General features: G+C 63.1%; 47 protein-coding genes and 1 riboswitch (1 of these 48 running past the window's edge). Of the genes, 21 read left to right on the top strand and 26 right to left on the bottom strand.

The genetic code is table 11. The features are described 5' to 3' along the window. The 3 genes from Q1K49_RS11730 to Q1K49_RS11740 all read right to left on the bottom strand — a co-directional run. Positions 1-181: hypothetical protein (locus Q1K49_RS11730; protein ID WP_300526198.1), on the bottom strand; the 181-nt coding region annotated here is incomplete at its 3' end. Continuing rightward, positions 165-1,757: a response regulator gene (locus tag Q1K49_RS11735; RefSeq protein WP_300526200.1), complete on the bottom strand. Its 1,593-nt coding sequence runs from the start codon at positions 1,755-1,757 to the stop codon at positions 165-167. The genes Q1K49_RS11730 and Q1K49_RS11735, both read right to left, overlap by 17 nt. Before the next feature lie 195 nt (positions 1,758-1,952). Continuing rightward, the gene (locus Q1K49_RS11740) at positions 1,953-2,690 is read right to left on the bottom strand and encodes a ribonuclease HI family protein (RefSeq protein WP_300526202.1); all 738 of its coding nucleotides are present in this window, start codon (positions 2,688-2,690) and stop codon (positions 1,953-1,955) included. A 297-nt stretch (positions 2,691-2,987) separates the two neighbouring features. Here Q1K49_RS11740 and Q1K49_RS11745 point away from each other — a divergent pair, with 297 nt between their 5' ends. The 5 genes from Q1K49_RS11745 (at position 2,988) to Q1K49_RS11765 (ending at position 11,151) form a co-directional block, all read left to right on the top strand. Further along, positions 2,988-4,196 carry an aminotransferase class I/II-fold pyridoxal phosphate-dependent enzyme gene (locus Q1K49_RS11745; protein ID WP_300526203.1) on the top strand — a complete coding sequence of 403 codons (1,209 nt, stop codon included), beginning with the start codon at positions 2,988-2,990 and terminating at the stop codon, positions 4,194-4,196. A 541-nt stretch (positions 4,197-4,737) separates the two neighbouring features. Beyond that, on the top strand, positions 4,738-8,094 hold the full coding sequence (locus tag Q1K49_RS11750; RefSeq protein ID WP_300526205.1) for an AsmA-like C-terminal region-containing protein: 3,357 nt from the start codon (positions 4,738-4,740) through the stop codon (positions 8,092-8,094). 241 nt (positions 8,095-8,335) lie between these two features. Next, a complete protein-coding gene (locus Q1K49_RS11755; RefSeq protein WP_300526206.1) occupies positions 8,336-10,012 on the top strand; it encodes a hypothetical protein in 1,677 nt (558 codons plus the stop codon). A 78-nt stretch (positions 10,013-10,090) separates the two neighbouring features. Then, complete coding sequence (locus Q1K49_RS11760) at positions 10,091-10,600, top strand: hypothetical protein (RefSeq protein WP_300526208.1); 510 nt, start codon at positions 10,091-10,093, stop codon at positions 10,598-10,600. Positions 10,601-10,950: 350 nt separating this feature from the next. Next, the gene (locus Q1K49_RS11765; protein WP_300526210.1) at positions 10,951-11,151 is read left to right on the top strand and encodes a heavy-metal-associated domain-containing protein; all 201 of its coding nucleotides are present in this window, start codon (positions 10,951-10,953) and stop codon (positions 11,149-11,151) included. A gap of 10 nt (positions 11,152-11,161) precedes the next feature. Here the strand turns inward: Q1K49_RS11765 and Q1K49_RS11770 are convergent, their stop codons facing one another. From Q1K49_RS11770 to Q1K49_RS11785, 4 genes are all read right to left on the bottom strand, one after another. Continuing rightward, the gene (locus Q1K49_RS11770; RefSeq protein WP_300526276.1) at positions 11,162-12,553 is read right to left on the bottom strand and encodes a CapA family protein; all 1,392 of its coding nucleotides are present in this window, start codon (positions 12,551-12,553) and stop codon (positions 11,162-11,164) included. Positions 12,554-12,581: 28 nt separating this feature from the next. Next, positions 12,582-13,979, bottom strand: coding sequence for an L-serine ammonia-lyase (locus tag Q1K49_RS11775; RefSeq protein WP_213692277.1), 1,398 nt, complete (start codon positions 13,977-13,979; stop codon positions 12,582-12,584). 125 nt (positions 13,980-14,104) lie between these two features. After that, positions 14,105-14,641 carry a type 1 glutamine amidotransferase domain-containing protein gene (locus Q1K49_RS11780; protein ID WP_300526213.1) on the bottom strand — a complete coding sequence of 179 codons (537 nt, stop codon included), beginning with the start codon at positions 14,639-14,641 and terminating at the stop codon, positions 14,105-14,107. Between the two features lie 175 nt (positions 14,642-14,816). Then, positions 14,817-15,683 (bottom strand): MBL fold metallo-hydrolase, encoded by an 867-nt coding sequence (locus Q1K49_RS11785; RefSeq protein WP_300526214.1) that lies wholly within the window; start codon positions 15,681-15,683, stop codon positions 14,817-14,819. Between the two features lie 139 nt (positions 15,684-15,822). On the opposite strand from Q1K49_RS11785, the gene Q1K49_RS11790 reads away from it, so the two are divergent. The 4 genes from Q1K49_RS11790 (at position 15,823) to Q1K49_RS11805 (ending at position 20,263) form a co-directional block, all read left to right on the top strand. Beyond that, positions 15,823-16,842: a molybdopterin-binding protein gene (locus Q1K49_RS11790; protein WP_300526215.1), complete on the top strand. Its 1,020-nt coding sequence runs from the start codon at positions 15,823-15,825 to the stop codon at positions 16,840-16,842. A gap of 108 nt (positions 16,843-16,950) precedes the next feature. Beyond that, the gene (locus Q1K49_RS11795; RefSeq protein WP_300526216.1) at positions 16,951-17,385 is read left to right on the top strand and encodes a transcriptional repressor; all 435 of its coding nucleotides are present in this window, start codon (positions 16,951-16,953) and stop codon (positions 17,383-17,385) included. Next, positions 17,382-18,974 carry a ClC family H(+)/Cl(-) exchange transporter gene (locus Q1K49_RS11800; protein WP_300526218.1) on the top strand — a complete coding sequence of 531 codons (1,593 nt, stop codon included), beginning with the start codon at positions 17,382-17,384 and terminating at the stop codon, positions 18,972-18,974. The genes Q1K49_RS11795 and Q1K49_RS11800 overlap by 4 nt, the downstream gene beginning before the upstream one ends. A 191-nt stretch (positions 18,975-19,165) precedes the next feature. Then, positions 19,166-20,263 (top strand): PQQ-binding-like beta-propeller repeat protein, encoded by a 1,098-nt coding sequence (locus Q1K49_RS11805; RefSeq protein ID WP_300526219.1) that lies wholly within the window; start codon positions 19,166-19,168, stop codon positions 20,261-20,263. Between the two features lie 244 nt (positions 20,264-20,507). On the opposite strand, the gene Q1K49_RS11810 is transcribed toward Q1K49_RS11805, so the two are convergent. Together Q1K49_RS11810 and Q1K49_RS11815 are read right to left on the bottom strand one after the other, a co-directional pair. Further along, positions 20,508-21,473: a D-glycerate dehydrogenase gene (locus Q1K49_RS11810; protein WP_300526220.1), complete on the bottom strand. Its 966-nt coding sequence runs from the start codon at positions 21,471-21,473 to the stop codon at positions 20,508-20,510. Positions 21,474-21,653: 180 nt separating this feature from the next. Continuing rightward, positions 21,654-22,385 (bottom strand): GntR family transcriptional regulator, encoded by a 732-nt coding sequence (locus tag Q1K49_RS11815; protein ID WP_300526221.1) that lies wholly within the window; start codon positions 22,383-22,385, stop codon positions 21,654-21,656. Between the two features lie 156 nt (positions 22,386-22,541). On the opposite strand from Q1K49_RS11815, the gene Q1K49_RS11820 reads away from it, so the two are divergent. From Q1K49_RS11820 to Q1K49_RS11830, 3 genes are all read left to right on the top strand, one after another. Continuing rightward, positions 22,542-23,729 carry a glycine C-acetyltransferase gene (locus tag Q1K49_RS11820; protein WP_300526223.1) on the top strand — a complete coding sequence of 396 codons (1,188 nt, stop codon included), beginning with the start codon at positions 22,542-22,544 and terminating at the stop codon, positions 23,727-23,729. Further along, a complete protein-coding gene (locus Q1K49_RS11825; protein ID WP_300526224.1) occupies positions 23,726-24,685 on the top strand; it encodes an NAD-dependent epimerase/dehydratase family protein in 960 nt (319 codons plus the stop codon). The genes Q1K49_RS11820 and Q1K49_RS11825 overlap by 4 nt, the downstream gene beginning before the upstream one ends. A gap of 166 nt (positions 24,686-24,851) precedes the next feature. After that, positions 24,852-26,411 (top strand): AMP-binding protein, encoded by a 1,560-nt coding sequence (locus tag Q1K49_RS11830; protein WP_300526226.1) that lies wholly within the window; start codon positions 24,852-24,854, stop codon positions 26,409-26,411. Between the two features lie 351 nt (positions 26,412-26,762). Here Q1K49_RS11830 and Q1K49_RS11835 read toward each other — a convergent pair whose 3' ends face one another. From Q1K49_RS11835 to Q1K49_RS11910, 16 genes are all read right to left on the bottom strand, one after another. Beyond that, positions 26,763-27,698 carry a carbon-nitrogen hydrolase family protein gene (locus Q1K49_RS11835; RefSeq protein WP_300526228.1) on the bottom strand — a complete coding sequence of 312 codons (936 nt, stop codon included), beginning with the start codon at positions 27,696-27,698 and terminating at the stop codon, positions 26,763-26,765. 120 nt (positions 27,699-27,818) lie between these two features. Next, positions 27,819-28,571: an isochorismatase family protein gene (locus Q1K49_RS11840; protein WP_300526229.1), complete on the bottom strand. Its 753-nt coding sequence runs from the start codon at positions 28,569-28,571 to the stop codon at positions 27,819-27,821. 124 nt (positions 28,572-28,695) lie between these two features. Then, on the bottom strand, positions 28,696-29,928 hold the full coding sequence (chrA, locus tag Q1K49_RS11845; RefSeq protein ID WP_300526231.1) for a chromate efflux transporter: 1,233 nt from the start codon (positions 29,926-29,928) through the stop codon (positions 28,696-28,698). A 45-nt stretch (positions 29,929-29,973) separates the two neighbouring features. After that, the gene (locus Q1K49_RS11850) at positions 29,974-30,546 is read right to left on the bottom strand and encodes an HdeD family acid-resistance protein (RefSeq protein WP_300526232.1); all 573 of its coding nucleotides are present in this window, start codon (positions 30,544-30,546) and stop codon (positions 29,974-29,976) included. Positions 30,547-30,869: 323 nt separating this feature from the next. Further along, positions 30,870-32,519, bottom strand: coding sequence for a C69 family dipeptidase (locus tag Q1K49_RS11855; protein ID WP_300526233.1), 1,650 nt, complete (start codon positions 32,517-32,519; stop codon positions 30,870-30,872). Between the two features lie 209 nt (positions 32,520-32,728). Further along, positions 32,729-33,844, bottom strand: coding sequence for a succinylglutamate desuccinylase (locus Q1K49_RS11860; protein WP_300526277.1), 1,116 nt, complete (start codon positions 33,842-33,844; stop codon positions 32,729-32,731). A 67-nt stretch (positions 33,845-33,911) separates the two neighbouring features. Then, positions 33,912-34,076, bottom strand: coding sequence for a hypothetical protein (locus Q1K49_RS11865; protein ID WP_300526234.1), 165 nt, complete (start codon positions 34,074-34,076; stop codon positions 33,912-33,914). 3 nt (positions 34,077-34,079) lie between these two features. Then, complete coding sequence (locus Q1K49_RS11870; protein WP_300526235.1) at positions 34,080-35,372, bottom strand: C4-dicarboxylate ABC transporter; 1,293 nt, start codon at positions 35,370-35,372, stop codon at positions 34,080-34,082. A gap of 99 nt (positions 35,373-35,471) precedes the next feature. Further along, complete coding sequence (locus Q1K49_RS11875; RefSeq protein ID WP_300526278.1) at positions 35,472-35,990, bottom strand: DUF6305 family protein; 519 nt, start codon at positions 35,988-35,990, stop codon at positions 35,472-35,474. A 131-nt stretch (positions 35,991-36,121) separates the two neighbouring features. Then, on the bottom strand, positions 36,122-37,747 hold the full coding sequence (locus tag Q1K49_RS11880; protein ID WP_300526237.1) for a C69 family dipeptidase: 1,626 nt from the start codon (positions 37,745-37,747) through the stop codon (positions 36,122-36,124). Between the two features lie 457 nt (positions 37,748-38,204). After that, positions 38,205-39,947 (bottom strand): CocE/NonD family hydrolase, encoded by a 1,743-nt coding sequence (locus tag Q1K49_RS11885; protein WP_300526239.1) that lies wholly within the window; start codon positions 39,945-39,947, stop codon positions 38,205-38,207. Between the two features lie 167 nt (positions 39,948-40,114). Further along, on the bottom strand, positions 40,115-41,398 hold the full coding sequence (gene hydF, locus Q1K49_RS11890) for a [FeFe] hydrogenase H-cluster maturation GTPase HydF (protein ID WP_300526241.1): 1,284 nt from the start codon (positions 41,396-41,398) through the stop codon (positions 40,115-40,117). Beyond that, complete coding sequence (locus tag Q1K49_RS11895; protein WP_300526242.1) at positions 41,395-42,744, bottom strand: lyase family protein; 1,350 nt, start codon at positions 42,742-42,744, stop codon at positions 41,395-41,397. Before Q1K49_RS11895 ends, hydF begins: the two co-directional genes overlap by 4 nt. Continuing rightward, complete coding sequence (gene hydE / locus Q1K49_RS11900) at positions 42,734-43,744, bottom strand: [FeFe] hydrogenase H-cluster radical SAM maturase HydE (protein WP_300526244.1); 1,011 nt, start codon at positions 43,742-43,744, stop codon at positions 42,734-42,736. The genes Q1K49_RS11895 and hydE overlap by 11 nt, the downstream gene beginning before the upstream one ends. A gap of 14 nt (positions 43,745-43,758) precedes the next feature. Further along, on the bottom strand, positions 43,759-45,153 hold the full coding sequence (gene hydG / locus Q1K49_RS11905; protein WP_300526245.1) for a [FeFe] hydrogenase H-cluster radical SAM maturase HydG: 1,395 nt from the start codon (positions 45,151-45,153) through the stop codon (positions 43,759-43,761). Further along, complete coding sequence (locus Q1K49_RS11910; RefSeq protein WP_026368987.1) at positions 45,122-45,409, bottom strand: TM1266 family iron-only hydrogenase system putative regulator; 288 nt, start codon at positions 45,407-45,409, stop codon at positions 45,122-45,124. Before Q1K49_RS11910 ends, hydG begins: the two co-directional genes overlap by 32 nt. 484 nt (positions 45,410-45,893) lie before the next feature. Between Q1K49_RS11910 and Q1K49_RS11915 the strand changes: the two genes are divergently transcribed. Together Q1K49_RS11915 and Q1K49_RS11920 are read left to right on the top strand one after the other, a co-directional pair. Then, positions 45,894-47,633: a C69 family dipeptidase gene (locus tag Q1K49_RS11915; RefSeq protein WP_300526246.1), complete on the top strand. Its 1,740-nt coding sequence runs from the start codon at positions 45,894-45,896 to the stop codon at positions 47,631-47,633. 549 nt (positions 47,634-48,182) lie between these two features. Then, on the top strand, positions 48,183-49,052 hold the full coding sequence (locus Q1K49_RS11920; protein ID WP_300526247.1) for a cyclase family protein: 870 nt from the start codon (positions 48,183-48,185) through the stop codon (positions 49,050-49,052). Positions 49,053-49,286: 234 nt separating this feature from the next. On the opposite strand, the gene Q1K49_RS11925 is transcribed toward Q1K49_RS11920, so the two are convergent. Then, the gene (locus Q1K49_RS11925; protein WP_300526248.1) at positions 49,287-49,886 is read right to left on the bottom strand and encodes a hypothetical protein; all 600 of its coding nucleotides are present in this window, start codon (positions 49,884-49,886) and stop codon (positions 49,287-49,289) included. Positions 49,887-50,209: 323 nt separating this feature from the next. Here Q1K49_RS11925 and Q1K49_RS11930 point away from each other — a divergent pair, with 323 nt between their 5' ends. From Q1K49_RS11930 to Q1K49_RS11960, 7 genes are all read left to right on the top strand, one after another. Next, on the top strand, positions 50,210-50,977 hold the full coding sequence (locus tag Q1K49_RS11930; protein WP_300526249.1) for a hypothetical protein: 768 nt from the start codon (positions 50,210-50,212) through the stop codon (positions 50,975-50,977). 28 nt (positions 50,978-51,005) lie between these two features. Further along, positions 51,006-51,230: a hypothetical protein gene (locus Q1K49_RS11935; RefSeq protein ID WP_026368981.1), complete on the top strand. Its 225-nt coding sequence runs from the start codon at positions 51,006-51,008 to the stop codon at positions 51,228-51,230. A 79-nt stretch (positions 51,231-51,309) separates the two neighbouring features. After that, positions 51,310-52,140, top strand: coding sequence for a uridine kinase (locus Q1K49_RS11940; RefSeq protein WP_300526250.1), 831 nt, complete (start codon positions 51,310-51,312; stop codon positions 52,138-52,140). Between the two features lie 395 nt (positions 52,141-52,535). Continuing rightward, positions 52,536-52,654, top strand: a riboswitch (molybdenum cofactor riboswitch). A gap of 694 nt (positions 52,655-53,348) precedes the next feature. Further along, positions 53,349-54,977 carry an L-glutamate gamma-semialdehyde dehydrogenase gene (gene pruA, locus Q1K49_RS11945; protein WP_300526251.1) on the top strand — a complete coding sequence of 543 codons (1,629 nt, stop codon included), beginning with the start codon at positions 53,349-53,351 and terminating at the stop codon, positions 54,975-54,977. A 468-nt stretch (positions 54,978-55,445) separates the two neighbouring features. Then, the gene (locus Q1K49_RS11950) at positions 55,446-56,171 is read left to right on the top strand and encodes a DUF364 domain-containing protein (protein WP_300526252.1); all 726 of its coding nucleotides are present in this window, start codon (positions 55,446-55,448) and stop codon (positions 56,169-56,171) included. Positions 56,172-56,262: 91 nt separating this feature from the next. Further along, a complete protein-coding gene (gene modA / locus Q1K49_RS11955; protein ID WP_300526253.1) occupies positions 56,263-57,042 on the top strand; it encodes a molybdate ABC transporter substrate-binding protein in 780 nt (259 codons plus the stop codon). Positions 57,043-57,061: 19 nt separating this feature from the next. After that, positions 57,062-57,671: the 5' portion of an ABC transporter permease gene (locus tag Q1K49_RS11960; protein ID WP_300526254.1), read on the top strand. It continues 206 nt past the right edge of the window; 610 of the gene's 816 nt are visible here — the first part of the coding sequence; it begins with the start codon at positions 57,062-57,064; the stop codon falls past the right edge of the window.

A 57,671-nucleotide genomic window follows, 5' to 3' on the forward strand; every position in this document is an offset into this window, starting at 1 on the left:
GATCCACGAAGGCCTTGAGTTTGTCCCGGGTGATCTGGATCTCGAAGAAGGCATCCACCGCCTCGACGCCGCTCAGACCATCCTCGCCGAGGGAGTAGGCATCGACCTCCGCAAGGAGCTTTTCGATGGAGTTCTCCAGAAAAGCCCTCGACCGTTCCTGTTCTCTACCTTCGCCGCTCATGAGGATCGCTCCCCTCCTCCCCGGGCAAACGCACTTCATGCACTCCGGGAAACACGAGGGAAAAAAGCACTCCCAGCATTTCCTGGGCCATTCCCCACAGCGGTGTCATCCGAAGCACCCGGCATCTGCCGTCGCCCCGGCAGGGAAAGAGGGAAAATGCGTCGGGCAATTCCTCGGGAGCGCCCGTCTCGCAAACGTCCCGAAAGGATTTCCGAACCCCTTCGGTGTCGCAGACCACATCCTGCTCGCCCCGGACACGAACGGCGTCCCAGATGTCCCGAAAGCGGAGTTCCTCCAGGGAAAGCCCCGTAGCGGCCTCAAAGGCGTTGTTGAGATACACCGCCGCACCGTTTCGATCCACCACGAGCTGGGGGACCTCCGACGCATTGAGTGTCGCCTGCAGGTACTCCATTTCCCGGGAAAACCGCTTTCTGTTCTCCTCGGTACGCACTGCCCACGTCAGGTACTCCGCGACACGATCGAGGAAGACCACTTCCTCCCGCAGGAGGGGGCCCTCGTAGAGGGGCGGTTTCTCCGCCAGAGCGTGGATCTCCAGGCTTCCCACCTGTCGCCCCCGAACGAGGAGCGGGCGCGAAACACCCCAGAGCGTGGCGAAGAAATTCTCCGTCCGGTACTGCTCGCTCCCCAGCACGATACGGACCCCCGCCTCGTCGGAAAAATGGACCCCCCGGGGAAGAAGCCGCACGATCTTCTCCAGTTTGCGCGAAAAAGGAAGGATATCCTCGGCCAGCACGGAGAGCACCTCCGCAAGGCAGTCTTCCACGCGAACCCGTTGTTCCAGGTCGTGGGTGCGCCGCCGGAGCATCTCTTCCGTGCGTTTCCGCTCCGTCACGTCCCGGATGACGAGTCCCATTTCTCCCAAGGCGGCATGATACGCGTGGTACTCTCTCCAGGAAACGATCTCCCCGTCCCGGTACCGCGAGAGCGTGACGGTCTCGCTCACGCCTCTTCTCCAGACCCGATCGAGCAGCGCAAGAAGCTCGGGAGACGCCGCATCCTCCAGACACTCCTCGACACGTTTTCCCCGGACATCCTCGCTCATTCCTCCCAGCGCGAGCGCGGCGGGATTGAGGTCCTTCACGGTGAAGCCGGTCTCACCGGGCTCCAGCACCAGCACACCCGCGAACGTATGAATGAAGAGGTCGCGGAAGCGCTCCTCGCTGTCGCGGAGCCTTTTCTCCATGGCGTGCTTGTAGAGCGCGATTTCGATGGAGGTGCGGAGATCTCCGTCCTTCACAGGCTTGATGACATACCCGAAAGGAGCACTTTCCTTGGCACGCTCCACCGTCTCCTCGTCGGCATAGGCCGTGACGAAGATGACGGGAATGTCTTCCACCTCCCGGAGTTTCGCCGCGAGATCCACACCGTCGGTTTCACCGCCGAGATGGATGTCCATGAGAATCACGTCGGGACGTTCCTTCCGGATGCGTTCAAAAAGCTCCTTTCCGGACAGGACCACATCGTCCACGTCGTATCCGAGCTTTTCGAGCCGCCGTTTCATGTCCTCGGCGATGATCAGCTCATCTTCCACAACGAGTACTCTGGGCGGAGACATCCCGCATCACCTTCCTTTTCCGCAGCAACCCGGGCCGGCAGTCTTTCGCAATAACATTGCTTTTGCAAAATCAAGTATATCATCGGACAACGATGCATCGCAAAAGCATTGCGTGAGAGTTTGAGAAAAACCCTCACGCATGAAACAGAAGAAATCCGGAGCAAACACCGCCGCTTCGGGCCGGGCCGACGGAGATCACCGCGAAGGTTCTTCCACGTCCCCGAAAACGGAGATCTCCGGTGGGGTCGCCGCGGCACGCGTCTCCGCCGCCTCCCTGTCGAGGGCCGCCCGAAGATGGCGGCACGCCCTGCGAAAGAGAAACCCTCGGCAGGTACAGGCCCGGTGCAGCGTGTCCACCGCGTAGGTTTCGCTTCCCCGGGCGAGGTAGATGTGGGGCTCCACCGACTCCAGAACCACCGGTTCCCCGCCGTCCGCAGCGGGCTTTTCTCCGGGGGCTCCCAGCGGTTCGAGCCATTCCGGAACTGCAAGGCCGGACTTTTCCGGAGAGACGGAGAAAGTCTTCCCCGCTCCTCCACCGCTCTCGTCGAGTGCCCTGTTGGACAGGCGATCCGCCCGGGCGTTCCGCTCCCGAGGAACCCATTCGTAGCGCACGGAGCGCCCCCGGACGAGACTCCGTGCCCGGTCGGCGAGTTCCCGCAGGCGCTCTTCCCTGATCTTCCACACCCCCTGCATCTGACAGATCACCAGCCGGCTGTCTCCGAGAACGAGCAGCTCCTTCAGCCCTCTCCGCGCCACCTCTTCGAGAAGGAGAAGAAGCGCCTCGTACTCCGCCTCGTTGTTGGTCCGCACGCCCAGGGGGCGTGCCGCCTCCCAGAGACAGTTCCCGTCCGGCCCCTCTATCCACGCACCGGCTCCGGCGGGACCGGGATTTCCCCGGGATGCGCCGTCGAAATATCCTTTGCAGGCCACCATTCCGTTCGCTCCTTTCCTCGGCCTTCTCCCGCACTCTCCGGAGAAAGGAGAAGAACCCTTGTCCTCTTCGTACCTTCTCTTCCTTTGTACGCCCGCTGCAACCATCCCATCATACCGAAGACGTCGCGCCTTCGTCTCTTTCGGTTTGACGCACCCCTTTGGAGCATACGATAATGTTCCCGCGTGTCCTCGGCCGAGGAACCCGAACGCCCGTTCCGGTCGAGGCGAGGCACCCCGCCGGAAGGCCGGCGTGCCCGAATCCACTCATCGCTTTTCTTTTCAAGGAGGAGGATGATCATGAACGACCACGACACACTGCCCCTCCGCATCGCGACGCTCACTGTCCACGGCGGGCGCTCGGGAGAAAAGGGGACCACCCCGCCCGAGGTGGCCCCCATCTATGCCAGCTCGGTCTTCCGCTTCGACTCCCTGGAAGAGCTGGACGACGTCTACGAAGGAAGAACCCCGGGACACATCTATTCACGCCTCGGAAACCCTTCCTGCGACGCACTGGAGGAACTCTACGCACGCCTGGAGGGAGGCGAGGCGGGGGCCGCGTTCTCCTCGGGAATGGCCGCCATCGTCACCGCCATCAGCGCCGGCGTCGCCCCGGGAGACCACGTTGTCGCAGGGCGGGTCCTCTACGGCGGCGTCTACTCCTTCCTCACCTCCCACCTGCCCCGCATGGGCGTGGCGGTGACCCTCGTGGACGCGACGGACCCCGGCGCAGTGGAAGAGGCGATCCGCCCCGAGACACGCCTGGTCTACGTGGAGACCATCTCCAATCCGCTCATGGAGGTGACGGACCTTCCCCGCCTCGCTGAAACCGCCGCCCGGAACGGAGCCCTGCTCGGCGTGGACAACACCTTCGCCTCGCCCATGCTCTGCCGTCCTCTGGAACAGGGCGCCGCATGGGTCGCGTCGAGCGCCACAAAATACCTGAATGGGCACAGCGACGTCATCGGAGGCGTTCTCGCGGGAACCAAAGCCTTCATCGACAGGGCAAAGGGACTCCGAAGCATCTGGGGTGCCTCCCTGAGCCCCTTCGACGCCTGGCTCGCCGTCCGGGGGGCACGCACCCTCTCTCTGCGCATGAAAGCCCACTCCGTCAACGCTCTCGCCCTTGCCCGCCTTCTGGAGGCGTCACCCAGGGTTTCCCGGGTTCACTACCCCGGACTCCCCTCATCCCCCTGGCATCCCCTGGCGACCCGCCTCTTCGGCGACGCCGGGTTCGGGGGGATGCTCAGCTTCGAACTCCCCGGCGGCGGCAGGGAGGCGAAACAGTTCATCCGAAAGCTCTCCCTGGCCAAGCTCGTGCCGAGCCTCGCCTCGACGGCCACCATCGTCTCCCATCCCGGAAAGACTTCCCACCGCGGAGTTCCCGAGGAAGAACGCGACGCATGGGGTGTCGGGGACGGCCTGGTGCGCGTCTCCGTCGGGATCGAGGACGAGGTGGACATCCTCGCCGATTTCTCCCGGGCTCTGGAGAAACCGGACCAGGAATGAACGGAAAACGACGGGGAGGACCTGGAAAACCGGGCCTCCCCGTCGGGGCACGCCACATCCCGCAACACATTCTCTTCCGACGAGGATCCTCTCCGGAAGAGAGGGGATCCGTCCCTCTCCGAGCATCCTCGCCTTTAAAACTCCCGGTGCAACACCTTCACGCAACGCGACGGCCTTTTGCAAGGAACACCCGGATCCGGAACATACAGAGGGCTTTTGTCGGCGGCCTCCCGAATGGAACGCCTCGCGAATCACCGCACGTCGCAATCCACGCGGGACGTGGCTGGAGTCCAGCCGCTGCCTTGACATGGACCTGTGGATCGAACACAAAAAGGCATTCCTGAAAGTACGGCTCATCGCCACAGGCAGCCGCCGGACGCATTGTAAACTTTTTTGCACACCTTGCCGCACGCATCTCTTCCACCCCCGCTCCGGGCGGACGGACAGGAATGGGGGGTATGGCATCATGGTATAATCCGGAATGGTATCAAGTGACGAAACAGCTCGGCAACGCACATGCTTCAAAAAAGGAGGTGCCGTCATGGCCGGAAAGACATGGCGCACGGTTCTTCTGCTTCTCCTCGTTTTCGCCGGAGGCGGAACGGCGCTGCTTTTCACCACGGATGCGGCGACGGACCTGGTGGGACGTCTCGCGCAAGAAACCGTGACGAACGCCACGGGAGCCACGCTCGAACTGGAGCACATCTCGGGAAACCCGCTGCGCGGGTACACCGTCGGCGGCGTACGCCTCGTCAAGAACGGAGGACAGGTCTTTGCCGCAAAGGAAGTCGCTCTCCGGGTGGGACTCTTCTCCATCCTCTCCGGTAATCCCTTCGTCTCCTCCCTGACCGTCTCCGGCGCGGACATCGACACCGACGCGACAAACGCGCTTCTGAAGGACCTTGGAGGTGGGGAACCCGCGGGGACGCTTCCGCTGGGAACGGTGTCGTTCCGGGACAGCTCGGTGCGAACTCCCTTCGGCACGGTACTGGTTCGGGAGCTCTCTCTCCGTTTCAGGGAGGACACTCTGGAAGCCGAGCTGGACGTCGCCTACGGCGCGCTCCCCGTGACGGGCGCGGCGACGTTCCGTCTTCCCGCGGAGAGACTCGCCGTTTCCCGTCTCGACCTTCGAGTGGGCAAGGGCACCGTCGCCGTCGCGGGAGCGGTTGCGCCCCACCTCGCGCTGGAAGGAACGTTCAAGGACATGGATGGGGCGGAACTGGCGGCCCTTTGGCCGGACCTTCCGGGGCCACTGTCCGGCACGTTCTCCCTGCACCTCCGGGCGGAGGGGACGTGGCAGAAACCCGTTCTGCTCGGGCAACTCTCCCTCGACAAAGGGAACGTCGCGGGCGTTCCTCTGGACGGCGTGGCCGCTTCCTTCGCCTCTCTGGAGAACACGCTGCACGTCAACGACCTGAAGGGCAACGCCTTCGGCATCCCCCTGTCGGGAGAGGCCTCCTTCGTCTTTCGGGAGCTGCCTCCGGAAATGACGGTCACCCTCAAAGGCTCCGGCATCGCGCTGGCCTCACTGGCGCGCCTTTTCCCCGAACTGGAGGCGGCGCAGGGAACCCTCGACGAGGTCACGCTCGCGCTCTCCGGAAAAGGCGGCGCCCCCGACGGACGGGTGACCCTCCGGGCGAAGCGGCTCGTTCTCTCGGGACAGGAGTTCGCCGACACAGTGGGGGAGATCAAGGTCCGGGGAGGAAAGACACTCCACGTGACCTTCCGCTCCAACGGGCTGGGCTCTCCGCTCTCCCTCGGAGGAACGATTGTGCTTGAGAAGACCCCGGTGCTGAAATTGGACTTCAAGGGAAACGCGCTGAACCTGGCCCGGGTCGCCGCCCTCGCACCCGGAACGGGCGACCTCGCCATGGAGGGCAACGTCGTCGCGGCACTGCAGATCGGCGGCACTTCCGCGGCACCAACCCTGTCGGGGACCCTCTCGTCGGAAAAGATCCAGATCCGGGGAGAACCCGTCACCAAACCCTCCGCGACGTTTTCCTTCGCCAAGAACACGCTCTCCCTGAAGAGCGCGACCTTCCTCTGGCGGGGCGGAACCTTCTCCGCCGCCGGAACGGTGCGCAACCTTCCCAAGGCTCCCGTGGCGGAACTCTCCGGACGGGTGGACGGCGTGGATCTCCGCGGCCTTGCGGGCATGTTTCCCGCCCTCGGTGAATATGCCCTCTCCGGAACGGCGAGCGCGGCATGGAGCGTCAAGGGAAACCTCGAGGCCCTCACGGGCACGCTGGAGGCACACACGCCGACCCTCCAGGCGATGGGCAACCTCTCGGTGAGACAGCTCAAAATCGGAGGCGCCTTCGCTCTCACGGGCGGAACGCCCTCCCTCCAGGGGCCGTTGAAGATCCAGGCCGCGTCCCTGGCGTGGAAGAAACTGGCCCTGACCGAACTCTCCCTGGACGCCCGCACCGAAGGAACGGCGATCCTGCTCGACAACACCACCGCCGGCCTCGCCGGAGGCACCCTCACACTTACGGGCAAGGTCGGTCTTCCCGACGGCAAGAATGCGGGCTCGCTGGACCTGAAGGGCAGCGCCAAGGATGTGGGCCTCGGCTCCCTCGCGTCCGCCCTTGACCTTCCGGTGCCGCTCGCGGGCAAGGCGGAAGGGACCTTCGCCGTCTCGGGACCTCCGGAAAATCTCGCCGGGTCGACGGAACTCGCCTCGCCGGCGCTGTCGGTGGCGGCATTCTCCCTGGCGAATGCCGCTGTCTCCGCCACCTTCACCGCAAAGAGCGGCGCCCCCTCCCCCTGGAACGTGACGATCTCCTCCGCCCGGGCAACGGTGAACGGCGCCCCCTTCACCGCCGAAGGGACCCTCCGCGCCGAGGGCGACGACACGGCCTTCGACCTGCGCGCCGAAGGAAAGGATCTCGATCTCGCCCATCTCCTGAAGGACGTGCAAGCCCTCCGGGGCAAGGGCGTGAACGGGCGGGCCGCCGTCGCCCTGACCCTCTCCCGCAAGGGAGGCATCCTGAGCGGCTCCGGCAGCGCCACCTCCCCGCAGGCGGGAGCCTTCGGCCTCTCCGCCACGGAGATCTCCCTTCCTTTCACCGTGGACAAGAACATCCTTGCCGTCTCCTCCGGAAAGGCACGCTTCCACGAGGGCACGGCGACGCTCTCCCTTCGGGCGAACCTCGCCTCGGGGGGATGGGAGACCTCCCTGAATATCTCCGGCGCGAATCTGGACCAGGTCATCCGCAGCGCCGCGGGCTCCAGGGGAAGCGTGGGAGGACGGGCGCACCTGACCTTCAAGGGAACGGGAAACACCGATTCGGGCAGCTTCTCCGGAACGGGGACCCTCGACGCCGCGGAAGGAGCCGTCACGGGCTATTCCTGGGTAAACCTCCTCGCCGCCGTGCACGGCGCGCAAGGTGTCCGCTACAAAACCCTCACCGTCCCCTTCAAGGTGCAGCAGGAAACGCTCACGCTCCTGCCGGGAACGAAGGCCGAACCGTATCCGAACGACCCGCTCTACCGCGCTCTCAGTGCCACGGGAACAGTGACGGCGGAAAAGCTCAACCTGGACGTGAAGGGAAACGTGAACATTCAGGTCATCAACGCCCTTCTCGGGGGTGTCCAGGGAGGACTCCTCGGCGGAGGCCAGAACATCCGGGACATCCTCCAGAGTGCGCTCACGGGATTTTCCCAGAGCGGCGGAAGTCAGGATTTCCGGGACGTGAGCTGCACCGTGCAGGGACCTCCCGCGTCGCCCGGTGTGTCAAACCTCAAAGTGGCTCCCGGGAAGGAACAGCCGAAGGTGACACCCGTTCCGGAAACAGCGTCGCCGCAGCCCACCCCGGTGCCGCAGGAACCCAAGCCGTCGCCCTCGCTGGAGGACACCATCAAGGAAACCATCCTCAAGAACATTCTGGGGAACTGACCGAAAAACACCTGCGACAGATCTGCGACACGACGTCGCGGAACCTTGCGAAAGCGACGCGAAAGTTCTATAGTGAAGGCAGTTTCGATTCCACGGAGGAGGTGGGACGCCAGATTCCTGTTCGAGGTCCGCACGCCAAGAGAACAACCGGCGGCACTTCATCCGTATGGCGACATGATCGCAACGCTTCGGGCTCTTTGCTGATCCCGGTTGCGACGACTTTCTTCCGGGAGGTGGCACCATGAGAAAAAGAGAAGGGCTCTTCGTTTTCCCCGTGCTGTGCGCACTCGTTCTGCTTCTTGCCGCACCGGTGTCCGGCCAGGAACGCCTCGACCCCGCCCAGGCACTGGGAAGCTGGACGGACGAATCCTACTACGTGGCGACCCGCGTAGGGGACATCAAGGGCATGATCAAGGATCTTCTCGCTGCGAAAGCCTTCCGGGAGGCACTGGAGGAGGAGCCGGACGCGGCGGCGGCTCTGGAGTGGCTCGCAAGCCTTCCCGTGGAATCGGGAGCCTTCGCGGGAGGACTCAGGAAGGGCGTCCTGCAGGTCCAGGGAGCGCTCTCCCTCACTGCCGAAGGAGAGGAACTCCTCAAGCGCATCGCCGGGGGAACGCTCACCTCGGAAGACCTGGAGTTCGCCGGAAACTTCGGTCTCCGCATCGCTGGTCCCGCGCCGACACCTCTGGGAATCCCCTGTTACAGGATCTCCCCCACCGACGAGGAACATCCTCTCCTGGGGCTTTCCCTGGCGGCAAAGGAAAATCTCCTCCTTCTGGGCATGACGCCCCGGGACATCGACGGCTCCATCGCCGCTCTGGCCGATCCGGCCAGGCGCTTCGCCCCGACCCGAAAATTCACAGACCGGAACTACCTCATCCTCCACGACAACGGTCTGCTCCAGATGGGCCTCCTCGCCGCACCGACGCCCATTTTCCTCAACTCCCACGTGGAGATGGAGCTTGCGTTCGACAAGAGCGACGAGGCGCTGAATTTCGGCTTCTACACCAACCTTCCGAAAGCAATGCTCTCGGAGGAACGTCTCCGGGGATTCGCACCTCTCGACAAACCCGTGCCGCTCCTCGGAGGCGGGAAAACGCTGCTCGCGCTCTCCACGCCGGTGAACTATGACGCCTTTGCGGAGATCATCCGCACCTACGGGGACGACGAGGCAAAGTTCGGCCTGGAACAGGCCCTTGGAATGCTCGGCCAGTTCGGTATCACCGAGGGGGATCTGCGGAATCTGGCCCGGACCTTCTCCGTCGTGATCGGCGGCGGCGCCTCCTTCATGTCCGCTCCACTTCCCGGAGCCTACGCACTCGTCGAGGGGACGGGAGACGCGGCGAAGAAGATCGCCACGACCGTGGCGGAACTCCTCCGGGGACAGCAGCTTCCGCTGGAGGAACTCAAGGTGGAGGGATGGGACACGGTCTATTCCATGTCCATTCCCGCCACCGTCACCATCGCCGTGAAGGGATCAACCCTTCTCGCGGGTTTCCTGGACGCCCAGAAGCTCGCAACTCCCCAGGAGAGCGATCCCGCCCTGGCGGAACTCCTGGCGAAAAAGAACCTCCAGGGCTTCCTCTTCCTCGACGCGAAGGTGCTCGCCCGGGAAATCCTTCAGTTCCTCCAGGCGGGGGACATCTGGGACCAGCTCATCGGCCCCGACGAGGCGGGGGAGATGGGCGAGGGCATGATCGCCGCCATGGCGGTACTTCAGTCCCTGGATGCCCTCCGTGCGGAAGCCTCGGACATGGAGAGCCTCCGGCTTTCCCTGAAAACCCGACCCGTCGCATCGGAGGAACAGGCCCTCCTGGAGACCGTCGTCGCCAAATGGCGGGAGACGCACCCGCTTCCGGAAGAGGATGAGGAGGAAGTCTCCGAAGAGGGACAGGCGGAGACGACACCGGCGCCGTAGCGGCCCGACGTAAAAGCGCCCAGGAAAGCCGAAGAGCGGATGAAACGGAAACACATGCGCGGAAGGGAGGGATCTTTCGTGAAACGACGAGGATTTTTCGCGGCGGGATTTCTCTGTTGCGCCCTCGCGGTACTGCTCTTCCTCTCCGGGACGAGCGCGGCCATGGCCCCCTCGCCGCTCTCGCTCCGGGATGTCATCCTCTACGGAGGGAGCTGGGACGGCCTCCCCAGGGTCTTCTTCGGCAGCGAACTGGCGGCGGTGCGAAAGGCACTGGGAGAGCCGGACATTTCGAGCACCTACCTGGGCCTTGTGGCGGACAGCTACGGAGATCTGCGCGTGGTTTACGCGAGCGGCAAGGTGGCGCTTCTCTGCTTCGCCACCGTCTCTCCGGCGATTCTTTCCCCCACGCTGTCGTCGGAGGCCCCGGCGTGGCAGCAGCACCCCAACACGAGTACCCACAAGGTGCTCCGGGGAACGGCGAAGAACTGGCGGGGCGGAAGCGCATCCCTGCTGTACTGGTACGCCGACGGGATGGAGATCTTCGGCAGCCGGTCCGTGGTGGAAAGCCAGGATCTCCTGCGCAAGTGACCCTACTCCGAGGGGTTTCTTTTTGCCTTTGGCGGGAGTGCAAAATTCGACAGTTTTCGCCTCCGGGAACATTGACATTACGCATCACGCATATGTTCCAAAGAGCCCCAGAAACATGGCAGGAGGCAGGAGGACGTTTCCTGCGCCTGAGGCGGACACGGCACATCCAGACTCCCAACGTGCGTCGAAAGACCGCCCGCTCTCTCGACGGGGACTGCGCGATCACGGAGAGGACCTGCGAAAAAAAGCTGCACACGCACCGCCGACGCCCGCATGACATCTTTTTCCACAAGCGGGACGAAGGCGACAAAACAATGCGGTGAAATGCCATGAAAAGGAGGCTCCTCCGTATGACTCACTACGTACTCTCCGTACCGGACATGTCCTGCAGCCACTGCGCCCGGCGCATCACCGAAGCGCTGCAACGCATCGACGAGAAAGATATTCAGGTTCTGCTTGAGAAAAAGCAGGTCCTGGTAAACACCGAAAACCTGGAGGGCGTGCTCGCCGCACTGGACGATGCGGGCTATACCGCCTCGGTAGTCGCCTGACGAAACACCCTCAGGGAGACGGCGTCGGATACAGCTTCTCCCTTCGCTGCCACAGCACCCACACCCCTTCCTCCGGAGGAAGGGGTGTTTTCTTTCCCGTAAGGGCCTCCAGCGCCTCCGCCAGAGCGGCCCGCATGCGTTTCTCCTCCGCGGAGGAGATGCGCGGTTTCTCTCCCGCGTCGAGGCGGGCCAGCGTGTCCAGAAGAGGAAGGATGCGAATCTCCCGTCCCTCCTTGCGCCGCGCCGCCTGAACCCAGGTGGGAACGGTGAAGACCCGGCGGATGCGCACCACCCCGTCGTCGTCCCGGGCGGCATCGATGCCGAGCACCGCTCCGGTGTCCCGCGGCACGGTCCGCTGGAACGAGACGAAATTTCCCAGGGAATAGGCGACCACGGTCATCCGGTCCGCCGAGAGGGGCGTTTCCCTTTCCCCGGAGACGGGCGACACATCCCGGGAGACGAAGACACGCTGAAGCACGTGAGGATGGCTTCCCACAACAATGTCCGCACCGTTCCGAAGGGCCAGGGAAACAAAGCGCCGCTGAGCCGCCGAAGGGTGCCGGGCATACTCGTTGCCGACATGAAACGCCACCACCAGGAGGTCCGTCTCCTTGCGAAGCGCCGCCACGTCGGCGCTCACGAGCGTCTCGTCCAGAAGGTTCACGAGCCAGGGGCGGTCCGAGGGAACGGGAATGCCGTTGGTCCCGTAGGTGTAGGCGAGGAAGCCCACGGCAATTCCTCCCCGTTCGACAATGCAGGGGATGTCCCGAGAGGCTTCGGCGGCGAAGGTCCCCGTGGAGCAAAGATCCGCCGAGGCAAGGGCGTGAAGGGTACGGACAAGTCCCGAAGCTCCCGAATCGAGGCAATGGTTGTTCGCGGTGAAGAGCAGATCGAACCCCGCGTCCCGAAGAGCCTCCGCCAGGGAATCCGGGGAATTGAAGGAGGGATAGCCCCGGTATCCCTTCCGGGGGTCTCCCAGGGTGGTCTCCAGGTTGCCCGCCGCCAGGTCGGCGCTCCGGAGAAGTGAACGGACCTCCGCGAAGAAGGGGGCAAAATCGTAGACCGTCTCGCCCTTTCCTCCCTCTTCTTTGCGGGACGGCGTCACTCGTTTCGCCGCTTCGAGCTGCGGCGCGTGCACCATGATATCCCCGACGAAGAGCAGGCGGATCGAACCGCGCTCCCCGGCGTCCCCCGAGAGGATGTCCGCGCCGGAGGAGGCATTCGCTTCAAAGGGAGTTTCTCCGGAGACGTCCGCGAGCCCGGGGGACAAACGACCTCCAGGACCCGCGAGGAGAAGAAGGAGCACCCCGAGGAGCAGACGGCACGTCACGCCCCGCAGGGCAGCGAAACCCGTACAGAAAGGGACGTCCTTCCCCGCGCTCCGCCGCGCCGGAAATCCCATGGCCTTCAACCCCGCAGCTCCCGGAGCGCTAGCACTGGGGGAAGCACACAGCCAATCCTCCTTCGGCGGTCTCCTTGTACCGGGAGGACATGTCCCGTCCCGTCTCGGCGAGGGCCCGGATCACCTGGTCCAACTGCACCTTCTGGGCAGAAGGATCGCCGCAGGAGGCGAGGAGATAGGCATTGTAGGCCTTGACGGCCCCCATGGCGTTCCGTTCGATGCAGGGGATCTGCACGTATCCTCCCACGGGATCGCAGGTCATGCCCAGATGGTGCTCCAGGGCGATTTCCGCAGCGTTCTCCAGCACCGACACGGGATAGCCGTTTACGTGGGCGAGAAACGCCGCTGCCATGGCCGAAGCGGTTCCCACCTCGCCCTGGCACCCCACTTCCGCACCGGAGATACTTGCCCCGGTCTTCACGAGAAACCCCACCAGCGCCGCGGCGAGAAGCCCCCCTCGGAGAAGTTCCCTGGGAATCCTGCCCTGCCGGGCCATGAGGGTCACCACGGCGGGAAGCACCCCCGACGACCCCAGAGTGGGCGCCGTAACCACCACGTGTCCGGCGGCGTTCTCCTCGGCGGCAGCAAGGGCGTAGGCGTTGAGCAGCACCACCGCGTGATTGGGGTCGCTCTGCAGGGAATAGCTCCGGCGGAAGAGGATGGGCGCCTTTCGTCGCAACCCGATGGGGCCGGGAAGGACGCCCTCGGTACGGAGCCCCAGGTCCACCGCGGCCTCCATGACGTCCAGAATCCGGTCCAGACGACGGGAAACCTCCGCAGCGTCCATGCCGGTGAGCGCTCTTTCGTTGTCGAGGAGCAGGTCGGACAGGGAGCGGTTCGTGCGCCGCAGCAGGGAGCAGAATTCCTCCATGGTGCGGTAGAGGTGAGGAGGAGCGGGGCGAGGAGGGTCCTCTTCCCCCTCCACGACCAGAAAGCCTCCCCCCACGGAATAATACACGTGCCGAAGGATCGTCTCGGCCTCTTCTGAAGCACCTCTCCCTCCCCGGAGGGCGATGATCAGAGTGTTGTTCCAGGGAAAATTGTGGATCGTCCCCTCGTAGCGGATGTCGTTGAGGGAAAAGAGGAACTCCCGGTTCCCCGCGGCGATCCTGTGGGCTTTGTTGGGCTCCTCGGCGAGATCCTCCAGAACGCGGGCATCGCACTGCTCCGGGTCGAAGCCGAGAAGTCCCGCCAGCACGGCCCTGTCCGTGCCGTGTCCCTTCCCCGTGGCGCTGAGGGAACCGTAGAGTCGCACTTCGATGCGTTCGCCCCGGAGCAGTTCCTCCGCGGAGAGCGCCGCAAGGGCGCGCCGGAAATGTCCTCCCGCCCGCATGGGGCCGATGGTGTGGGAGCTGGACGGTCCAGGGCCGATCTTGTAGAGGTCGAACAGCGAAAGCGTGATGGGGCTTGCCTGCGGTGCGGTCATCGTCTTCCGTCCCTTCGCGGCATCTCCGGTGGCAGCGTTTCTCCGTGGAGAGAGGCACACGGTCGCCTCTCTTCCGCAAGGCTTGTAATGCGGGAGGCCTTCCCCTCATTACCGGATTTCTCCAGTTACAGAGGTTCTCCCGTGAGCACCGACAGAATACCCCGGCAGAAGTCGGGAAGATCGTCGGGACGGCGGCTGGACACCATGTTCCGGTCGATGACAAGAGGTTCGTCCACCCAGACCGCTCCGGCATTGATCAGATCGTCCCTGATGCCCGGCGTGGACGTGCAGGTGAAACCCTTCATGATGCCCGCGGAGATGGGAATCCACCCGGCGTGACAGATGTGGGCCACGAGTTTTCCGGACTCGTGGAAACGTCGGGTGAGATCTTTCACTTTTTCGAGACGGCGCAGCTTGTCCGGCGCGAATCCTCCGGGGATCACGAGAGCGTCGAAATCGTTCTCGGCCATGTCGTCGATGGCCGTGTCGGCCTTGCAGGGATAGCCGTGCTTGCCGTCGTAGACCTTGCCCGCCGCAGGGCCGGCCACCACCACCCGGGCTCCCTCTTCTTCGAGGCGCAGCTTGGGATACCAGAGTTCCAGATCCTCGTAGACATCATCCACGAACATGAGAATCCGCATACCTTCCAGGCGCTTTTTCATGTCGTTGAACCTCCTTCTGCTCTCTTTCCCCGTTTTTGTTTCCGGATGTGCCCGAAGAACTTCCGCACCATTGTATCCTCTCCGCCCTCGGTAGAACCGCGGAGACAGGGCCTGTCGCAGCGCCTTCGCACGGAGACTTTCCTGAAAAACACCCCGATCCCGTCGGCGTTTTCCCCTAGAGTTCCACGCGGCTTCCCGACGCCGCCCACTCCACGGATTCCATCGCTTCCGCAAGTCGTGCCGCCGCGGTAAAACCCGTACAATGGCAGGGACGCCAGTGTTTCACGTCGAAACGGCTCCGCAGGGTCTCCACGGTGCGTTCCAGAAAGACCGCGTTCTGCCCCTTCAGATGCATGCCTCCCGAGACGGAATAAAAGGCGCGGGTGCCGAAAAAAGCCGCTGCCGCCTCAAGGATGTTCACCACTCCCGCGTGGGCGCACCCGAGAATGACGCTGATTCCGAAGATACCCTCCACCACCAGGGACAGCTCGTCCTCGAAGGGATCGGGGACGTACTCCTCACCCTCGCGCAACAGCAGGTGCGGCGTGGAGGGAACAAAATCGGGATCCCGCTTCTCCCCGGGAACGGGGAACGCCCACACGTCGCAGAGAACCTGCGTCGGTTCCGTCACGGGGCGCACCGCCAGCGCCCCCGGAGCCAGATGCAGCCCCATATAGCGCGGTATCCCATCCCGGCGGGCGTAATGAGCGTCGGTGACGCGCGGAGAAGTCCAGAGAGGGCAGGAAAGACCGACGGAGAGGAGCTGCGGCACGCCTCCGGCGTGGTCCGCGTGGCCGTGGCTCAACACGAGAGCATCCGTTCCGGAGGGCGAAAAGCCGAGGGCTCTCAGGTTCCCCAGGATCGTCGTGCCGCTCCCCGCATCGAAAAGAACAGTTCCCCGCGGCGTCTCCAGATAGAGGGCGAGTCCGCACTCTCCGAGCAGATCCGCCTTGCCGCAGAGATCATCCGTCACCGTAGTGAGCAGCATGGACATCTCCCCTTGTGCCCGAGTATAATGAACCGGCCCGAGTTGCAACTCCATTGCAGGTTCTGTCTCCTTCCCTTCTTTTCTCCCACGTGCGGAAAGCAGTGGGGGGAAGGGGATGGACTGTTTCGGAAAGAAATTTTGCATCTTCCATACTACCACAAGGATACGTCTTCACAGCAGGAGGAGATCAGCCATGAAGATTCGCGTTCTTCCCGTCGAGCACTGTCTCGGTATGCCTCTTTCCCATGACCTGACCCAAATCGTTCCTGCATCGGGCTATAAGGGAGCCCGATTCAAGAAAGGACAGATCGTGCGGGAGGAGGACCTCCCCGAACTTCGCGCCATGGGGCGGGAACACCTCTCCATCCTCGATCTCGAACCGGACGAGGTGCACGAGGACGATGCGGCGATCCGCCTCGCCGGGCGTCTTCGGGGAACGGAACTGCGCCTCGATGGCCCCGACGAGGGACGCTGTGCACTCCACGCCACCGCGGAGGGGCTTCTCGCCTTCGACCCCACCTTTGTGGACGCCATCAACGATGATCCGGACTGGATTCTCGCCACATTGCCCCCGCTGACTCCCGTTCGTTCCGGAGAGCGCGTCGCAGCTCTTCGGGTCCTGCCCCTCGCCGTGCGGGAAATCCAGGTGCAGCGGGCCGAAGCACTGGCAAAACCCCTGGCTCTGCACCCCTTTCTTCCCCTCTCGGTGGGACTCGTCACTACCGGCGAGGAATTCCGCTCCGGCAAAAACAAGGACGCCTTTCTTCCCCGTCTGGAGCGCAAAGTCGCAGCCTACGGCGGAAGAATCCTTGGACAGCGCATCGCCGGAGATCGCATGGAGGAAATCGCCGACGCCATCCGGGCCTTCCGCGAGGAAGGGGCGGACCTGGTGCTCTGTACCGGCGGCATGAGCGTCGATGCGGACGACGTCACCCCCGGAGCTCTTCGGAGTGTCGCGGAAACCGTGCTTTTCCGGGGCGTTCCGGTCCTTCCCGGCTCCATGCTCATGCTGGCCTTCGCGGGAAAGACGGCATTGGTGGGCGCTCCCGCCTGCGTGGTGCACGACGAGCGCACTTCCCTCGACCCGCTTCTGGATCGCCTCTTCGCCGGCCTCGTTCCGACGGAAAAGGAGGTGCGCGCCTGGGGCGTAGGGGGGCTCTGCCGCGCCTGCTCTTCCTGTATCTATCCCCGGTGCGGCTTCACCCGCCGCTGAACGAAAAGCCTCTGCAGAAAGCCGGCGCATTGCGCCGGCTTTCTTTTTGCGCTACCCTCAAGGAGGACGAGAGAGTCGACGAAACGGTACGGAAAGGGAGGGAACAGCGTGACGCCTCGGGAAATGCTGCTTCAGGCAGGACTTCGGGCAACTCCCATACGGGAGGGAGTGCTCGTGCTGCTCCTCCGGGAGGGGCGCCCGCTCTCCCACGCGGATCTCACGGCCAGATCCGAGGAGATTCCGAAATGCGACAAGGTGACGCTTTATCGAACATTGGAATCCCTGACGGAACACGGGCTGGTTCACAAGGCACAGGGCATCGATGCCCAGTGGCGTTACTGCGCCTCCGACCCGGAGTTGCCGGGATGCCCCGGCAACCATCCTCATTTCCTCTGCCTTTCCTGCGGAGCCATGGTCTGTCTCCTGGGACAGCCTCTTCCCCGCATCGAGGTTCCCAAGGGCGTCACCGTCCTGGGCAAACAGCTCATCGTTTACGGAATCTGTGATACCTGCACCCGGACGAAAGGCAAAGAAAACGCATGAACGAACATTCCGCGCCTCCACCTGCGGCGCGCTTTCTCGACTTCGGCAGCCTCCGGCTCCGCCTCCTGCTTCTGGGCCTTGCCGCGGGACTCGCGGCGGGGCTCGTTTCCACCCTCTATCGCATCATCCTCCAGAAGGCGGAGTATTTCGGTGCCTCGGTCCTCTCCGGACTCCATGACGGAACTCTTTTCTCCGGAATTCTCGTAGCCGCCTTCTGGATGCTCGGTGCCCTCGTGCTGGGGAGAATGGTCAAGGCGGAGCCGCTCCTCTCGGGAAGCGGCATTCCTCAGGTAGAGGGAGAACTGCTGGGACAGATCTCCATGAACTGGGGACGGGTTCTCCTGGGCAAGTTCGTCGGAGGCGCCCTCGCGGTGGGCATGGGGCTCTCCCTGGGACGGGAAGGGCCGTCGGTGCAGCTCGGAGCCGCCGCGGCAAAGGGTTTCTCCCGTTTCCTCGGCAGAAACCGTGTGGAAGAGCGTTTCCTCGTCACCGCCGGCGCCAGTGCCGGCCTTGCCGCCGCCTTCAACGCCCCTCTCTCGGGTGTGATGTTCGCCCTTGAGGAGGTCCACAAGAACTTTTCGCCCTTCGTTCTGGGCTCCGCCATGGTGGCATCTCTCTCGGCGGATTTTCTGGCCAAGCGCTTCTTCGGCCTCTCGCCGGTGCTTTACTTCGCCCGGCTGGAGCATCTTCCCCTCCGTTTCTACGGACATTTCCTCGCCCTTGGAGTGCTTCTCGGCCTGTGCGGCGCCCTTTTCTGCCGCCTTGTCCTGGAGGGACAGGTTTTCTACGCGGAACGGCTCCGGATTCCTCCGGAACTCCGCATCCTGATTCCCGCGGCAGGAGCACTGCTCGTCGGTCCCCTTCTGCCGTTCATCCTCGGCGGAGGGCACGCGCTGCTCGAACATCTCGCCGCGGGCGGTACACCGCTTTCCGCCGCGGCGATCCTGCTCGCAGGAAAGTTCGCCTTCACCCTGCGCTGCTTCTGCTCCGGCGCGCCGGGGGGTATCTTCTTCCCCATGCTCGCCATAGGCGGAGCGGTGGGAAGCGTGTACGCCCTGGCGGCATCCTCCTTCCTCCCTCCCGGCAGCGACCATCTTCTGAACTTTCTCGTGGTGGGCATGGCGGGATTCTTCGCCGCCGTGGTCCGGGCACCGCTCACGGGCATCCTCCTCATTCTGGAGATGACGGGCTCCCTCTCCCATCTGCTGAGTGTCTCCGCCGTGGTCTTCGTCGCCTCCGTCACGGCGGAACTCCTCGGCGCCCGCCCCGTCTACGAGTCGCTGCTCACCCGCCTTCTCCGGCGGATGCACCGTCGGAACTATCTGGCCGAGACGGAGGGAAAAATTCTGCTGGAGGTGAGTGTCTGCTCCGGCTCTGCTCTGGACGGGGAGCGCATTCGGGACATCCGCCTCCCCCGGCGCTGCCTCCTGGTGAGCGTCATCCGCGGCGCCGCCGAAATTCTTCCCTCTGGAGAGACCACGATCCTCGCCGGAGACCGCCTCGTCGCCCTTGTGGACGAACACCGGGCGAGGAGCGTCCGGGAATCGCTCCTCGCACTCGCGGGACGCTGCACCTCCCTCGGGCGGTGACAAGAACGACGCCTCGCTTCGGCAAGCCGTCGCTTCGGGAAAATGGCGCGTTGTCTCCCTTTGCGAGGGGGAGTATGATATTCCTACGTATGAAAAAGTACCGACCTGACCCTTTCCGTACCACCGGAAGCCGGTCATGTCCGGTCCGTCGCCGCGCTTTTCGGCGACGCAGTTCGAAAGGAGGTACGACCATGAGCGCCAGAGGCTTTCGATTGTGCATTGTCGCGGCGTTTCTTCTCATCCTCGCCCTGCCCACGTTCGCGGGGACCACGGTGCCCCAGTTCCGTGGCGACCCGGGCAACACGGGGAATTTTCAGGTGACGTCCCTGCCGTCGGGACAGCTCGCCTGGATGCTGCCCTCCAGTTCCAAGATCACAGGATCCCCCGCCGTCGTGGGGAACGTGGTCTTCTTCGGCAATGCCGAAGGAGAGTTTTTCGCGGTGAACCTCCGCACGGGAAATCCCATCTGGAGCTTCAAGGCCGACGGCTCCATCCTCGGTTCACCCGCGGTCGTGGGGGGCGTCGCCTATTTCGGCACCTACGGCGGCACGGTCTACGCTCTCTCCACCGCATCCGGAAAGGTCAAGTGGAGCACCAACACGGGAGACGCCATCTTCGCCTCTCCCGCCGTGACGGGCGGCTCGGTCTACATCGGCAACTTCGCGGGGACGCTCTACGCCCTCGACGCCGCGTCGGGAAACGTGAAGTGGACCTTCGAGGGAAAACGCTGGTTCGCCGGGAGCGCCGCCGTGGCGGACAACCTCCTCTTCATCGGAGATCACGACGGACGCTTCCGCGCCATCGACACCGCATCGGGCAAGGAAGTCTGGGGCGCCTACACGGGGGGATCCGTGGACGCTTCTCCCGCCACTTCGGGCGGCTGGGTCTGGTATGCGAGTTTCGACGGCAAGGTTTATGCCGTGCAGATCAAGGGGGTCATTCCCAAGTGGCAGTCCCTTCTCGGGGGCCCCATCGCCTCCTCCCCCGCCGTGGCGGGAGGCGCGCTCTTCGTGGGCTGTGACGACGGCAACGTCTACGCCCTCGATGCCGCAACAGGAGCCGTGCGCTGGACCTTCGCGACGGGCGGCCCCGTGACGTCCTCCCCGGCCCACGCGAACGGCGTGGTCTTCGTGGGCGGCACGGACTGGAACCTTTACGCTCTGGACGCGCGCTCCGGTCGGAAACTCTGGACGTACAAGGCGAGCGGCGAGATCGTGACCGCCCCCATACTCGTGGACGGACTGCTCCTCTTCGGCGACACCGAGGGGGTTCTCTACGCCATTCGCTGACGCTCCACGCGCTTCAGCACATCACGAGACATCACAAGAAACAACGACCGAGGGGATCTCGACGAGATCCCCTCGGTCGTTCTTGTCTCCATGCACCAAAGAGAGGCCATATGCACTATGAAGGAAGCCGGAACACGAGCGACACAAGCGCGAAAAAATCCGCCTCCTTCGACGACGCAGCGCAAAGATCGCCGCAAAACCCACGAAAACGCCTCCGCACAGGCCGCGCTTCTCGTGTTCGTGCTCAGGCCAAAACGGGATTCGGCGGCGTTCGTCCCTCCAGCACGGCAAGGAGGTTCGTGGCGGCGCAGACCGCCATGCCGTTCCGGGCATCCGGCGTGGCGGACCCGATGTGCGGCGCCGGAAGAAGGTTCTTCGCCCGAAAGAGAGGGTGTTCCGCGGGAAGCGGCTCCGGATCGAAGACATCCAACCCCGCTCCGGCGATCCATCCCTCGTTCAGCGCCCGGGCAAGCGCCTCCTGGTCCACCAGGCCGCCCCGACCGGTGTTGACGAAGATCGCCCCGGGCTTCATCCGGCGAAACCGCTCGGCGTTCATGAAGTGTCTCGTCTCCGCCACCAGAGGCACGTGCAGGCTGACGAAATCGCTCTCCGTCAGAAGGTCTTCCGGCACCGGCACATGCACCGCTCCCAGCTCGTCCCCCTCGGCGGAGGGACGGGCCAGAGTATAGCGGAGCCGCATGCCGAACCCCTTGGCCCGCCGGGCCACGGCCTTGCCGATGCGACCGAATCCCACCAGGCCGAGGGTAGCGCCGTGCAGGTCCGCACCCAACAGAAAGTCCGGCGCCCAGACCCATTTCCCCTCCCGGGCAATGCGCTCCGCCTCGGAGAGACGCCGCGCCACGGCGAGGAGCAGCGCAAAGGTCATGTCCGCCGTGGCCTCGGTGAGCACGTCCGGCGTGTTGGTCACCACGATGCCCTTCGCCGTCGCGTAGGGAACATCAATGTTGTCGTAGCCGACGCCGTAGTTGCTCAGCACCTTGAGGCGCGCCGCCGCGTCCAGGGCCTCCCGGTCCATGCGGTCCTTCAGGAGACAGAGCACGCCGTCGAAGAGGGGCAGTTTCGCCAGAAGCACCTCCCGGGGCATGAACCCCTCGGAGGGGCCGATTTCCAGCTCGACTCGCTCCCGCAACAGGGCGAGCCCCGCCTCGGGAATGCGGCGCGTCACGAGAACCTTCGGTTTCACGGGCATTCTCCTTTCTTCTTTTGTCTCCTTCCCTTCTCGTCTCTTCGGAGACGCCGCGGAAAGAATTTTCCTGTCGCGGACCGCAGGTGGCGCCGCGTTTTTTCCTCTTTCGCGCAGGGCATCTCGGCCTCCTCAAGGCGCGGCACAACCACCGCCCAGCGCCTCGGCGTCGCCGCGCCCCACACCTCAGCCCCCTCGAATCCGCCGCCTGTCCGCGGTATGTTCCAGCCGCATACAGGACTGGAGATCGTTGGACGTGTACGCCAGGTGAGCCGTCAGTGCCTCGATGGCGGCCTCGCAGTTCCGAGCCTCCACCGCGTTCAGAATCTCCTTGTGCTGCCGCTGGGACTCGTCCCGCATCGAGGCGAGATGAATGCGGATGTACCGGTCGGTCTTCCGCCGGAGCCGGGCGAGCACGTCCAGCGTGAGCGGCCGGTCCGCGGGCTCGTAGAAGAGGTTGTGGAACATCTGGTTCAGATCTCGCCACTTGAGGCAGTCCCGCTCGTTCTCCATCGAGAGGAGGGTCCGTTCCGCGTCCTCCACCACCCGACGGGTGATGCGCGGAAAGGCGATGCGCAGAAGGTGCGTCTCCAGAGCGGTCACCATTTCGTAGAGTTCTCCCGCCTCCTCCAGAGAGAGCGGCGTCACGACGGCCCCGCGGTATCCCTGAAAGTGCACGAGTCCCTCCGTCTCGAGAAGACGCAGTGCCTCCCGGAGGGGAATGGGACTCACGCCGAGCCGCTGGGCGAGCTGCGCCTGGTGCAGCGGTTGCCCCTCCTCCAGCATGCCTCGGTAGATGGCCTCCCGGAGCACCTCCGCGATGTAGTAAGGAGCGGAGGTATCACCGCTCATGCCCGCCGCCAGCTCTTCGAGGGAAAGACTCTCCTTCGTGCCGTCGACCCTGTTCACCCCCGCCATGTGCTCGTTCTCCCTTCGTTTCCGTTCGGTTCCGTTATATTTTCTCCCCGCCGATTATACGAAAACCCCTTCGATTATACGCCATTGACACCCTCGCTCTTCTCTTTTCATACTGGAGAAGACACACAAAACGAAACGCGACAGGGAGTGATGTTCATGGCCGTTCCCATGTCCTTTCTCACGGAAGAGCTCGACGCGATGAAACAGGCCGGGCTCTACGGAACGATCCGCACCATCGAGAGCCCTCAGGGAGCCTGGGTCTCCATCGAGGGGAGGAAGTACCTCAATCTCTGCTCCAACAATTATCTCGGTCTTTGTAACGACCCACGGCTGGTCGCGAAGGTGAAGGAGTATGTGGACGCCTACGGAGTGGGCCCCGGCGCGGTGCGCACCATCGCGGGGACCATGAGCCCGCACATCGAACTGGAGCGGAAACTCGCCGCCTTCAAGGGGGCGGAGGCCGCCATCGTGGTTCAGTCGGGATTCTGCGCCAACCTGGCGGTCATCCCCACCCTCGCCCCGAGCGCGGAGGACGTGATCTTCAGCGACTCCCTCAACCACGCCTCCATCATCGACGCCTGCCGCCTGTCCAAAGCGAAGGTGGTGCGTTACGCCCACTCCGACCTGGCGGATCTGGAGAAAAAGCTCGACGAGAATCGGGACGTCAAGGGGCGTTCCCTTCTGGTCACGGACGGTGTCTTCTCCATGGACGGAGATGTGGCGCGCCTTCCGGAGATCGTGGACATCTGCGAGCGTCGAGGCGTGCTCGTCGTGGTGGACGACGCCCACGGTGAAGGCGTTCTCGGCAGGGGCGGACGGGGCATCGTGGACCATTTCGGCCTTCACGGCCGGGTGGATGTGGAGGTGGGGACCCTCTCCAAGGCCTTCGGGGTCATGGGCGGCGTCGCAGCGGGAAGCGCCGCGCTTGTGGACTACCTCCGCCAGAAGGCCCGTCCGAACCTCTTCAGCAGCGCCCTCACCATTCCCGACGTGGCGGCGAACCTCGCCGCCGTGGAAATCCTCCAGGAGAGCGAGAACCTGGTGAAGAAACTCTGGCATAACGGCGATTTCCTCAAGAAAGAACTCAAGGCCCTTGGCTTCGACACCGCCTCCAGCGAGACGCCCATCACGCCGGTGATCATCGGCGAGGCGGCGGACGCCAAGGCGTTCAGCGCCAAACTCTTCGAGGCCGGCGTGTTCGCCACAGCCATCGTCTACCCCACCGTCCCCAAGGGAACCGCCCGAATCCGGGCCATGGTCTCGGCGGCGCACTCCGAGGACGACCTCCGCCTCGCCGTGGACCGTTTCGCCGCGGTAGGCCGGGAAATGGGGCTCATTCCATGAAACGCATCCTCGTCACCGGCGCGGGCGGACAGATCGGCGTGGAACTCGTCCCCTACCTGCGGAGCCGTTACGGCGCGGAAAATGTCCTCGCCACGGCCCGAAAACCCCTTTCCGGCCCCGTGGGAGAGGGCGGCCCCTTCGCCCTGCTCGACGTGCGGGACGGAAACGCCTTCGCTGCACTGGCGCAATCTTTCGGTGCGGACAGCATCCTCCACCTCGCGGGAGTGCTCTCCGCCAAGGGCGAGAGTGACCCTCGCGCCTCCTGGGACATCAACGTAGTAGGCTCCACCACGGCCCTGGAGGTGGCCCGGGAATGCGGCGCGGCATTCTTCTTTCCCAGCTCCATCGCCGCCTTCGGCCCTTCCACGCCGTCGAAAAACACGCCCCAGGACACCATCCAGCGCCCAACCACCATCTACGGTGTGGCCAAGGTGACCCTGGAACTGCTCTGTGACTACTACCACCGCAAGTTCGGCCTGGACACGCGGGGCCTGCGCTTCCCCGGTCTCATCAGCTACGAGGCGCTCCCCGGCGGAGGCACCACAGATTACGCCGTGCACATCTACTACGACGCGGTGCGAAAGGGACGGTACACCAGCTTCATCGCCGCCGGAACCTATATGGACATGATGTACATGCCCGACGCCCTCGCCGCGGTGGTGCAGCTCATGGAGGCGGACCCGTCGAAGCTGGTGCACCGCAACGCCTTCAACATCTCCGCCATGAGCTTCGACCCCGAGGAGATCGCCGGATCCATCCGGAAGTTCCTCCCGGGGTTCATCCTCGACTACAACGTGGACCCCCTGCGACAGAGCATCGCCGAATCGTGGCCCGATTCGCTGGACTGCACCGCTGCCCGGGAGGAATGGGGCTTCGCCCCGGAATACGACCTGGACCGCATGACCGAGGACATGCTCGCCCGGGTCCGCGAAAAGGAAGGCCTCCCCCCGGCCTGACACCCAAAAGGATTCAGCCGCGCGTACCACCCTCCCAAACAGGGCTCCGGAGCCCGGCCACCCCAAAGGTCGGAAACGTCCGGAGCCCTGTTTCATTTTGCCCTGCGACAGGCCGCGCGCAAGGTTGTACAATGAACGCCATCCTTGACGATTTTGGAGGTGCGTGATGAGGAAGCGTGAACGAGTCGCCACTGATCCCGATGATCTCGGTGCGCGGCTTGAAGAGCGGATCGGAGAACGCATGGCGGCAAACCCCGAGGAAAACTGTCTTTGGTGGAAGGGAACATGGTGGACACGACGCCGTTTCGAGGAAGAGGTGGCGCGCTGCACAGAAAGCCTTCGGGCATCGGGATTCCGGGAAGGAAGCCGCATCGCCTTTTTTCTGCCCACATCGCCGCTCGTGCTCGTCCTTTCCGTGGCGGCCTGGCGGCTGCGCGGCACGGTGGTCCCCCTGAACGCCCGGGCGGGACACGAGGCGTCCCTGCGGATTCTGAACCTCGTCGATCCCGAGGGCGTGGTGTTCACGGAAGACCTGGAAGACCTCCACGACACCGTGGCGAACGCGGGCTTTCCCGTGGCCGTCGCATCCCCGGAGGGGCCTCTTCCTCCGCTGCGGAAACGCGAGGGCGAGGCCGTTCCCAAGAGAACGCCTCCGACTCCGACCGAGCCCTCCGTGGCAGTGATTTTCGCCACATCGGGGACCACGGGCAACCCCAAGGCCGTTCCCATCAGCCACGGCAATCTCCTTGACAACACACGGCACACCGCGGAGAACGTGGAGTGCTTCGCCCCGGGGAACATCCTGATGAACGTGCTCCCCAATTTCCACACCCTGGGCTATTCCGTGTGCGGCGTGCTGTCCCTGCTCTTCGACATCCCCCAGGTGCTCCTCCCCTCCTTCATGCCCATCAAGGCCACCCTTGAGGCCATGGAGGCGACCGGAACCACCCTTCTCGTGGCGGTGCCCACCATGCTTTCTTTCCTTCTCGGCGCCATCGCCAAGGGAGAACCCGTTCCGCCGAGCCTGAAGAACGTCCTCACCGGCGGCGGCAAGCTCGATCCCGAGCTGGACAGGCGCCTCCGGGAGCATCTCGGGCTCGCCATCGTCGAAGGATACGGCCTCACCGAATGTTCCCCCGTGGTCTCCTGCAATCCAAGCCTCGCCACCCGGAAGCTCGGCACGGTGGGCCCCGCCCTCCCCGGCTACGAGCTGCAGATCCGAAGCGTCGAAGGAAAGCTGCTCACCCTCGCCGATGAGGGCGTCCTCTGGGTGAAAAGCCCCTCCGTGGCGGAGGGATACTTCCGTGCGCCGGACATGACGGCGGAGCGCTTCCAGGACGGCTGGTTCAATACCGGGGACATCGTGCGCATCGACGAGGACGGCTATATCTCCATCATCGACCGGGCGAGCGATCTCATCATCGTGGGAGGCTTCAACGTCTACCCCCAGGAGGTGGAAACAGTCCTCCAGGAACACCGGAGCGTGCGCATGGCCGGCGCCGTGGGCGCCAAGCACCGCCTCACCGGCGAGGTCGTGGCGGCCTTCGTCGTCCCCGATCCCGACAATCCTCCCTCCCAGCAGGAACTCATCCGGCACTGCAAGGAGCGCCTCGCCCACTACAAAGTCCCCCGCAAGCTGGAGTTCGTGGAGTCCCTCCCCCTCTCCGCCACGGGCAAGGTTCTCCGCCGGGAACTGCGGAAGATGGCAGGAGTCATCGGCGACTGATTCCCCGTTTCTTCGGAAACGAACGAGGGGGATGCAGCGGCTCTTTTCGGAGCTGCCGCACCCCCTCGTTGTGCTGCACCCCCTTCGGGGAAACCATGGCTCCGTGCGTTTTTTCGTTTCACGGGCAGCCGACGGCGGACTTGTTCAAAAACGGCTCAAACACCCTTCGGCCCCGTCGCCAAAGACGGAGAGAAAGCGGATGATCCTCCGGAGACCCGGCTACATGGTCTCCGACGTACCCTCCCGAAGACCGAACGTTCCGCCTTCTCCCGAACGTGACACCCTTGAAACGAGTGTCAAAACGTGCCCTTTCTGCTGCACCACAGAGAGCGCGGAAACGGAATCGGCGGATTATGACCGTTTTCGTTCATGCACGAGAAGCTCGAAGATGTCCGGCCTGGCGTAGTGGCCGACGACATCCAGGTCGGCCTTTCCGCGGGTGATCGCATCCAGGTCGAGGTCGGCAAGGAGGATTTCCTCGCCGCCGAAGCTCGGTCCCGCCAGATAGCGCCCGAAGGGATCGATGATGCAGCTTCCGCCGCGGCACATCACTTCCGGTTGGGATTCCAGCTCGCCGTATCCATGGAGGTCCGTGGGATACATGTGCTTCTCCACATACTGGTTGCAGGCGAGGACGAAACAGCGTCCCTCGATGGCAATGTGCCGGAGCGTGCACTGATATTCGTCACGCTGGTCCGCGGTCGGGGCGAGGTAGAGCTTGACCCCCTTCTGGTACAGGGCGGCCCTGGCGAGGGGCATGTAGTTCTCCCAGCAGATCAGGGCGCCCATTTTGCCGTAGGCCGTGTCCACCACGGTCAGGGTGCTGCCGTCGTCCTCTCCCCAGATGTACCGTTCCGAACCGGTGGGCTTGAGTTTCCTGTGTCTGCCGAGGAAGCTGCCGTCGGGACCGAAGAAGAGCACGCAGCAATGAAGTGTTCCGTCCAGCTCGTTTCCGTTCTTTTCGTTGACGCCCATGGCGAGGTAGACTCCCTTTTCACCGGCCGCCCGGGCGAGGCGGTCCACGTCCGGTCCGGGAACGGCGACGCAATTGTCGTGGAAGCGCTGGAAATCCTTTCTGCCCTCCTCCGTGCGGGAACCGATGGCGAAGCCGAAACTCAGCCCCCGGGGATAACAGGGGATGTAAGCTTCGGGGAAGAGCACGAGCTTCGCGCCCTTTTCCGCGGCCTCGGCAATGAGTCCGAGGGCCTTCTCCATCGTCCGTTCCCTGTCGAAGAGAACGGGAGATGCCTGCACCACCGCCACACGAACCGTTCCGGGTCTCTCCATTTTTTCTTCCTCCTTGTGGAACACGACACGTTTTCCGGTTCTTTGGACCCCGAACCGGAAAAGACCGGAACTCCCCCGCCGGTTTTTCGGGGGTTTGCACGCGCTTTTTCGCCTCGGGCGTCAGAGCGGTGCGGTGCCGATGCGGAGGCTCGCAAGGGCCTTTCGCGTCGCCTCCTCGAAGCCGGAAATGATCGAGGAACACCTGTCCAAAATGTCGATGACGACGGGATGTCCTCGCTTTGCGAGGGCTTCCCGCATGTCTGCCGCGGTGTGGAGGACGCAGTGAGAGAGCGCCTCGCCGCAGAGAACGATCTCCCGGATGTCCTCGTCGATGAGAACGGTTTCGACCTCGGGCATGTAGGCGGAGTACTGCTCGACATAAGGACGATAGCCCTTGAAGACGAGATCGAGGGGCCTTCCGGTCTTCACGGTATGCCGCTCCAAGGCCAGGGCGACGGCGGGATGGATGTTCGCCCCCTCCGTACCTGCAATGCAGTGAATGGGCCAGATGGTGAACTCCCGCTCTCCCTTCGCGGCGAGATCCCGGAAGTAGGACGCCACGTGCGCCCTGACGACGGGATTTCTCGGAACCCATGCACATCCGCCCTTCAGGTACACATCGAGATCGATGCCGGTGAAGGGCTCGGGGCGCCTCGCGGCATCGTCCACGCCCTCCCAGAACTCGGGAAAGAAGATGGAGCCCCGGGTGTGCACGTCGAGGGTCACGAAAATTCTCGCGTACTCCTCCCCGCGTCGGTCAATGTGCTCGGCGATGCGTGCGCAGTCCTCGTGGGCCCCCGGAACGTAAAGAGACCCCGAAGGACTGCAGAAATCCACCTGCGGGTCCGTGACGAACAGTGCTTTTTTCTTCACGGCTTCACTCTCCTTTCTCCACTTCAGCCGGGCTTTCACCGGAAATCGATGCGGAAGAGACAGGACGGCATCGCCGTGACAAAGCCCTTCGACAACTCTACTCCTCCGTCGCACCGTGCGCCACTCAGAAAACGATCCCCGCACACAGAGCGAAGAGCACGATCAGCGGAGCGGGGATCTTTCCCCATGCCAGAAGCCCCACGGCAAGGGCCGTTGCGGCCAGGCCGTCGGGCTGAAAACCGCTCGCCCGCATGAGGATCACCGCGGATACGGCAATCAGGCCTCCGGCGACGGCGTTGATGCCCCGGAGGGAGATGCGCACTGCCCGAATCTGTTTGAGTCCCTCCCACACGGGATAGACAAAGTAGATGAGCAGAAGGCCCGGCAGGAAGATTCCCACGCCCCCCGCGACCGCCCCGAACACCTGTCGCAGCGCCGAACCTCCTCGCGCCACCATTCCCCCTGCATAGGCTGCAAAGCTGAACATCGGCCCGGGAAGCCCCTGCACCAAGCCGTAGCCGGTGAGAAACTCCTGGTCGGTCATGAACTTCCAGTGCTGGACAAGATCGCTGTGCATGACGGGCACCACCACTTGCCCTCCGCCGAAGACCAGGTAGCCGTAGCGGTAGAAGCTCTCGAAGAGGAGGACCGGGCGGCTGTCGGAGAGATGCTCCACGAAGAGTCCGCCCAGCGCGAACAGGGCGAAGAGCACCAGATAGATCCACGGAGGCGAAAGACGGACCCGATTCCACATGTCTGGTTCGCGGGCGAGGAGAACGCTCGCGGCACCCCCCAAAAGCAGCACCGCGGGAAAGATCCAGGGAGCGCGAATGAAGTAGGTGGTGACCGCACCGAAGAGGAACAGCAGCATCGTCAGTGCATCGGTGACCACCTTTCGCCCGATGCGGTATGCGGCGACGAGGATAAACCCGACCGCCATGGGACCGAGATAGCGCAGCACCCCGAAGGAGATGTTCCACGCGGCGAGAAACTGGTAGAGGAACGAGAGGATCGTCATCACCGCGAGCGCCGGAAGCGCCCAGACGAGCATGGTCAGCGCAGCCAGCCGCGGCCCCCCCACCTTGTGGCCGATGGCGACAAGGGTCTGGGTGCTGGTCGGGCCGGGAAGAATGCTGCAGAGGGCAATCAGTTCGATCAGATCGGCCTCGTCGAGATAGGCCCGCCTGACCACCATCTGGTCCAGAAAGACGCTCATGTGCGCCTCCGGGCCACCATAGGCGCCGAGCGCACAGAGAAACACATCCTTCAGAAAGACCGCCCTGCGGACAGGCCGATTCCCCTGTCCGGCAGGCGCATCCTTCCCCGGCGAAAGGGGATCGGTTCTTCCGCTCCGCATGCGCCACCTCCTGAACGGATCGCCCTCCAGGTCGGGAGGGAAGATTTACCGGGGAGTCATACGCTTGACGAACCTCCGCATCTTGAAGCCCAGAAGCACGAAAATGCCGCCGAAGAAGACGGCAAACACGGCGATCATCCGGAGCAGGGCCAGTGCGCCCTCTCCCGGGCGTGCCAGCAGGAAGTACCCGAAGAGCACCGCAGCGAGCCCGGCGAGAATGAGCAGCCACTCTCCCTGAATTTCCTTGCGCAGACGGATCGCCAGGGCGATTTCGAGGACGCCCGTCGCAAGCGCCCAGACGGCGATGTAGAAGAGCAGGGCCAGCGCGGTGATGCCCGGCGCGACGAAAGCGAGGCTGCCCGCGGCAACACCGACGACGCCCCGAAGAAGGAGAAGCCACCAGTGATCATGCTCTCTGCGCCCCGAAAGGGCCGTCCAGATGGCGAGTCCGCCGTCGGCCACGGCGTAGATACCGAAGAGCAGCACCAGTGTGGCCAGCGAGATTTTCGGCTGGAACCAGGTGAGGAGCCCGAAGGCGATGGCGGCGGCACCCCGGAGCATCAGCACCCACCACGCCCGGGAAAGTGCTGTGGTCAACGGATGTTCGATCTTCTCCATGTCTTTTTCCCTCCTCTGAAAGTGACGTTTTTTCCTCCGTCGTGTGCCTGCACAAGTATAGCCCAGCGTTCTCCCCGTGTCAGGAGCGTCCGGCACGCCGCCCGGAGTCGAAAACAACTCGGCCGCATTGACGTTTTGCGTAAAGACACGCGGCACTGCAAACGCGGCAATAGGCCACAAAAAAGCCGTGCCATTTTCGTGCATGCACGAAAACGGCACGGCGGCCCCGGGGGAAGGGCCGGGACTCCTCTCGGAGGACGACCGTTGCCCCCGCCTGTCTTGCGGTGACGCTCACCATCACGTCACCGCTCTTCTGTACGTCGCTATTTCTTGGGCTCTGCGTCGGTGTCGCCGAAGCCCACCGCCTCAAGCCACTCCGTGGGATAGCCCACGTTCTTGTAGGTGCCGTCGGGCTGCATGATCATCCCGTCGTAGTACTTGCCCACGAGGGTCCAGCCCAGTTCCCACCAGTCCTCCAGCCCCTTCGTGAGGGTCTCGTTGACGTAACGGGTCACGTAGGCCACGGCCTGCTTGGGATCCTTGCCGTAGAGTTCCACGGCCTTTTTGTCCACCTGGGGAAGTTCCAGGAAGTACTTGTTCTCGTGGAGCCGCTGGGCCTCGCGGATGTCCTCGATCATGTAGCTGAACTTGAGGTCCGCCCAGTTGGAGACGAAGTTCCAGGCCCACCACGCGGACTCCCTGTCGAAGACGTGGCGCTTGCCCACCGTGTAGGGTTTGGGAACTTCCGTGGTGCCCGCGTAGATGGGCATGTAGAGGGTGGAATGCGGTGCGTCCTCGCCGAACCAGAGCACGCCCGCGAGCGGATCGGGCATGTCGGGACGGACCTGTCCGACGAAGCTGTAGGAGCAGCGGAAGATGGAGATGGCCCGATCCCAGTCGTTGTTCTTGCGGTTCTCGGGGCGCACGTCTTTGGGGGTCTGGTAGCGGTTGGGATTGCCGAAGGGGCCTGCGGCGAGTCCTTTGGTGTGATCGAAACGGGTTCCCTCCAGATAGTCCCGGTTGACTGCCATGAGGTCCTGCACGGAGAGCTTCTTGGGAGGCTTGATGACCAGGGGATACTGTTCCGCCGCGTTGGGATCGAGCTTCAGTTCAGGATCGATGAGGGTGTACACCCGCCACTCCCGGCGCTGCTGGTAGTAGGGCGATCCATAGGGCTGGGGATTGTAGATCTTGTGGAAGACGAAGGGTTCGCCCTCTTTCCACCATCCCATCTCCTCGGCGAAGCTCTTGATGTTCGAGGAATACATGAAGTTCTCTTTGTCGTTCCAGTCGATCTCTCCGATGCGCGCCCGATTGGAGCCCATGGCGAAGCCGTCGTCGGGAATGCGCTGGGCAACCCAGACGGCTCCGGGCTTGCCGCTCTCGGGAGTCCAGAGAGGACCGGGGCCGCAGATCTCGAAGAGCCAGATCTCGCCCTTGGTGTCCGCGATGGAGAGCGCTTCGCCGCCGTCGGCGTAACCGTACTTCTCGGCGAGCTCGCCCATGACCCTGATGGCATCCCGGGCCGTGGCGGTGCGCTGCAACGCCAGGACCTGGAGCTGCTCGATCATCATCCACGCCTTGTCCTCGTTCAGATTCTCGTCACGGCCGCTCCAGGTATACTCGCCCATGATGAGCGATTTCTCGTTCATGAAGGGATAGCCCGTGTGGAAATAGGTGTAGGTCTTCTCCACCTGGGGAATCTCCCCCACCTGGACGAGTTCCTTGTTGGGGCGGGTCATGTAGCAGATGTTCTTGTGGATGGGGACCATTTCGCCGGGTTTGTGGGTTCCTCCGGGGATGACCTGGATGCGGTGATCGTACCACCCGTCACAGGTGTGGGTGGTCATGACCGATCCATCCACGGTGGCGTTCTTGCCCACCATCATGACCGTGCATGCAAACGCGCTCGAAGCGACGAACACCAGCAGTACCGTCAGCAGGGTTCTGCGAAGCCATGTCCCGTTGCGCATGAAAGCATTCCTCCCTTTCTCCTTCGTGATTCCGGTCCGGCACGTCCGAACCGGCTTCCTTCGGAACGCTCCCCGAAAAGCCGTTCTCCTCTCCGGGAAGTCCCGCGTTCTTCCGAAGACTCTCAGACCATCCCCGCGCCGTCCTCTCCCCTCTTTTTCTCCATCACCCCCGATACAGGAGATGTCCTCCGCCGGCCTTGCCGAAAACGTCACTCGTAGAAGACGCGATCCTCGGAAACGCCCGAGGGATCACGGAAAAAGGCGCCCAGCCCCTTGTCGACGAGTTCCGCGTACCGGGGCACCCCGGAGACGACGATCTGCCGCTCCGGCGTCTCCATGGTGTTGAAGGTCTCCAGGGTCTGGAGCACCGTCGAGGCATGGCGCCCCACCCGTACCGCGATGGGCCAGCCGCTGTCGTCCATGGGAGCGTAGAGCAGGCCGTGCTCCCCCGCCTTTTTCACGAACTCGTCCTTTCCCTCCAGGAGCAACGCCTCGTCGGTGATGCCCCGGATGCGGTCCAGAAAGGGTTCCGCCACCTCGAAGATCATGGACATGGCGTCGGAGTTGTCCCCCACTTCGCGGTGGGAGAGCCCCCGAAGGGCGACGGGGGAGAACTCCATGCCGATGGGCACGGGAAATTCCTGAGCGGTGAGCACCATGGAGGTCATGGCGGCCACGCCCTGGGCCTTTTCGTGGGCGACGATGGTGTTCTCCACGGGATATTCCAGCTCCGCCTCGTGGAGGTCGATGAACACGTCCACCTTCTCGCTGCGGATGAGCTCCATGAAGGCGAAGGTGGTCCGTTCCGTGAGGAGCCCGTCGGGGCGACCGGGCCAAGCCCTGTTTAAGTTGCGGATGTCCATGTAGGCGAGCATCTGCTTCGTCGGGTAGTGCAGGTAGACCTCGGGGTCGGGCCAGGAATCGAGAGGGCTGGAACAGCGGTCTCCCATGCGGTAGGTCTTCTCTCCCCAGGGGGTCGGAATCCTGTAGAACGTCGGATAGGCCTCGCCGTTCCGGGTGTAGGTACTGGCGCTCCGGTTGCCCCGGATCACCACGAGAAGCCGCCCCTGCTCCACCCGGGCGTTCTCCACGAAGAGTTCCGCCGTGAGGTTCGCCGCGGGCTCCTCCGGATGGGTGCCGCCGAAGAGGAGCACCGTGGCGCCAGGTTTGCCGCTGTCCAGGAAATAGATGTTGCAATCGTTCACCGTCCCTTTAACGCCGGGATGGTAGTCGCCGAGGGGACGCACCGTCGTGACTCCTTCTCCGGCCACGACGGGCTCCCGAAAGGTGCGGTGGGCGCGGAACTCCCGCCCCGCCACGACCATGAAGACCACCGTTATCAGAAGGCTCAGAGCCTTCACGAGCAATGTTCTCCGTTCCACGGCGGGCCTCCTATTTCACGCGCAGCAGGCGCAGCACGAAGGGAACGAGGATGATGCAGTAGAGCACCGCGTCCTGGGCGTTCCGGGTCCGGAAGAAATTACGGCACAGCACGACGCCGAAAAGTGCCGTCATGGCATAGTAGGCGGCGGTGACCAATCCATTGAGCGTGATCATGACTTATCCTCCCAACACGGCGCCGATGCGCGCGCTGTAGACGAGAAAGAGCGTGGCCAGCGCGGCGATGAAGGCCAGCGGCACCAGACAGGTTTTCACGAATCCACTCCAGTAGTTCCCCTTGTACCCGAGTTCCAGCACCGCCGCCCGCCCCACCACCGCCGTGGGAGGCAGGCAGTCCCCCAGGGGCCACAGAACCGCCATGGCCGACAGGGCGACGACCGGATCGAGCCCCTTCATGTTGAAGAGCATGATGAGGGGCACTCCCAAAAGGGGTGCCACAGCGTACTGGAGCATGCCCTCCGAGACGGGGAGAATGAGGAACAGGGTGGCATAGAGCACCGACAGAGGAAGGGTCACCACCGACAGGGAAATGAGTCCCCGTGCGCCCGAGAGGGCCATCACCTGGATGAGCGCCCCCACCACCACCATGATGCCCACCAGGGGAAGCAGCGCTTCCACGGTGTCGCCAAGGATCTTCCACAGCGGGAGTTTCCTGGGCGAGAGGAGGATCGTCATTCCCGCGCAGAGCAGGAAGATGAGGGGAAGGCCGAGAACGGGCATGGAAAAGGGAGCGAGACGTCCCGCGACCACAAGGAGCGCCAGCAGGAAAAAGGGCGCGAGCACCCGTCCCCACCCCATACCCTGGGGAGCCTCGGGAAGCACCCGGAGCACCTTCTCCACCTCCACGGGCTTGCTTCCTCCGGCGAGGAAGAACATGGCGAAGAGCGCTCCCGTGACGGAGAGAATGCCCAGGGGAAGGCCGAACCCCGTGTAGGGCATGTTCGCCCCCGCGGCGGCCATCATGGCCCAGAGATTGATGGGCGGTGCGGCGGCGCTCATGGCGGCGCAGAGAAAGACGATGGCCACCCGCCGGGTCTCCTCCACGCCCATGGCGGCGAGCACCGCCCCCACGAGGGCACCCACGGTGAGCACGCTCGCCGCGCCCGAGCCGGTGAGCGCCCCGGGAATGAGCATGACCAGGGTGAGGAGAAGCAGGCACATGACCTTCCTCGTCGCGAACGTGGCGACGATTCTGCGGACGATGAAGGCCACGCCTCCGGACTCCTTCACGAGGGTCATGAAGAACGTGGCGGTGAGAAAGATGAGGCACACGTCGAAATAGGTGAACGTGCCCTCCACGAGGTGGCGGATGAGGGACAGACCGGCGCCGGAGGCGAGGCCGCCCGCCACGGCGGCGAGAAACATGGAGAGTTCCGTGCTTATCCGGCAGAGTTTGGCCACGAGAAAGGCCCCCACAATGACGGCGAGCACCAGGGACGCATGAGCGAACATGACCGACTTCCTTTCCGGGCATCTCGGACGTTTCCGCCCGCACAGCACCTTCCCCTCTTCCGGGGAGGCATCCCGCGGAGAGGCCTCCCCGGGGGGCGCTTATTTCAGCTCCGCCAGGGCCGCCCCGATGCCCAGGGCATCCTTGACGACCACGAGGGGTTTGTTCAGCTCTTTGGAGTAGGCGGTGAAGAATCCGTCCTTGTCGCTGTCCTCGATGATGAGGATCATATCCGACAGGGGCATGACAGCCTTGATGGAGGCCTCGTCGGAGGCATCGGTCCTGCGGGCCATGCCCTCCACGTGAGCGCCGACGACCAGCATGCCCTCCTCGCGGGCGGCCTTGACCAGTTCCTCGATACGGGCGATTTCCTTGTTCACGTCCGTACCCGCCGCACCCATCCCCTTCATGCTCGTTCCCGTGGTGATGATGAGTGTCTTGTACCCCTTGCCCCGAAGCCCGTCGGCGGTGAGTTTATTGTCGCTGTCCGTGGGCATGAGCTTCGCCTGGGCGCAGGACATCTTCACCATCACCGCTCCGGGGCTCTGTCCGCAGGTGGTGACGGCGATGGGGGGCTCGATGGGCGCCGCCTGAACCGCTACGGCAGCAAAGAGGAACACCGCCGCAAGCGCCAGACCCGCAAAAATCCTTCCATTCTTTCGTCTCACGAAAAACGCCTCCTTCACTGTTGCGACCTCCGTCGGAAGGCGCCCTGCGGGTGCCTTCGGTCGGAGGTCTTCTGTCAGGATTTCTATTTTCCCTTGTTGTTGTTGTACGTCGAGATGAGCTGCCAGTTCAGCTTCCACCAGGTCTGTTCGGTCTTCTCCATGCACTCCTTGGTGAAGTCCGTGAGAAACGCCTTTGCCTTCGCGGGATCCGCCGCGGCCAGCTCCGCCGCTTTCTTGTCGATCTCGGGGATCCGGTCGAAAAAGCTCTTCTCCAGAGGCGCCCGGACCGCCGTGAGGTCCGCCATGGCTTCCTGGTAGCGGCGGTTCACGAGTTCATCCCCCAGGATGAAGGCCCACTGGGTGGACTTGAGGTCGAAGGCATTTCTGTCGAAGGTGCGCCACGTCTCGGGCGTGTCGGTCACGCCGTTGTAGATGGGAACGTAGCAGGTGGTGTGGGGATTGTCATAGCCGAACCAGAGGATGGTCCGCAGGGGATCGGGCACGTTCGCCCTGGCCTGGGAGACGAAGCTGTAGGCGCAGTCCCATTTGGACACGGGCCGGTTGTAGGGGATCCTCAGGAGCTTGCGCATGTCCTTCGTGACGAAGGGAGTCGCCAGGGGGCTCTTCACGGACTTGTCGCCGTCCCTGATGAACCAGGCGGGATCCTCATACATGTCGAAGGGTGTGTCCGCCATGTGGGAGCGGAGCATTTCCATCACGTCCTGCACGGAGATCTTCTTCTCGGGCTTGATGGCGAAGGGGTAGGACATGGTCTCCGCGTAGGGGTCCCACTCCCGGGAGGGGGCGAGGATTTTGTGGAGCGTATAGAGGCGGTTTCGGATCCACATGGAGGAGAGCGACCAGTCGTCGTTCCCCGTCAGCGGCGAATAGGCCTCCTGCCAGATGAAGGGTTTGCCGCTCGCGGGGTCGTACCACCCCTGGTCGATGGCGAACTGCTGGTAGTTCCCGGAGGCCATGAAGTTGTCCGCGTCCTCGGGGTTCACCTCCCGGATACGGCTCATGTTGGGCACGACCACGACCATGTCGTCGGGGACTCTCTGGGCAACCCAGATCGCACCGGGAGTCTTGCTCTCGGGAGTCCACATCATGCCCACGCTGCGCAGCTCGAAGATCCACGCCTCGCTCGCGTCGGTGACGGTGAGACACTCCCCCTCGGAACCGCAGGAAGGCAGGAAGCCGTAGGTCTCGGCGAGTTCGCCCATGACCTTGATGGCTTCCCGGGCTGTCTTCGCCCGCTGGAGGGCGAAGACTTCGAGCTGCTCCACGGTCATGATCGCCTTGGCGGCAGGCCGGAAGGTCTTCAGCTCTTCCTTCTGGCCGATGGTGGTTTCGCCGATGGCCACGCCGTGTTCGTTCATGAAGGGATAGCCCACGTGGAAGTAGGTGTAGGTGGTCTCCACCTGGGGAATCTCGCCGATCTTGACGGGACCGCCCTCTTCCTCGGCGGTGATGTTCCAGTAGACATCCGCCATGGCGCCCTTGGGGAAGGTCGCGCCGGGGATGGTCCGAACCTGAGCGTCGTAGAAAGCACCGTCGGCGGTGTGGGAGGTGATGACCGAACCGTCCACGGTGGCGTCCTTGCCCGCCACGACGTCGGTGCATCCGAAGGCCGTCGCCGCCACAAGCACGAGCAACGCGGCGAACAGGCTTCCCGTGAGCTGTTTACGAAGTCCTCGCATGACTCGCATGAGACATCGCTCCTTTCCCTTTACTCGAAAAATCCAATCCGCCGTGCCCGAAGCGAAGTTCCTACGCTCCCGTCACGGCGTCTGACAGGAAGGAAACACGGAACGCGCCTTTCTCCCCCACCCCCCCTCAGTCGCGAACCTTGGATTGAAAGAACACAGCACATCCTGCCGCCTCATCCCGAAAGCGCACATCCCTCCATACGCCCTGTGCACAGCCTCTTTCACAAAGCACCCGCTCTCCGCGCCGTGAAAGCAGAACGCCGGGCGGTACGCCTTTCGAAAGGACGGCTCATGTTTTTTCGGCACAATACAAGAGGAAGGCCGCTTCCGCGCCGGTCTTCTCCGGAACCTGCACATGGGACGCACCATCTCGCCGCGTTGGGCTTCGGGCACGGATTTCGTCGGAATCGAGGGAATTGTTCCCGTCTTCGCCTTCCTCCGGAAGGCGGGGGATGCGTCATGTCTCCCGAAGCGGAGGGACGAACTTCTCCGGAGGGACCACCAGAGGCAACACGAGGTAGGAGCGTGCGGGGGTTCCTCCCGTGTGGATCGTTCCGTCACCGTTTTCCGGGGAGTTCTCCAGGTCGAGGAACGCGAGGGACGCGTCGGGCCGTGCGGAGAGAATCACCCTAAGGCGCTCGCCTTTGCGCACCAGCGCTTCCAGCGGCGAAAGGGCGACGGTCATCCCCACGGGGTGCCCCGGCGTCAGGGGCTCCGTCCGGGAAAAGCCGTGAAGGGGGAAATACCGCTCGCTCTTTCTCGGATCGAGGCGGCGGAGGCTCCCCCGGAGCCAGCCTCCGGAGAGAGGGCGCCCCTCGGGTGGGTTTGCTCCGGACATTGCCGCGGAGGAACATGCGGTCCCGCCCACGACCTCCACCGCGACAAACACATCCAGCTCCGTCCTGCTTGACGACAGGGAGAGGAACGCCGTGACGGGTCCCGAGAACAACGTGTCTTCCTCGAAGGGAGCGCTCTCGAAGAGGACTCTTGTTTCCGGCCCGCCGGAGAAGGGCGTTTCCGCGGGCGAGGTGGCGTAGGTTTCAAGGGTTCCCGCGGCGGCGTTCAGGTAGAATCGCGTCCAGAGCGTCCGCTCGCCGGGCCACAGGTTTTCGCGGCGCACCTCCGGAGAGGATTCTCCGCACCGCAGCAGGACGGGATCGGCGCGATTCTCCCGAAGAGGCAGCCGCTTCAGATGCACATTGAAGAACCGCCGCTGTTCCTCCAGAAAGGCACCGACAAAGAAGGGTTCCAGCGTCGCCGAGGAGGTGAGGAGCAGGCGTTTCTCAGGCGAGGGAGCATTCCGGTACATCTCCAGACTTCCCCGAAGGGAGGGGATTCCCGGAACGGCCCGCCCTCCCGTGAGAAACGGCAGTGTCACCGCCGAGGGCGACAGGGAATGATTCGCGTAGGCAGGACTGTAAAGGGGTGCGTGGGGTGGGTTTTCGGAGGCGGCAAGTTCCCGGAAAAGGAGCACGTCCGGAGAGAACGGATCACTCTCGTCCTGGAAGAGGCGGGAGAGTGCGCGCCAGAGCGCCTTCGCGGGAATGCCGCCCGGAAAAAGCAGGTCCCGGTAGAGGTCGATGCCTCCCTCCAGGGCGATCACCGCCCGCAGCGAGGGAGGCGCGAGCGCCGCACCCCACCACTGCTCCTGTGCGGCGAGCCCGACGCCCCAAAGCCCCACCGCGCCGTCGCACCAGGGTTGCCCCGCCGTCCATTCCACAAGGTCCGCCACATCCTCGCCGCTGCGGGTTCCGGGAAAAGCCCAGCGCCCGGGGGAGTCCCCGGTCCCGCGGGAATCCGCCAGGAGCACCGCATAGCCGAAGGATGTCCACGATTCGGGGTCGGCACCGCAGGCGAGGAAACCGGGAAGAACGTCTCCGGAGAGAGATGCCCCCGGAACGGGGAGACTGGACTCGTGCGGACGACTCCGCCGGATGTCGGGACCGCAGCTTGCGACGACGGGCCAGGGACCGTTTCCCCCGGGAAGGAAGAGCGTTCCCGAAAGGGACGTTCCGTCCCGAAGGGGTATGCGCACCGTTTCTTCCCGAAGAACAGCGAAGACGCCGTCGGGTGCAGCGACGACAAGACAGAGAACCAGGAGAACCGGAGGCAAAATCCCCAGGAAACGGAGGTATCGAAAACGCCCCCGCGTCTCCGCCGAGGACTGCGCTTCCTTCCTCTCTCTCCGCCGGCTCTCCATCGTACCCGCTCTCCATCCTGCCCGGTCCGTTTCTCTTTCGAGTTCCACCGTTTTTCCGCGAGTGCGAAACTACAGAACGCTCCTGGTTCCTTTTTTCGTCACACTTCGTGACTCACTTCACGCAGCATTCTACTCTTTCTTTTATTTTCGGCAACACCCGATATGCGTCAAGCACCATCCGCCAAGACACTCTGTATGCCATTCCGTTTTCCGGGGCATGGGCGAAAGTCCTCCGCAGGCTCCAGGAAGACGGAGTGCTCGTAGGGAAACGGTTCGAGCGCTCTCGGCAGGAGCCCGTTGGCCCATGCGAGGAAAAGCCCGTAGTTGATCGCATGCACACCCAGCCGCCGCAGAACGTTCAACCGATGGACGATCTTCAGGCGTGTCGCCATGCATCCCGCGCAGGTGATCACCATGAAGTACTTTCCGAGTTCCCCCTCGGGCGGAAGATCGCGGGCAAAGGAAAATTCCGCATCCATCCGCACGAGCTGCTTGAAAAGCCTCGGAATCTTCACCGTGCCGATGTCGTCCGCCTGCCGATGATGACTGCACGATTCCAGCACGAGAATGCGGGCACCGGGCGGCACGTCTGAGAGCGCCCGTAAACCCCGTATGTACGTGACGAGGTCCCCTTTCTTGCGCCCGAAGAGAATCGAGAAACTCGTCAGAGGCTGATCCTCGGGAATGTCGGCGGCAACCTTGCTGAAGACCTGGCTGTCGCAGATCACCACTTTGGGACGCACCGAAAGGGCGCGGTAGAAGGAGAACAGCTCCCGCTCCTTTACCACCAGTGCGCCGCAATCCCGGTCCAGCAGGTCGCGAATGGTCTCCACCTGGGGCAGGATCAGCCTTCCCCTGGGAGCCGCCAGATCGATGGGCGTCACCAGAAGGACGAGGTCCCCCTCGTGAACCAGTCCCTCCACGGGAGAGATCTCCGGCTCGATCTCCTCGGCGACGGAGAGGAGCAGTTTGCGCAGATCGTTCACGCCGCTGCCGGAAAGGTTGTTCACCGCCACCGACGGCATGCCCCGCAGCGCGTCCGCCTTGGAGAGGTCCGGGGATCTGTCGGCGAACGTGTAAACCACGACGAGGGGGCGGTCACGGACGCGGGCCTTTTCGAGCAGCGCCTTCTCCGACGCCGAGAGCGGCCGATCCCCCGGCGTGACGAAAAGGAGCACGTGTCCTTCCTGAAGCACTTCCTCCGTGCGCCGCCGGCGAAGCTCTCCGATGCCGTGCTCGTCGTCGTCGAGTCCTGCGGTGTCGGAAAACGCAACGGCACCGAGAGCGCCGAGTTCGAAGCTCTTCGTCACAGGGTCGGTGGTCGTGCCGGGGCGCTCCGCAACGATGGAGATCTCCCTGCCGAAAATGTTGTTCATCAACGATGATTTGCCGCTGTTGCGGTCTCCTGCCAGAACGATGCGCATCTGTTCCGCGAGGGGTGTGCCTTTCATGCGTCGCCTCCGTTCATTCCCGCGAGGGACCCGGGAGAAAGCAGTTCCCGAATCTCTTCGGGGGCTTTCCCTGTGGCCTCCGCCGCCAGGACGACAAGCTCCTCCAGGGAAGCAGGAAGAGCCTCGCCATTCTCGTACAGTCTTTTGACGCAATGGTAGCCAAGCTTCGGCCCGAGGGCGTTCATCATCGCGAGGGACCCCGCGAGATTGCGCTCGATCCGCGTCGCATTCACTCGGAGCCCCCCGAGGAAATCAAGGCGGAAGGAGGAAATGGCCCGGACGAGGGAATTCCCGGCTTCCAGCAGAGAGGCGCACAGATGGGGCAGATAGGAATTCAACTGCAGCGTCCCCAGGGCGACGTACTGCCCCACCTTCCACGCCTCGCCCTGAATGTGCACCGCGAGGCCGCGCACGTGTTCGAGGAGCACCGGGTTCGTCTTCGCCGCCATGATCGACGATCCCGCCTGCACCTTGGGGTGCTCCATCTCGCCGGACATGGACGACGTGTAGAGCAGAAAATCGCCGCACATCTTGAACAGGTTGATCGCGCAGAGGGAGAAGCCGTTCGCGAGCTCCCCCCACTTGTCGAGATGCGCTGTCTCGTCCGGAAGGTTCTGGCTTCGGCAGAGGGGCAGTTGCGTGACGGACCGGAGCGCCCTCTCCGCCGCGTGGATGTACGGTCGCGGGGCGGCAAAACACGTGCCGATGGCCGTGCCGCCGAGAGGAACGGTGCGGATGCGCTCCTTCAGTTTGTTCATCCGCCAGCGGTCGCGCTCCACCGCCCCCGCCCAGGCACCGAACACCTGCCCCAGCGTGATGGGCAGCGCGGACTGCATCTCCGTGCGCCCTTCCATCAAAAGATTTTCGAACTGCCGCTCCCGCTCCACCAGCGCTTCCTGCAGCGCGATGACCTGGTTCTCCGCGAGACAGAGCAGCCGATAGAGCGCGATGGTGACGGCGGTGGGCACCACGTCGTTGGTCGATTGATGGCGGTTGATGTCCTCAATGGGATCGAAGCGCATCTCCAGGTCTTGCCCGGCACAGAAGGAGCATGCCAGGGAGGCCAGCACCTCGTTCATGTTCATGTTGAGGCTCGTTCCCGCCCCTCCCTGGAAGAGCGGCAGGCGAAAGAGGCCGTTCCTCCGTCCCGAGGCCACGTCACCGCAGGCGGCTTCGAGCGCGGCGAAGGCTTCGGGGGACCATCGCCGCTCCGTCTCCTGCACCGCCCGGAGACAGGCGAGCTTCACCTCCGCCAACGCTCTCACGAGCGGCGGAGGCGTTCTTCCTTCGCCGAAATTGCGCAGCGCGGCGGAGGTTTCGGGGCCGAACGTCACGTCATCCCGCATGGCGCAACTCCGCACTCCTGGAGTCTCCCCGGTCGAAGACCAGTTCCTTCCCCAGCCGAAGAACGCGCGCGCTCAGGCAGCTCAGGCAGGCGGAACCGTCCTCGTCCAGGCACACCTTGCCGGGATAGAGAAGATAGCGCCGCTTCGCCTCCGAGGGGGACAGGTTGGGCATAAGGACATTGGCGCCGGAGAGCAGCATCTTTTCTCGCCCGAGAGGATCGATGGACCCCGCCGCGGTCGTGGCGGGCATGTTCGCCATAGGCAGCAGCAGACGCACCAGCGCCACCGCCCGGAGCGTCCTTTCGAGGGAGGGAGGTGCGTCGCTCCAGAGCGGCGTGTCCGGATGGGGAATGAAGGGACCTATGCCCACCATGTCCAGTTCGAGGGTCTTGCAGAGGAGGACGTTTTCGTAGAACGTCTCCTCGGTTTCTCCGGGCAGTCCGGTCATGAAACCGGACCCTACTTCGTAGTCCAGCTCCTTCAGGTCATCCAGAGCCCGTCTGCGTGCCGCGAAGGGCACGCCGTCGCGCAGGCGGGTGTGCAGGGTCTCGTCGCTCGTCTCGAAACGGAGAAGATAGCGGTCGGCGCCCGCCGCCTTCAACGCCGCGTACTCGCTCCGGGAGCGGATGCCGAGGCTCAGGGTGACCGCAGCCGTTCCTTCCGTCGCATCCTTGATGCGCTCCACCGTGCGGCAATGATCGAGCACCGAGAGGAACGGATCCTCGCCTCCCTGCAGGACGAAGGTGCGAATGCCGAGGCGGAAACCCTCCCGGACGATCCCGACGATTTCATCGGAGGAAAGGCGATAGCGGGCCACCCTGGTGTTGGCACCGCGGATGCCGCAGTAGAGGCAGTTCCTCGCGCAATGATTGGAGAACTCGATGAGTCCTCTCACAAAGACCCTCTTGCCCCAGACCGACTCGCAGAAAGTGTTCGCTTCGCCGCGGAGCGCATCGAGAGTCCGGCCCTCGGCGAAGGTCCGCAGATCGGTGCTGTTCATCGGCGCCCCCCACATCAGAAATACACGTCCCTCTCACCCGATTCGATCAGGCGCAGGTTGTCGACGATCTTCGGTCGCTGCTCCTCATGGGCAGCCTCCACAAGCCTTCCGATGAGCTTTTTTCCCTTTGTGCGAACGGCGGGAGAAGCAAAATCCTCCAGGTATTCCTGAAAGGTGAACAGCCCGTTCGGCATGCAGAACCGCTGTATGAGTCCCGGTTTGGCGAGATCCATGAAATCCCGGCCGACGCGTCCCTTTCGGTAGCACCCCGTGCAGAAGGAAGGAATGAATTCCTGGTCGATCAATGTTCCGATCACCTCGTCGAGAGAGCGGTGATCCCCGAGGGAGAACTGGCTTCCCGAACACTCCGACGCCGCGTCGGCATAGGCGCCCGGATTCGTGCGCGAACCGGCGGAGATCTGGCTGACGCCGTACCTGAAAAGCTCGTTGCGCAGCCCCTCCGATTCCCGTGTGGAGAGAATGATTCCCGTGTAGGGCATGGCGAGGCGGATCACCGCGATGATCTTCCGGAAAGCATCGTCCGACACGGCATAGGGAATGTGCTCCGTGAAGGGAGTCCCCTCCGCGGGCTCGATGCGCGGCACGCTCACCGTGTGCGGACCGCAGCCGAAGGTTTCTTCGAGGTGGAGGGCGTGTTCCATCAGAGCCAGGACTTCGAAGCGGTAGTCACCCAATCCGAAGAGAACCCCCAGACCCACGTCATCGATGCCGCCCTCCATGGCCCGATCCATCACCATGAGGCGGTTGAGATAGTCCGCTTTCGGGCCCGACGGGTGATACGCCGCGTACAAATCCGGATCATAGGTCTCCTGAAAGCAGATATACGTGCCGATTTTCGCCTCTTTCAGGCGACGGAATCCCGCCACATCGAGGGGGGCGATTTCCACATTGATGCGGCGGATGGCGTTTTTCCCGACGCGGGTCGCGTATACCGTCCGGATGGCCGAGAGAAAATGGTCGAGATCATTGTCACTCGACTCACCGCAGAGCATCACGATCCGCTTGTGTCCCTCGCGGAGCAGCATCTCGGCTTCCGTGCGGATCTGATCCGCGGTGAGCACGGCGCGCCGGAGACGGGTGTTTTCTTTGCGGAACGCACAGTACAGGCAGGAATTCGAACAGGTGTTCCCGATATAGAGCGGTGCGAAAAGCACCATGCGCCGCCCGTAAATGGTTTCCTTGGCATATCCCGCCGCGTCGAGCAACGCGCGGATCATCTCGGGAGAGTCTACGCACAGGAGCGCTGCGGTCTCTTCCACCGACAACCTATTGAGCGCCCTTGCCTTCTCGAGGATGCGAAGCACTTCCCGCTCGGTCGGCGCAGTGCGCCTGCTGAGTTCCCGCAGACGGGCTACGTCAAGAAAGGATTTCCTCAGGGGATCCACCATGATCGGCCTCCTTCGTCTTGGTCAGAACCGATTTCACGGAAATCCCCCCGAGTCGTCCGATTTTTCCCGCAAGCGCTCCGAGTTCGTCGGTGGTTCCCTCCACGATGAGAGAGATGATGCTCAACGAGCGTTCACGCATGGGCAACCCCATGCGACCAAGGATGAGATGGGCATAGTCGGAGAGGATGAGGTTCAGTTGTCGGATGTTGTCCTTCTTTGTTACGAGGATGACGATGACCGCCAGTCTCTTCTCCATCGGACGTCCTCCGGATCGGATAGTTTTTTGGGAGATCCTTGAAACCGGAACTGATCCCGTTTCGCAGACATCCGATACTCTACCTCCAGACAGGGGGAAAAGTAAAGTGCTTTTTTTCACCTTCTTGTCCATCCCATACCGGCAACGTTGCTCCGCGGGGCACGGCAAGCAACACCGGAACGAGGCACGTGCGACCCCTGCAAACGGACTTTCTCTCCACGGAAGAGCGACGCCAAGTCGGGGCGCTCCCGGTGACGCGGAGCAAGGTGCCCTTCCATGCAGGGGGGACGACGCATGTTCCGACCACAGCCCCGCGGAAGGCGGCTAAGGATCCCTTCCACGTCAGACGAACGCCGCTCCTCCAGGGAGGGAACGGATTCTCCCCCACGCTCCCGCAAGACAATTGCGAGACCTCCGGCCTTGAAAAACTCCGTCGGTTGAATATACTTGGAAACAGGTTTCTTATTGACGAGGGGGAGTTTCAATGAACAAAAGAAGGCTTTCCACCGCGCTACTCCTGCCGTTACTGTTTCTTTTTCTTGCCACGGTCGGAGAGGGATGCACCACCATTCTCGTCACGAAGGGAGCCACCACTGACGGATCGGTCATGGTCTCCCACTCGGACGACAACGATCTCATGGACCAGCGCATTCTCTACATCCCGGCCCGGAAATTCGCCCCCGGCGCCATGCGGAGCGTCTACTGCACCGCCGCGGCCATGGGCGAGTTTCCCCAGTACAATGCGTTCGTCTATCCCCGCATGGTCACTGCCGAAAGAGGCCCCGGTTACGACACGGGAGGTCCCTTGTCCGTCCCCCTCGGCCGGATTCCTCAGGTGGCCGAGACCTACGCCTACTTCGACGGCAGCTACGGCATCATGAACGAACACCAGCTCATGTTCGGGGAGTGCACCGACGGCGCGAAGGTCTCCCCGGAGCCCGAGCCGGGCAAGCGGATCTTCTACTCCGCCGAACTCTCCCGCATCGCCCTGGAGCGCTGCCGCACCGCCCGGGAGGCCATCCGCCTCATCGGCGAACTCATCGAGACCTACGGGCTGTACGGCACCGGAGAGACGCTCCCCGTGGCGGACACGGAAGAGGGGTGGGTCATCGAAATGGCCCCGTCTCCCGAAGGAACAGGCGGGCTGTGGGTGGCGAAGAAGGTTCCCGACGGAGAGATCTTCGTTGCGGCGAACCAGTTCCGCATCCGGGAGGTCGATCCGGACGATCCGGACATGATGTACTCGAAAAACCTCCACGAGGTGGCGAAGAAACACGGCTGGTGGAAACCCGAGGATGGGAAGCTCGACTGGCTGAAAACGGTGAGCCTCGGCGAATACAACCATCCCTATTACTCCCTCCGGAGAGTGTGGCGGGTGTTCTCTCTGGTTGCCCCGTCGAAAAACTTCTCTCCCTGGGTGGAGGACGGGTTCACCCGGGAGTATCCCTTCTCGGTCAAGCCCGACAGAAAACTCTCCGTCCGTGACGTGATGCGTCTTCACCGCGACCATTACGAAGGGACGGAGTTCGACCTCACCCAGGGCGTCGCCGCCGGCCCCTTCGGCTACCCCGATCGTTTCTACGGTCCTTACGACGGTGCGGGCGACGTGGGCGACCCCTCGCGGAAGCTCGACGGCGCGTGGGAGCGTCCTCTCTCCGTCACCTATTGCGGCTATGTTTTCGTGAACCAGGCCCGGGGATGGCTGCCCGCCCCCATCGGGGGCCGCATGTGGCTCGGCCTGGACAAACCGTCGGACACGGTGTTCCTCCCCTTTCACGTGGGGGTGAACGGACTGCCCCGCTCCGTGGAGGTCTGCGACACGACGAAATTCTCCCGGGAGAGCGCCTGGTGGACCATCAATTTCCTGGCGAACTACGCGGGACTCAAGTACAGCTACATGCACAAGGAGATCGCCGCCCTGCAGGAACAGCTCGAAACAGCCTTCCTCGCAAACCTGGAAATCGTCGAACGAAAGGCTCTCGACCTCCACCGGACAGACCCCGCGAAAGCCCGGGAGTTCCTCACGGACTTCGGGGAACGCAACACCGCGGAGACACTGGCGAAATGGTGGGACCTCGCGGAGGGGCTCATCGTGAAGTACAACGACGGGCTGCTCACGGAAGGCGGCAGGATCGGCCAACCCCTGGGCTATCCCCGGGAATGGCTGGAGACCACCTCGTGGCCTTCGGGTCCCACCACATACGAAAAACCGAAGGGAAAGTAGACCAACCGGTTCGGATCGGTCCGGATCCGTTCGACGCCGGAGCGGGGCATCCGAAAGGAGCCCCGCTCGTTCTTTTTTCGTCACGCTCGTGTCCGGATCACGCTTCCTTCTCACGGTTTTTCCGGAGAACGGAAGGGTACGGACAAGATCTGTCCGCAAGAGCGCCTCTTCCAACTGCCACGACACTCCGTCTTCTTGCATGTTGCGGCATCGTTCTGCTATGATTTTCCGACACCGAGTCTGTTGGTTCTCCTGAAAAGAACACAAAGAAAGGAACGACAGCGACGGGAGAGGAGGACGATGCGCGTCACATCGGAAAACATTGAGAACGCTGCCCCAGCGGCTTTTAGGGGGGCAATTCCGGCGCAGGATTCCGGTTCCGCGGACATCATCGTTCCCGGGACCTCCGGAAGAAATCCCTTGCCGAGGGACGTTCTCCCCCCGCGAGGGGACGCCCGCACATGGAAGGGAGTACGGAGAACCCCTTCAGAGACGCAGTCGGAGATTCGGAAAGAAGAGCCCTATCGTTCATGGAGGTGATGAAGAATCATGTTCCTCTTCCAGGCCACGCATCCTCGCGGGGCAAACGGCGCGCTGTTGCGGCTTCTCGCTTTGCTGGCGGCTTTTGCCCTCCTGCTTGTCCTCGCGGGAAACGCCACCGCAGCGGAACCTTCCCTCTCGGAGATCTACCGGATCCTCAAGACAAAGGAGTTCGTCGATCTCACCCACGCCTTCGATCCGGACATCCCCCACTGGCCGGGCTTTCCCGCGGAAAAACGCGAGACCATCTACTGGTACGACAAGGGCGTCGGCTCCGTGGGGCACGGCTTTTTCGCCCAGGTCTTCTGCCACGTGGGACAGTGGGGAACGCACTGTGATCCTCCCGCGCATTTCATCAAGGGACTGCGTACCATCGACCAGATCGACGTGAAGGAGATGCTGCTCCCCCTCGTGGTGTTCGACGTGCACGAACAGGTCGCGGCCAATCCCGACTACGTGCTCACCCTTGAGGACGTGAAAGCCTGGGAAAAGAAACACGGCCCGATTCCCGAGGGAGCCTTCGCGGCGCTGCGCACCGACTGGTCCAAGCGCTGGCCCGATCCGGCGGCCATGCGCAATGCCGGAGAGGACGAAACCGCCCACTATCCGGGCTGGAGTCTCGACGCACTGAAATACCTCTACGAGGAGCGGAAGATCACCGCCTCCGGCCACGAGACCACCGACACCGATCCGGGCGTCTCCACCTCCAAGGGAGACTACTCCTGCGAGGCCTACATTCTCGGCCAGGACAAATACCAGATCGAACTGCTCGCCAACCTGGACAAGGTCCCCGAAGCAGGCGCCCTCGTGGTGGTCACATTCCCCAAGCCCTTCTTCGGCTCGGGGTTCCCCGCCAGGGTTTTCGCCATTCTGCCCTAGAGGCGGAGAGACAAGCCGGAGGAAAATCCAGGTCGGGCCGCGGACGGCGGAACCTGTTCTCCGGGATGGCACAGCGCAGGAGAAGATCCTACGAAGACACGACAGAAACAGAAGAGGGGTTCCCTTGAGTGGGAACCCCTCTTCCATCTTTTGTCTCCCGAAAACCGCATCGGGCCCGCAAACACGCGGGAGTTCCCCGCACCGCCCGAGAGAAAAACCCGCGGCTCTCGCGGCTCAATCCGCCGACGCGGGAACGGATTCGCCCGATTCGGAGGGCGTGTATGCCCCTTTTCCTTTTTTCGAAAAATGAGAGGTGAGCAGCACCGCCCCGAGCATGAGGCCGTTGTCGAGTACCTCGAGCAGGATATGGCTCACCTGTGGCTCGTAGATCCGAATCTCGGCCAAGGCAAGGCCGAGAAGGAAATAGACTCCCCAGATCCCCGTGATGAGATAGTTCTTGCGCAGAAACCGCGGATGGGTCCACAGCTCCTGCGGCACGTGCAGCTTGGCGTAATCAATCGTGAAAGGGCGCCTGCACAGCAGCGATCCCCAGGCGATGACGTTCAGGTTCAACTGGGCGAGAAGCCCGAGGTGGGAGATGACCCACATGTTCGTCAGCGCCACCACCGAGACGAGGCTGAAGGCGAAGAAGGCGATGGTCCCCCAGAAGATGAATCCCCGGACGGAACTCCTCAGCGACTGATACAGGCTGATCATGGCCGCGAGCGAAAGGGCGATCTTCAGCATCGTCAGCGGGTCCGCAAAGGGCAGGTTCGAAACGAATTTCAGCACCATCCATGGAGCGAAGGAAATAATCAGACTCAGCGAACTCAAACACAACACCTCCAGCATATTTTGCGAAAACTCCTCCGTCTCGGATTTTCCGCCGCCCCGAGCCGGACCGCGATCCTCCGAAGAACGGTTTATCCTATCGCTCCCCATCGAAGCGCGTCAATCCCTTCGTATACATTTTCCGTAACACATTCCCGAAACGACGGACCATTTTCCGGCGCGTTGCTCCGAAAAGCGTGCTTTTTTCCTCGCGGCGCAATCAACGGGCATCGCCGTTCCGAAAAACAAGTCGGTATGCTACACTCTTTTTAAAAGCGATCAAAATACGACACAACACGCCGGAACTGCCGGCGAGGAGGAACCGTATGGCGGTACGAGTCTATCTGGGTTTCGACGACACAGACATGCCCGACGCGGATCGGGGTACGGGAAAGCTCGTCCGCTGGTTCGGCGATGCGCTTCCGGAAGGATGTACCCTATGGGGGGTGGTTCGCCAGCAACTTCTGGTGGCACCGGAGATCCCCTACACGTCCCATAACAGTTCCGCCTGTGCCGTCGTTGACGCCCCGGGGCGGGGCATCCTCCCCGAACTCATCCGGCTCGCCGTGATACATCTGGAACACCTCGCCCTTCCCGGAAGCGACCCGGGGCTCTGTGTCGCCTGTGAAGACGACCCCGCCCTCGCCACCTTGGCGGTGTTCGGAGCTCTGGCAACCCGCTCCGTCGTGACCCAGGCGGAAGCCTATCGGGCGGCAGGAGAGGCGCACCTTTCCGGACACGGCGGCACGAACGGAGGCGTCATCGGCGCTGCAGCGGCAGTTGGGCTCACCGCCCGGGGATGGAACGGACGTTTCATCGAATTCAGTCGCCTCCGGTCGCTTCCCGAGACAACCTCCGTGGAGGAACTGGAAGCCTCAGGCATTCACGTGTGTCTTCTCGACCGGGATGCCGCGACACCAGCCCCGAAAACTCCTGTCGTCACCGGGGGATGGCTGCGTCCCATGCTTCTCGGTGGCTGCGCGGTCCTGCACATCCTTGAGGACGACGGCATCCACCGTCCCGCCCTTCGCCGGGAAAGGCGGACAACGGCGGCAAAGCCCGGCGGCACACCGGACGAACACGTTCCGGATTGAAAGACGAGAGAACCAAGGGGGGATTACCGTGGCAGGGAAAATTTTCTACAGGGAACGGCGAAAAATCGAGGAAAAGGAGCGACGCCCCCGTTTTCGTGTCGTCGCGGCTCTGGGGGCAGATGTGGCGTTCTTCGCACAACATCTGCGCAGACAGGAACTGGAGCAGATCGCCCGGGAGGCCGGCGCCGAACTCGTGAAACTCGAGGGTGGTTCCGGCGAAGGGTGCGGCGGCGGCCCCAAGGACGTGGAATAACACCACCGCATTGACACACATCGCGGGCGGCGCGCGGAAGCGCTCCGCCCGTCGCTTCTGTCGCGAAAGGAGATCGACGATGGCTTTGCAGCGGGACCGAGACGGCAAACGTCTTCACGTGAAGAGCAAACTCATGGGGGAAAGCCTCGTGAGCAAACGTTTCGTGGAATCTCTCCCCCTGGCACCTCAGGTACGCCTCTTTCCCGACGTGCACGTTCTCAAGGTCGGCGGGCAATCCATCTGCGACCGGGGAGTGAAAGCCCTGCCGGGCATCATCCGGGAAATCACGGCCAACAAGGCGAAACACAAGATGCTTCTCACCACCGGCGGAGGAACCAGGAGTCGACATATCTACGCCATCGGCCTCGAGCTGGGCATGCCCACGGGGGTCATCGCGAAATTCGGCAGCTCCGTCTCGGAGCAGAACGCCCTCCTCGTGGCCATGCTCCTCTCTCCCTGGGGAGGCATCAAGATCGGCCACGACGAGATCGTGAAGCTCTCCACCTATTTCAGTCAAGGGTGCATTCCCGTCATGCACGGAATGCCCCCCTACGACTACTTCGCCATCCCTCCGGAGACGGGACGCATCCCCATCTATCGCACGGACGTGGGAACGATTCTCCTGGCGGATCTTATCGGAGCACGCTCCTGCATCTTCATCAAGGACGAAAAGGGGCTCTTTACGGACGATCCCAAAAAGGACCCCAAGGCGACGTTCATTCCTGAGATCGGCGCGAAAACACTCCTCGACAAGGACCAGGACGATCTGGTGGTGGAACGCCCCTGCCTGGAAATCCTTCAGCGCAGCGAGGTGCTGGAGCACATCCAGATCGTGAACGGCATGGAGGAGGGAAACATCACCAGAGCCCTCGCGGGAGAGCACGTGGGGACCCGCATCTTCCGGGAGTGATTTCCCGGGCGAGGTTCGCCGATCCGGCTCCGGAAACCCGCGACACCGAGCGAAGACGAGCGGGAGATCGTCGCACGATCTCCCGCTTTTCCGGTCACACCACGAGAGGGCATCCCGGAATGTAGAGGTCGTGTGCGTCATCTTGTGTAAAGAAACCGCCGGGGACAAGACAGGTCATCCCCTCGCAACAATCGAAGCTAAAGGGAGTGAACCAACACACCGCATCGGAAAACGGGGCGGACCGCCCCAAATCATGGACGCGCTCTTTCCGTAAAAACGTTTTCCGGCGCTTCGGAAAAACGGGAAAAAAGGCAAGATGCCCTGACATTCCGATGAGAACACAAGGCTTGACAAAGCCCTGTCGTTTCCGGTAAGGTACGCCGTGAGCAAAAACGATATCGTAAAACCTCCGAGTTCGCATTTCCTAAAGGTGACACCCATGGAACGCGAGCCAATAGGGTATATCCGGAAACGGGTATGCCTCCCGCTGGAAAGGAGGACACGATGTGGGCATGCCCACTTCCTGCGCGGGGAAGTGGGCTTTTTTTGTTTGGTGCCCTTATGCCACTGGAGGCTGCGGCATCCGCAACCGCAGCCTCCCCCCTTTTGCCGTAACCATGACGACGCCATCCTGGCCTGAGTACTCCCCTTGAAATGCACATAGGGCATGTAAAAGCATTCCATATGCCTCCACAAGGCCCGAGACCTCTCCGGGGCATCGGTGTTGCCGACAGATCCCCGTCGAATGGGATGGGTCCTTTCCCGGCGACAGGCCAAAGGCAAGGGAGTGCTTCGACTTTCCCACAGCGAGACACACCCGAATCGGACCTGGAATCCACTTCACACCACCGCTCCACGTACAGAAAGAGGACTGCCTTCCGCACGAACAGAGAACCCTCTCCATGACGTCCTCCACCGGAGCCTTCATTCCCGACACACCACGCACTCCGAGAGGCACGCTTCTCCCGAAAAATTCTCCGAGCCACATATGGAACCGATCGGCCTCGTGTTACTCTTCCCAGGCTGGGGTTTCCCAAGTCATGATCCGGATAAACTCCTTCGTTTTTCAGATATTTTGGATGCAATGCAACTCACTTGCATTTTTTCCAGACCCGATGTATCATCCTTCCCGGTACACGGTTGCCCACATTGCACTCTTTCGGAGAGAGTGTGTGCCGATACGAAAAAATTGGGAGGTCGGAAATCTCATGAACGGAGTTATTGTCGTTCCGCCGCCGAAAAACGAACCGGTCCTTTCCTACGCGCAGGGCTCCCCGGAGCGGGAAGCCCTGCGTCGTTCACTGAAGGAGCTGCGCTCTCTGCATCTTGAAATTCCTCTCGTGATCGGCGGAAAAGAAATCCGCACCGGCAGACTGGGGGAAATTCGAATTCCCCACGAACATGGCACAGTGCTCGCCACCTATCACAAGGCGGGCCCGGAGGAACTCCGGCAGGCCGTGGAGGCTTCCCGGGCGGCATGGGAAACATGGTCCAGGACTCCCTGGCACCACAGGGCCTCCGTATTTCTTCGTGCCGCGGAGCTGATCTCCGGACCCTACCGCATGACATTGAACGCGGCGACGATGCTCGGACAGAGCAAGACCGCCCACCAGGCGGAAATCGAAGCCGCGTGCGAACTCTCGGATTTTCTTCGCTTCGGCGTGCACAACATGCGTCAGATCTATTCGGTCCAGCCCGGCCATCAGGGAGAAGGCGCCTGGAACAGGCTCGACTACCGCCCTCTCGAGGGATTCGTCTTCGCCGTCAGCCCCTTCAATTTCACCGCCATCGGCGGTAATCTCTCCGCATCGCCAGCTCTCATGGGCAACACGATCCTCTGGAAACCCGCTTCCACGGGTGTTTTTTCCTCCCACTTCGTCATGCGGGTCTTCCTTGAGGCGGGGCTTCCGGACGGAGTCATCAACTTCCTCCCCGGCGACTCCAAGGATATGGAGCTGCTGCTGACCCATCCCGATCTCGCGGGAGTCCACTTCACCGGCTCCACCGGGGCTTTCCGGCGGATCTGGAAAACCGTGGCGGCGAACATCGAAACCTACAAAAACTACCCTCGCCTCGTGGGTGAAACCGGAGGAAAGGATTTCGCCATGGTGCACGCGTCGGCGGACCCGCAGGTCGTGGCAACCGCACTCGTCCGGGGCGCCTTCGAATACCAGGGGCAGAAATGTTCCGCCACGTCCCGGGCCTACATCCCGAAATCCCTCTGGGGAAGCATCGAGGAGGAGCTGCACTCCCAGCTCTCCCGGGTCAAGGTGGGCGATATCGAGGATTTCGGAAATTTCATGGGCGCGGTTATCGACAAAACATCCTATGAGACGCTTCGTTCGAGCATCGCCTACGCGAAAAACCACCAGGACGCGACAATCGTCTACGGGGGTACTTGTGACGACAGCAGGGGATTCTTCGTGGAACCCACGGTGATCCTCACGACGGACCCGAAATTCCGCCTCATGGAGGAGGAGCTCTTCGGCCCCGTGCTGACTGTCTATCTCTACGACGACGAAAAATACGAGGAAACGCTCTGCCTCTGCGACGCCACATCTCCCTACGGATTGACGGGAAGCATCTTCGCCACGGACCGGCAGGCCATCCTTGCCGCGGAGGATCTTCTGCGCCATGCGGCAGGCAATTTCTACATCAACGACAAGACCACCGGCGCCATGGTGGGAGACCAGCCCTTCGGCGGCGCGCGCGCCTCGGGGACCGACGACAAGGTGGGGTCATCCTACAACCTGCTTCGCTGGACATCCCTGCGCACCATCAAGGAACTGCTTCTTCCGCCCAGGGATTTCACCTATCCTTTTCTCCAGAGCGAGTAAACATCACCGCAGCCAAACCTGGGGCCCACTCCGCTCCGCCGCTCCATGCACAGGAACGGGCCACCCGCCGCACGAACGGGTGGCCCATTCCTCCTTGCTTCATCGCTTCCTCGCAACGTGTCGGAGGAAACACCCCGCACTCCACACCGTATCGTCCCCCGCGCATCGAGACAAGGAACGCCGCACCCCGTTCAAAAGCATTCCCCTCGGTTTTCCGTAAAGGCCGGAAGGATGCTTTCAGCCCAGGATCCGCCTCTGGACAGAAATCGACTTTGCTCCTACACTACGTAATGCAATTCAGTTGCATGATATGTACGGCCATCCACAACCGGGCAATACCGATTTCACCCATTCGCCCCTCTGCCCCTCTTTCTTCCGCTCCCTGCCATGAGGATGGAGAGAGGGGATTCACAGGGCGCGAGAAAAGCGGTTATCGTCATACTTTCTCCGTAATCCGAGGTGAACTTCATGTCCGCACTGCACGAAATTCTCCGTCAGCGCCTGACGGCGATCTGTCGGAGGGAAGGGCTTCTGGGGGAGACGGTGCGCGTCTGCGCCGCACCCCTTTCCACGGAAGAGGCCATCGGCACTCCCGAGGACAAGGATTTCCCGCTGCAGAAGGGAAAAGAGCGCCTTCTTCAGGCAACCTTTCGGGACGCCCGGGGACAGGCCTTCACGGACCACTACGGCAATTACGAGGGAACACTGGAGAGCCTCCTCGCCACCCCACCGGAAAACACCTTTCGCCGTGCGGTCTTCGTCGCTGCACTCAACGCGGTTCTCAAGCATCTCGGACTCATCGGAAACACCGTCCACTGTCGGGACGAGGATCCCCGCGCCTGCGCGTCCGAACTGGCTCCACAACTCCGGGAACGATTCGGCGCGGTGAAGATCACCCAGGTTGGCTTTCAGCCCCGCATGGTCGAGGCGCTGGCCCCACTGTTTCCTCTCCGCCTCCTCGATCTGGACCCGGACAACCTGGGGAACACCAAGTTCGGGGTTCCCGTGGAGGGGCCGGAAACGGCGAGCGACGCCGTGGCCTGGGCGGAGCTTCTCCTTGTCACCGGAACGCCCCTGGTGAACGACACCATCGGGGACTTTCTCTTGGACAAACCGGTGCTCTTCTATGGAACAACCATCGCCGGCGCGGCCCACCTGATGGGGTGGGAGCGCTTCTGTCCCAAGTCTTCGTGAGCGGAATCAACCGGGGGACGTTGGGACTGCCTCGACAGGACGGAACACACGAAGGACATTCACTATCCATCATTGAAGGGAGAGGTTCTGTATGCGTTTCATGCGTCTCACCCGCGTGCGGCTTTCCGCCGGATTTCTGATGCTTCTTCTGTGCCTGGGGAGTGCGATGCCCCTTGGAGCCACGACGAAGGAGCTGTACATGCATTGCGGTGCAGGACTCCGGCAGCCCGTGGAGGAACTCCTGCGCACCTACCGGGAAAAGGGCGGCGTGAATGTCGCCGTGGAGTACGCGGGGTCCGGCCAATCCCTGGTGCGTTTCAAGGCAACGAAAGAGGGAGACCTCTTCCTTTCCGGTTCCGCGTTCTTCGTGGAACAGCTCGCGAAGGACGGCTTCGTGACGCACTCCTTTTCCATCGTCCTCCATCCTCCGGTCCTTGCGGTGCATCCGAGCAAAACCGGGGAGATAACCACCGTCGATGATCTGGCAAAACCCGGTGTGCGGGTCGGCCTCGGCGACCCCAAGGCAATGGCTCTGGGGCGGACCGCGGAGGAGATCCTCTCGCACTCGGACAAAAAAGATGCGATTCTCGCGAACACCGTCGTCCGGGCCGCAACGGTGAAACAACTGTCCCTCTACGTGACCAAAGGGGACGTGGACGCCGCCATCCTTGCCAGGTCCGATGCGGTTCAGGCGAAGGACGCGCTCGTCTTCTTCGACATCGACCCCGCATGGTACACGCCGGAGATCGTCACGATCGCCGCTTTGAACACCTCCCGCCATCCGGAGGAGGCACTGGAGCTGGCGGAATTCCTCCGTTCTCCCGAAGCGGTTGCGGTGTTCCTCTCCCACGGGTTCTCGCCGCTGCCGTGACGTGCGGCTCCTTCATTCCATGAACCTTCTGGACCGGGTCCTGATCCTGCCGCTTCTCTTCTTCAGCCTGATCGTGGGCGGCGTCTTCGCCGCCCTGATCGGGCAGGTTTCCCCGGAAGAGTTGGCGCGTTCCCTGGTCCATCCGGAGACTCTTTTCGCGCTGCGCTTCTCCCTGACAACATCCTGCGCCGCCATGTTCGCAGCACTCTCCATCGGCATCGGGGCGGCATATTTCCTTTCCAGGCACACTTTCCCCGGAAAGGAATTCCTCGAGACGCTCCTCGACATTCCTCTCGCCATGCCGCCTCTCATCGCCGGAGTGGGACTCCTCTTCCTTCTCGGCAGGGACCTTCTGGGGGGGCATCTCGCACGGTGGGGCATCCATTTCATTCTCACCCCCTGGGGAGCCGTGGTGGCCCAAAGTTTCGTGGCAACACCCATCGTGCTTCGGAGCGCCCAGGCGGCCTTCGCCTCGGTCCCCAAAGGCTACGAGGAGGCGGCGCTCATGCTGGGGCTCTCGCCTCTCCAGGTTTTTTTCCGCATCAACATCCCTCTGGCGGCGAAATCGCTCCTCTCGGGAATAATGCTCGCCTGGGCACGCACCCTGGGAGAGTTCGGAGCGACCCTCA

The sequence above is a fragment of the Aminiphilus sp. genome (assembly GCF_029975095.1).
In the GTDB taxonomy this organism is placed as follows: Bacteria; Synergistota; Synergistia; order Synergistales; family Aminiphilaceae; genus Aminiphilus.

What these genes read in the sequence shown, in the direction of transcription:
- Q1K49_RS11915 (WP_300526246.1), top strand. Translation starts at nt 45,894, where the DNA reads ATGAACAAAAGAAGGCTTTCCACCGCGCTACTCCTGCCGTTACTGTTT.
- chrA (WP_300526231.1), bottom strand. Translation starts at nt 29,928, where the DNA reads ATGCGGAGCGGAAGAACCGATCCCCTTTCGCCGGGGAAGGATGCGCCT.
- Q1K49_RS11785 (WP_300526214.1), bottom strand. Translation starts at nt 15,683, where the DNA reads ATGGAGTTGCAACTCGGGCCGGTTCATTATACTCGGGCACAAGGGGAG.
- Q1K49_RS11755 (WP_300526206.1), top strand. Translation starts at nt 8,336, where the DNA reads ATGAGAAAAAGAGAAGGGCTCTTCGTTTTCCCCGTGCTGTGCGCACTC.
- Q1K49_RS11740 (WP_300526202.1), bottom strand. Translation starts at nt 2,690, where the DNA reads ATGGTGGCCTGCAAAGGATATTTCGACGGCGCATCCCGGGGAAATCCC.
- Q1K49_RS11805 (WP_300526219.1), top strand. Translation starts at nt 19,166, where the DNA reads ATGAGCGCCAGAGGCTTTCGATTGTGCATTGTCGCGGCGTTTCTTCTC.
- Q1K49_RS11860 (WP_300526277.1), bottom strand. Translation starts at nt 33,844, where the DNA reads ATGGTCGTGGCGGGGCGGGAGTTCCGCGCCCACCGCACCTTTCGGGAG.
- Q1K49_RS11825 (WP_300526224.1), top strand. Translation starts at nt 23,726, where the DNA reads ATGAAACGCATCCTCGTCACCGGCGCGGGCGGACAGATCGGCGTGGAA.
- Q1K49_RS11810 (WP_300526220.1), bottom strand. Translation starts at nt 21,473, where the DNA reads ATGCCCGTGAAACCGAAGGTTCTCGTGACGCGCCGCATTCCCGAGGCG.
- Q1K49_RS11815 (WP_300526221.1), bottom strand. Translation starts at nt 22,385, where the DNA reads ATGGCGGGGGTGAACAGGGTCGACGGCACGAAGGAGAGTCTTTCCCTC.
- Q1K49_RS11835 (WP_300526228.1), bottom strand. Translation starts at nt 27,698, where the DNA reads ATGGAGAGACCCGGAACGGTTCGTGTGGCGGTGGTGCAGGCATCTCCC.
- Q1K49_RS11895 (WP_300526242.1), bottom strand. Translation starts at nt 42,744, where the DNA reads ATGCGGGATGACGTGACGTTCGGCCCCGAAACCTCCGCCGCGCTGCGC.
- Q1K49_RS11940 (WP_300526250.1), top strand. Translation starts at nt 51,310, where the DNA reads ATGGCTTTGCAGCGGGACCGAGACGGCAAACGTCTTCACGTGAAGAGC.
- hydE (WP_300526244.1), bottom strand. Translation starts at nt 43,744, where the DNA reads ATGAACAGCACCGATCTGCGGACCTTCGCCGAGGGCCGGACTCTCGAT.
- Q1K49_RS11745 (WP_300526203.1), top strand. Translation starts at nt 2,988, where the DNA reads ATGAACGACCACGACACACTGCCCCTCCGCATCGCGACGCTCACTGTC.
- Q1K49_RS11735 (WP_300526200.1), bottom strand. Translation starts at nt 1,757, where the DNA reads ATGTCTCCGCCCAGAGTACTCGTTGTGGAAGATGAGCTGATCATCGCC.
- Q1K49_RS11770 (WP_300526276.1), bottom strand. Translation starts at nt 12,553, where the DNA reads ATGGGATTTCCGGCGCGGCGGAGCGCGGGGAAGGACGTCCCTTTCTGT.
- Q1K49_RS11910 (WP_026368987.1), bottom strand. Translation starts at nt 45,409, where the DNA reads ATGGAGAAGAGACTGGCGGTCATCGTCATCCTCGTAACAAAGAAGGAC.
- hydG (WP_300526245.1), bottom strand. Translation starts at nt 45,153, where the DNA reads ATGGTGGATCCCCTGAGGAAATCCTTTCTTGACGTAGCCCGTCTGCGG.
- Q1K49_RS11750 (WP_300526205.1), top strand. Translation starts at nt 4,738, where the DNA reads ATGGCCGGAAAGACATGGCGCACGGTTCTTCTGCTTCTCCTCGTTTTC.
- Q1K49_RS11855 (WP_300526233.1), bottom strand. Translation starts at nt 32,519, where the DNA reads ATGCGCAACGGGACATGGCTTCGCAGAACCCTGCTGACGGTACTGCTG.
- pruA (WP_300526251.1), top strand. Translation starts at nt 53,349, where the DNA reads ATGAACGGAGTTATTGTCGTTCCGCCGCCGAAAAACGAACCGGTCCTT.
- modA (WP_300526253.1), top strand. Translation starts at nt 56,263, where the DNA reads ATGCGTTTCATGCGTCTCACCCGCGTGCGGCTTTCCGCCGGATTTCTG.
- Q1K49_RS11800 (WP_300526218.1), top strand. Translation starts at nt 17,382, where the DNA reads ATGAACGAACATTCCGCGCCTCCACCTGCGGCGCGCTTTCTCGACTTC.
- Q1K49_RS11850 (WP_300526232.1), bottom strand. Translation starts at nt 30,546, where the DNA reads ATGGAGAAGATCGAACATCCGTTGACCACAGCACTTTCCCGGGCGTGG.
- Q1K49_RS11920 (WP_300526247.1), top strand. Translation starts at nt 48,183, where the DNA reads ATGTTCCTCTTCCAGGCCACGCATCCTCGCGGGGCAAACGGCGCGCTG.
- Q1K49_RS11880 (WP_300526237.1), bottom strand. Translation starts at nt 37,747, where the DNA reads ATGCGAGTCATGCGAGGACTTCGTAAACAGCTCACGGGAAGCCTGTTC.
- Q1K49_RS11865 (WP_300526234.1), bottom strand. Translation starts at nt 34,076, where the DNA reads ATGATCACGCTCAATGGATTGGTCACCGCCGCCTACTATGCCATGACG.
- Q1K49_RS11775 (WP_213692277.1), bottom strand. Translation starts at nt 13,979, where the DNA reads ATGACCGCACCGCAGGCAAGCCCCATCACGCTTTCGCTGTTCGACCTC.
- Q1K49_RS11950 (WP_300526252.1), top strand. Translation starts at nt 55,446, where the DNA reads ATGTCCGCACTGCACGAAATTCTCCGTCAGCGCCTGACGGCGATCTGT.
- Q1K49_RS11885 (WP_300526239.1), bottom strand. Translation starts at nt 39,947, where the DNA reads ATGGAGAGCCGGCGGAGAGAGAGGAAGGAAGCGCAGTCCTCGGCGGAG.
- Q1K49_RS11820 (WP_300526223.1), top strand. Translation starts at nt 22,542, where the DNA reads ATGGCCGTTCCCATGTCCTTTCTCACGGAAGAGCTCGACGCGATGAAA.
- hydF (WP_300526241.1), bottom strand. Translation starts at nt 41,398, where the DNA reads ATGAAAGGCACACCCCTCGCGGAACAGATGCGCATCGTTCTGGCAGGA.
- Q1K49_RS11870 (WP_300526235.1), bottom strand. Translation starts at nt 35,372, where the DNA reads ATGTTCGCTCATGCGTCCCTGGTGCTCGCCGTCATTGTGGGGGCCTTT.
- Q1K49_RS11790 (WP_300526215.1), top strand. Translation starts at nt 15,823, where the DNA reads ATGAAGATTCGCGTTCTTCCCGTCGAGCACTGTCTCGGTATGCCTCTT.
- Q1K49_RS11765 (WP_300526210.1), top strand. Translation starts at nt 10,951, where the DNA reads ATGACTCACTACGTACTCTCCGTACCGGACATGTCCTGCAGCCACTGC.
- Q1K49_RS11830 (WP_300526226.1), top strand. Translation starts at nt 24,852, where the DNA reads ATGAGGAAGCGTGAACGAGTCGCCACTGATCCCGATGATCTCGGTGCG.
- Q1K49_RS11780 (WP_300526213.1), bottom strand. Translation starts at nt 14,641, where the DNA reads ATGAAAAAGCGCCTGGAAGGTATGCGGATTCTCATGTTCGTGGATGAT.
- Q1K49_RS11930 (WP_300526249.1), top strand. Translation starts at nt 50,210, where the DNA reads ATGGCGGTACGAGTCTATCTGGGTTTCGACGACACAGACATGCCCGAC.